Here is a 57671-nt window from a genome sequence, read left to right as displayed (position 1 = left end):
GGCTAATATTCAGGAAAAAAAATACTTCTACTGTGGACAAAAATGGGAAGATGTGAAAGCCAAACTGCGATCGCTCGGTATTGGACAAGATGATCCAATGAAGCATTAATATTTTCTACCCACTTTATCGGCTGATGCTTGCAAAGATACAAATTGCAATCAACAGTAGAGATGGAAACGAAGTATCATAGGGATTTGATCTATTGATTATTTAGTATAAAAAAATACAAATTATCGTAACACAGGTAATTTCACATCCAGATTGAGGGCTGTGATATTATGGGAGACTGCTAGATACATTTAGAAAAACTAGAAACTGAATCGATCATGGCCCTCACGCAACTGCGGAAACAAGAAATAATTTCGACCTACCAAGTTCACGAAACCGACACTGGCTCGGCCGATGTCCAAGTTGCCATGCTAACTGAGCGCATTAACCGCCTCAGCGAACATCTCCAGGCAAATAAAAAAGACCATTCTTCCCGCCGAGGATTGTTGAAGCTAATTGGTCAGCGCAAGCGTCTTCTAGCTTATATATCGCAGGAAAGCCGGGAAAAGTATCAAGCTTTGATTGCTCGCCTCGGTATTCGTGGATAGGACTACCGCTTATGTCTGCTGAAGAATCTGAACGCAGTCGCTTGCCCTTTGAACCAAACAAAAAGCGCCAAAAACCCGCAAAAACTCAAAGTAAACCAGCAGCACAGCCAAAGGAATCTGCCAAACAGGCTGGTAGAAAAGCGCCTTACACCAAACAAGAGATGGCAATTCCCCAAGTAGTCAGCCAGCGCATGATTCGACGGGTTGCTGGGTTCTGTGGTGTACCAACAGCTTTGGGCATTAGCGCTCTGGTAGTCAGCTATTTGCTTGCTATCTACTCCGACATCAAACTACCTCCCATCGCCGTGTTATTGGTGAATATGGGATTATTTGGTTTGGGGGTCTTAGGGATAACTTATGGCGTTCTCTCTGCCTCTTGGGATGAAGAAAAAGTTGGAAGTTTGCTGGGTTTTGGTGAATTCAACACCAATTGGGGACGAATGGTGGCAGCTTGGCGCGAAACTCGGCAAAAAAACTTATAACGACCGACGCTCAGGTATTATAGCGGTTCTCGGCCCTTGTGAGGTACAAGAACCCCACCCCCAACCCCTCCCCGCAAGCGAGGAGGGGACTATGATGTAACTTATATGATTAGGAAACGCTATAGATAAGGGAACTCCAAGAAATAAATTATCCAATATTGTGGGGTGGGCGTCTCGCCCGCCCTATGCACTGGGCGGGCGAGACGCCCACCCCACAAGAGTTAATTGGATATTTTTTTATTTGTCAGTCCCTAACTGCGGTATTGGGTCGAATGGCACTAAGAAAAGCTATAAGCTTTGCCCTAACTGGTTAAGAGTCTGGAGGCTGGGAACCCATTCTCGGAGGGCTGCCGCCTCCAGTGGCTTGACCAGAGGCAGCAGCCCCTTGGAATACATTCCCAGTCTGAAGACTGGGAACGAGGTGACACAAGCCTTTCGCCTTTTCTTAGTGCCATTCGGTATTGGGTCAATGAAGAAGTGAATGTTGAAGTTGAAATTTGATAACTTCAATATTACTAATTAAAATAACGCAATTTTTTATACCCTGTATCCAGTTATTTATTCGTAAAACTGCTGACTGAGCGCCATATTTTGTCTATTTATTTTGTAAACAAATTTGATTTTGAACTACTCGTAATTAAGTCGATAGGCAACAATAAAGTTAGCCCATTTACAGAAAATTTTACTCAATTAATAATTAGGAACTTTCAGATGATTATAGTAATGAAAAGTGGTTCCCCAGAGGCGGAAATCAACCGCATTAACGAGGAACTAACTAGCTGGGGGCTAACTCCAGAAAAAATTGTTGGTCAACACAAAGTAGTTATTGGTCTAGTAGGCGAAACCGCCAACTTAGATCCATTACAAGTTCAAGAAGTTAGCCCCTGGATTGAGCAGGTGTTGCGGGTTGAGCAACCTTACAAACGAGCCAGCCGCCAGTACCGCCACGGTGAAGCTTCGGAAGTAGTGGTTAATACTCCCAACGGAGCGGTAGTATTTGGCGAACATCAGCCTTTGGTAGTTGTGGCTGGCCCCTGCTCAGTAGAAAATGAAGAAATGATCGTGGAGACAGCGCGGCGCGTCAAGGCTGCTGGAGCCGCATTTTTACGTGGAGGGGCATACAAACCCCGGACTTCACCTTACGCCTTCCAAGGACACGGCGAGAGTGCTTTGGATTTGTTGGCAAAGGCGCGGGAAGTCAGCGGACTAGGTATTATTACAGAAGTGATGGATGCTGCTGACCTGGATAAAATAGCAGAAGTTGCTGACGTGATTCAGGTGGGGGCAAGGAATATGCAGAATTTCTCCTTGCTCAAAAAAGTGGGAGCGCAGCCGAAACCAGTTCTGTTGAAACGGGGAATGGCGGCTACTATTGAAGATTGGTTGATGGCGGCTGAGTATGTTTTGGCATCTGGTAATCCCAATGTAATTTTGTGTGAACGGGGAATACGCACCTTTGACCGCCAGTATACGCGAAATACGCTAGATTTATCAGTAGTGCCAGTGTTGCGAAAGCTGACTCACCTGCCAATCATGATTGACCCCAGCCACGGCGTAGGTTGGTCTGAGTTTGTGCCTTCAATGGCAATGGCTGCGATCGCAGCTGGTACAGATTCCCTGATGATAGAGGTTCACCCCAATCCTGCCAAAGCTTTATCTGACGGCCCCCAATCTCTTACACCAGACCGTTTCGATAACTTGATGCAAGAATTAGCAGTCATTGGCAAGGCGGTGGGACGTTGGCAGCAACCAGCAGTAGCTCTAGCTTAAAATTTAGTTGCAACCTCTTGATTTAGCAATTTTGAATCATCTGTAAGAAAAAAGATCCCCGACTTCTTCAAGAAGTCGGGGATATGTCGGGTTGTAATTCTTACAAATCAAATAGGATTGCTATAGGCATAAATAAACGAAAGTTTGTAACGGACATCTCCAGAAATTAAATATGCGTTACCCAGAACCCTTGTAGAGACGTAGCACTGCTACGTCTCTACATTCTTTTTCGGAGATGTCTAATCAAGATTTCAGCCCTGATAAATCACAGTGATTATTGGACTTGTGTGGGGAAAGCGCCAGGTTGCACAGCTATGTTAATATTCTGCCCATTGCGACTTAATTCCAGACGTAAATCGCCCCCAACTTGGCTATTTTCTACTGCCTTTTGGACACTGCTGGCATCTGTAACTGCTTGACCGCCAAGCTTTTGGATCACATCACCAGCACGTATCCCGGCTTTCGCTGCTGGGGAATTTGGCATAACTTTCACAACTAATACACCTTTATCTTCACTCACACTCAAACCGCTATTGGGATCTGAGTTGATATTTTGTTTGAGTTGAGGCGTTAACCCCACCATCTGAATTCCCAGATAAGGATGTTGTACTTTACCTGTAGCTATTAGTTGACTAGAAATGTGTTGTACTGTATTTATGGGAATTGCAAAGCCTAATCCTTGCGCCCCTTGAATAATGGCTGTATTCATGGCAATTACCTCGCCACGGGCATTTAGTAGGGGCCCACCAGAGTTACCAGGATTAATCGCTGCGTCGGTTTGAATATACTCGACTCGCTTATCGGGAGCGCCAATTAGATTGCTACTGCGTCCGGTAGCGCTGATAATTCCGGTAGTTACTGTATTATCTAGTCCAAGAGGGTTGCCGATCGCGATCGCCCATTCTCCGGGTTGTAGCTGATCTGAGTTACCCAAAGCTACTAACGGTAGATTATCTGCCTGAATCTTGACAACAGCAACATCAGTCAAGTCGTCTTTTCCTAACACCTTTCCTTTAAAGCTACGCCCATCCTTGAGTGTAACTGTCACCGTATCAGCACCATCGACTACGTGGGCATTGGTGAGAATACGACCATCAGCACTAATAATAAAACCTGAACCAGTACCCCGTTCTACCCGATTTTGTTGTTCTGGTAGTTGAGAACCAAAGAAGCGTTGGAAAATTGGATCGTTAAATTCCTCTGGTAACTGGGTTTTTACCGTTCGTGAAGAGTCAATTCGCACCACGGCTGACCCAACCTTTTGTACCACCTGTGTAACAAAGTTAGGATCTGTACCTGCTGCTAATGGAGGAGCAGCGCTGACTCGACTCACCGCCAAATTAGATGCAGTCTCAGACACCTGCTGAGAATGTCCAGCCATATAGCCACCTGCTAATGTCATACCTGATCCCAGTAGCACCAGCGATAGAGAGGCGGCAGCCTTTTTCCAGGGCGCTCGATTATGGTATTTGGTGTCAGCAGTGTTGGATAAAATGCTATTTGATGGGTTTTCTCCATCGTGAGATTGGTTTTGCATTGCTGTCTGGAAGGATATTTAGATGTATTACTAATGTAGATATTATTTATGACAGTTTTGTTGCGAGGGTATTGCGTTATTGTGAAAGGTTTGGTATTTTACTTACCGAGATTGCTCCTGGTGGCTCTGCCGCCAGTAAAGAGAGGCGGCAGCCCCAAAGACAAGCATTCCCAGTCGGAGACTGGGAACGAGGGAACGAGGGAATCTAAAAGCTAGTTCTAGACTTGCTTTCACGTTAAGTTGACACCAATGCACAGATGTACGCCCCGATCGCGTGTTATATCTATGTCTGAAGGAATAAAATGGCACAGGGTAAAATCTTACTTCAACCTGGTACTTTATGGAAAAGTGTCAAAAAACAGACAGAACATGCTTTGCAATGCGGGGCGTTGCTATCAATACCGACGGAATTTGAATTTGTCGAACAGGATAACGTGCGCTTTTTAGTGCGGATTTTGTCTAACCTGAATCGCAAAAAAGCAGCCGACGAAAAACAGAAAAAACAATCTGTTACGTCTGGTCAAGATTTTAATCCTTTTTTGCCCTACGAAGAAGATTTATTTGTAGCGGATATTTCTGATACTCATTTATGTATTTTAAATAAATTCAATGTTGTTGATTATCACCAGCTAATCATCACCCGTGTCTTTGAGGAACAGGAAAGCTTACTCACCCTGGAAGATTTTGCGGCGATGTGGGCGTGTTTGGCTGATTTCGATGGTCTAGTATTTTACAACAGTGGCAAAACCGCAGGTGCTAGTCAGCGACACAAGCACTTACAATTAGTTCCTCTACCACTTGCATCTTCAGGGCCACAGATGCCTATTGAACCTCTGGTGAAGTCTGCACAATTTCAGAACTCGAATGCAACTTCACTAAAACTTCCTTTTGTACACGCTTTCGCACCACTAAATTCCAATTGGGTACAGTCGCCCTTTACAGGGGCACAAAAAACACTGGAAGTTTATCGCACTTTGCGTCAGGCTGTGGGTTTAGATGCCAAGCAATCTGCTGCTTACAACTTGTTAGCGACACGAGAATGGATGTTGATTGTACCGCGATCGCAGGAGCATTTTCACTCTATCTCTGTAAATTCATTAGGATTCGCTGGTGCTTTGCTAGTGCGAAATGCAGCAGAAATGGAAATTCTCAAAGCTGAAGGGCCGATGACCATCCTCAAAAACGTTGCTGTATTTTAATTACGATTGATGGCTATGGTTTTGACCCTGATTTAGAAGCATTACTAAATAACCAAGATAGCAGATTGGCAACCGTAGCAGCCCCAAAAGAGAACAGCGCAATAATTGCATCACGAGGTAAAACGCCATCTAACCAGCTACCCTGTATTTGAGAAACGGGAAAATTCTGATCTAGACCAATTTGAATTTCTTTAGTTTTCCCAGAGAAGCGGGCTTCTATTCCCTTTTTAGGGACAATTTGAAGATGGCGTATCAGTTCAATATTTAGAGGAGTATCAGGGTTTTCTCCCATGAGAAACTGATTTTGCTTAATGTCCTGTTCTTGTCCTACCATGCGGATTTTACCTTCCACAATAGTAGAAATTTTTAAATCGTCTCTGGCATCTTTACCATTTCTGTCTAAATCTAGAAATTTCACATCTTTGGTTTCTATCTTTTCTCTAAACCATTGTTCTGTTTCATATTTGGGAGCTTTGGCTAAGGTAATATAAATATTGGTATTTTGCGCTATTTCTAAATTAAATTTTTTATTATTGGGATTGACAGTAAATTCTAACGGTGTTTGTTTATCTGGTTGATTTGGTAATTTTGAATCTAGTTCATAGCCTTCTACTATAACTTTGATTGGTTGTTCACCTAAATATAGTTCCAATGTATTTTGGTTGTTTTTTAAGTCTAACTTAGAGTTAGATTGCAGAGAAAACCCAAGCTGATTGCGATAAAAATCATAACTTAATCCAGCTACTTTTGTATTTGGTTGCAGCCGGAGTTCATCTAGGTTGATATCACTTGTTGCTTGCAGATTAGCTGGGGCAATAATCCATCGACTCTCGTTGTCTTTAAGCTGAATTTTTAAGGAATCTAACTGATTAAGTTGTGGCCAAGTTTGGCTTTGAAAACTGCCTGTAAAAGTTACGGTTTGTTTGCCTTCATTTTCTAGTTACTTGATGCCGCGAATATCTTGAAGAAAGAGTTTTGATTGTTCTCCGTTATAAATAAAACTCATTTCTTGAGCAATGATATTCCCTTCAAATGTATGTGTGCCAGGTACAATAGCGGCAAAAGTGATAATAGTCAATACAGCGCTTCCGGCTATTATGCAATACAGTTTTCTGCTTGCCCCTCTCCTATCATTGCTTTCAGCTTTTAGGATGTACCTCATAGCTGCCGGAAGTGCTGTAATAAAAGTAACAGCAACACCAACAATAAATTTTTATAATTTGAAATGGTTCGTAGTAAGCGTTTTAGCACTGATGTGCTTACTACAAACAAAGTAACTAGATATGTCTTCAGAGAATTCACCCATTGGCGAATTTTGATGAAGTTGGGAAACTTTTGTTTGGCTTTTTGCCGAGATGCCATGATTTATTTCAACCAATTTGGGTTATGTTCAAATACAATTCGCCTTTCGATGCGATCGCTAGGTTCATCTCTTCGGTCAATAAAAGCAACATAGTGCAGTTCATAGCGCCCAGATGGGGCATTTCCATCCCAGGTAAAAATAGTTTCACCCTTTTTCGGGTTAGGGCGAGAAGTGCTATAGATTGCTGGTTGACCTTTGGAGAGGATTTCAAAGGTGGTAAATCTTACTCGGTCTTGGGAATAAAAGACAAATTCATACTTACCCGAAGTTTGCCCCAAAATAACTGGAACATACACAGGCTGGGAACCAAGGTTGTAGGATGCCACAGCGCGAAGACTGTTAGCTGGTATTTTTGCTTGCCTGAGAACGTAAGTATCCCAGCTAAAGCTGAAACGCGAACCCTTGTTAGACAATAACAAGTCATCCATTTGATAGTGATAATTATCTCCCAAAGACTCCACTATTACTTGAGGATTTTCACCACCACTGATCTGGGGAATTTGCACCGTGAGGGTTTTGCCAAAATTGGTTAGATTGCGGGTAGCAATGGAAATCAGGCTCAAGCTATTGCCGCTTAATTGTTCTTCTTTGATGCCTTCGCAGCGATTGGGTGGTTTGCGGTGGATATAATCGGTAGATTGGGGGTTTCCTTCTGGGCAAGAAGCAGTAGCAGGAAGATGGCTGATGCTAAGAATTAATAGGCTGGCAAGAATAATTTTATAATTCATAGTTTGTTTAACGAATGTTCCAGGTAAGCAGTTGTTTTTGAATCTCAGACATGGGATAAGCTAAATCTCGGTCTTCAACTGTTTTTCGGGCAAAGACGATGCCTAAAAGTTGATTTTGCGAATCAATTACAGGACTGCCAGAATAACCAGGTTTGAGTGCTGCTTGAGATATTTCTAATTGCTCGTTTTGATAGCTGATTTGTCCTGATTCCATTGACCAAGATTTATCTTCACGTCTTTGGGCAGAATGACCAATAATCCGAATGGGCATTTTCGGGGTAATGGCAGTTGAAGAGATAGATAAAGGCTGGATATCTTCTGGCAGCTTACCAATAACTTCTAAAACGGCTAAATCGAGTTGTTCGTCTGTGGAAGTCATTTTGAACAGCTTGGCATCTCGCCGCATTCGCACTCGGTTTGATGGTGGTGAACTGAAAAATTCAACTTGAATATTTTTACCCTGGTCATAGCCATCAAAAATGACATGACGATTGGTGAGGATCAATGTCCGATCGCCTTCTCGTTTAATTACTATACCAGTGCCGATCTCTGTTGCCTGGCGTTCAATACTCAGAGGAAAATTTGCAGCGATAAGTACCACAGAACGCTTCACTGCTACAGTGGGATCATTTTTAGGCAACCATTGGCGATCGTCTTCTACCCCCTTAGCTTGGGTATCGTCTTTTGTTTTCCATAACTGCCTTGCTTCTATATTATTGTTACTGGCATAGATAAAATTGGGGTCAATCTCTTCTGCTTTGTCAAACTGTTCAATGGCTTCTTTTAGTTTTCCTTGCTGTTGGAACCATAAACCCAAGCCATTGTGAGCAAGAGTATGAGCGCTGGTTGGAGTTCCAGAATTGTCTTCAGGCAATATTATGGCTTTTTGGAAGGCGGCAACTGCTGTATCTAATTTCTTCTGGTCACTCAGGGCATTGCCCAGATTGTAGTAAGCACCAGCATCCTTGGGGTTGAGTTGAATTGCTTTTTGGAAGGCGGCAACTGCTGCATCTAATTTCTTCTGCTCCCTCAGGGCATTGCCGAGATTGTTGTAAGCATCAGCATCCTTGGGGTTGAGTTGAATTGCTTTTTGGAAGGCGGCAACTGCTGCATTTAATTTATTCTGTTCATACAGGTTATAGCCGAGATAGATGTAAGCATCAGCATCCTTGGGGTTGAGTTGAATTGCTTTTTGAAAGGCGGCAACTGCCGCATCTAATTTCTTCTGCTGACTCAGGGCAATGCCGAGATTGTAGTAAGTATGAGCATCATTAGGGTTGAGTTGAATTGCTTTTTGAAAGGCGGCAACTGCTGTATCTAATTTCTTCTGCTCCCTCAGGGCATTGCCGAAATTGTTGTAAGCATAAGCCCAGTTGGGGTTGAGTTGAATTGCTTTTTGAAAGGCAGCAACTCCTGCATCTAATTTCTTCTGCTGACTCAGGGCAATGCCGAGATTGTGGTAAGTATCAGCATCGTTGGGGTTGAGTTGAATCGCTTTTTGAAAGGCGGCAACTGCTGCATCTAATTTATTCTGGTCACTCAGCACATGACCGAGATTACTGTAAGCTTTAGCAAAGTTGGGGTTGAGTTGAATTGCTTTTTGGAAGGCGGCAACTGCTGCATCTAATTTATTCTGGTCACTCAGGTCACTGCCGAGATTGTAATAAGCATAAGCAAAGTTGGGGTTAAGTTGAATTGCTTTTTGGAAGGCGGCAACTGCTGCATCTAATTTATTCTGCTTATTCAACGCAATGCCCAGGCCGTTGTAAGCAATAGCCAAGTTGGGGTTGAGTTGCAAGGCTTTATTGTGAGATGCGATCGCCTCTTCTTGTTTACCTTGAGCATTTAGCACGTTTCCTATACCCACGTAAGCTTCAGCATCATTAGGGTTTAGTTGTAACGCTTTCTGGTGCGCCGCTAATGCTTCCTCTAGTTTCCCCTGTCGCCTTAAGCCTCGTGAACGAGTCTTTGAACTCGGTGAATGAGGCTTTCAACTCCGTGAATGAGGCTTTGAACTCCGTGAACGGGGTTTGTAGTTGAATTTAATATAGACCAATACAGTTCAGTTAAGCTTCTCTTCCTTTGCGTCCTTTGCGTCCTTTGCGGTTCGTTAAAAAAAGGATTTTAGCCTTAACTGAACCGTATTGTAATATAGACCTAACCTCCAAGACTCAAAGCCTCTCTCCTTTTAATAAATACGTTTGGAGAGAGGTCAAAATTTATTAAATACAAAAGCGATCGCTTTAAATTATTCTTCCCATGCGATCGCCATTGCTCCTGACTTCCTGTACAAGAGCCTCTAATTGATAGCTGTTAATTTTCTCTCTAGGTCAAATAAAAAGCCGTGGATATATTCTTCAGTCCATTCAGCACCGTAGAAGCGTTTAAACATCCCTCGTGCTGGGTCTTTTTCAGCCCGATATCTTAAATATCGCAGTTGGGCTTGCTCAATGGCTTCTAAATTTTGGGAATCTGTTATGGGTTCTGCTTGCTCCACGAAATCTAGATAAGCTTTCAAATAGTCTTTGAAAGCGGCAAACACCTGAGTTTCGACTACAGCCGTTTCTTGGGGACGAGTCCATAAAAAAGCGGGAGAGAAGAAGGGCTGTGCTTCTTCAGGAAAATCCCCTCCCCAAGATAGATGCTGTTGATGAGCATGGAAAATGGGCAGAATCGGTTCAGTATATTTTGTCTGATATGCTAAATCATCACGAAATAAGGGCTGCATATCCAAAGCAATGAGATGCCCGCCTGGTAATGTTACCAGATCCGCCCCAAAAAAGGGTAAATCGTAGTTGAGGTGGGGGAAAATTACAAAATTCAATACTTGCAGCGAATTACCACCTTGTACATGAGCTGCACGAATCTGCCGTAATTTTGTGGTTTGAAAAGCATAACTGGTGGTGACAACCTCTTCTTCGTTCTTTCCCTTGCCCACAACAGCACTCTTGGATTCAAACCCAGCCGGGATCGGATAAGGTTGTAAATCCAAGCGCGATCGCATATAGGCGATCGCATAATCGAGAAATGGCTGATACAGTGTCACGGTCGCTTCGCTCCAATTCAAAATTCAAAATTCAAAATTCAAAATTAAAGAACTTCTGCCTCCTGTCTCCTCTTTCCCAATGCCCAATCCCCAACAATAGTCATCTTTTGCCGGCAGCAACCGCTAAAGGAACAGAATCTTCAAATAAGAATTCATGGAGAAAGCGCTCTGCCCATTCATGGCCAAAGTAGCTGCTAAACAAACCAGATGCAGGATCGCGGTCTGCACTATATTGGTCATAGTCTTTTTGGGCTTTGACAATTCGCTGGATATCTTCTGGATCTTCAAGCGGTTGGGTATCTGCTAGCATTTGCCAATACAAGTTTAAATAATCTTGAAAAGCTTCAAAGACTCGCGTTGCAACTGTTTCCGGGTCTGTTTTGGCAAACAATAGGTACTTAGAAAAATACTGGTTGGCATCGTAAAACTTCATTTCTAAGTTTTGCGCCAAATCCGGGTATTTATGGTGGAGAGATTTTAGCGGAACGATATATTTGTTTTGATAATCTTCATCCTGAAACAAAGGCTGAAAATCAAGCACAATCAGGTTTTTGACTTTCCCAAAGGATAAAAAATCAATCCCTAACAGAGGTAAATCGTAGTTATGACTGGGATAAACTACGCTGTTAAAAATTTGGGCACTCTCCCCGGCATCAATATAGGTATAGCGAATTTTCCGCAACTCTTGAGATTGGTAACACCAACTGCGGATAGTTGCTGGGTTTCTGCCGCGATCGCTAACTTTGAATTCCAAACCAGGGGGAATAACCCTACTTTGTAAATCAAACCGCTGAAATAGCTCTTTTTCTAAAAATTCCAGGAAAGGCTTATACATGGAGCATGATTTGTTAACCCTTGCATGAAAATAAATTATGGCAATCATGCACGTCTCATTTATGAGAAACAAAGCAACATTCCTTAATGGGGATTGGGGATTGGGGACTGGGGACTGGGGATTGGGGATTGGGGATTGGGAATTGGGCATTGGGCATTGGGCATTGGGAATTGGGATTAGTTATTCTTCCTCATCTCCTCCTGCTTCCTTGTCCGCTCATTTTCCCAGTCCCCCAGTCCCCAGTCCCCCAGTCCCCAGTCCCCAGTCCCCAATCCCTAATCCCCCTTAACGCCTAGCATAATTCTGACTGATCATTTGCTCCAAGGCTTCTTGGGAAATACAACGACGTTCAGAACAATAAGTCATCAAGTTGACTCCGTTCATCATTCGTACTGTACTGACCCTGACACGAAAATCATCTGTAACAAACCAACAACGTTCCTGACCTTGATTATTGTCATAGTCAGTATCAATGGTCAGCACTCCATCATCGGCAAACCGATACCGACTCACAACCGGGATGCTCTCAACATAGCCCTGGTTGCGGATCAGTTTTCCAAAACGTCTCGTTTCGTCGGGAACATCAACCAAAATGGCAGCATTATCAGTATTTTGGAGCCTAGTATCCAGATTAGCCTGCCATGAAAAGCTAGCACCGCCTGTTGCTTTCGTAGGGTCTATCCCTTGGGCTATGCAAACTTCTTGGACTTTTGGATCATCCTTTTCTAGGACTTTAATGATCAAATTCGACTCTCCCGACTCATCTGCCGCCGAGTCAAAATGATGAACGGAACGTTCCGTAAACCATGTACCCTCACTTTTACGGAAGAATTCGATCATTGCCAAGGGCGGTATTATATGCATCTGTTTTGAAACCTCGTTTTATCAAATTTTGGCGTTGTTAAATACTGAGTGATGAGATGAAGTCCCGATTTAGCTAAAGTGTAGAATAACTCCAAAAGTTATATTTTAATCAGCTGATGACAAATAGTGAAATTCAACTTATTACTAGCGTTCGCCCCAGTCCAACTCCAGAAATCTTAACAGCCCTCAAAGCCGGAATTGCTGTGGATTGGGTCGATTTGTACCAATTCAACCTAAGAGAAGTCGATTTACAAAAAGCTAACTTGAGAAAAGCCAAGCTATTAGGAGCCGATCTCAGTGGGTTGGTTTTGAGTCATGCCGATTTGAGTCGGGCTGATTTGCGAGGTGCGAATCTGCAAGGAGCCGATTTAAGTGGGGCTGATTTGCAGGGAGCCTATTTAAACCGTGCCGATCTTCAACAAGCAAATCTCAGTGGCGCAAACTTGGAGGGAGCCAAACTCCAAGTAGCGCGTTATGATTCACAAACGAAATGGCCCCCAGAATATAACTACAAAGCTTCTGGAGCGGTAGGGCCGGGTGCTAATCTCAATGGTGCTTTTCTGAATACAGCTTCTTTAAGAAATGCAGATTTACAAGGTGCTAATCTGCGTGGAGCCTATCTGAGTGGTGCTGACTTGACAGGAGCTAATTTACAAGATGCCTCTCTGAGCGGGGCTGACCTGACGAAAGCTTATTTGACAGGGGCTTGCTTGCGAAATGCTCGATTAACTGGAGCCGATTTGCGGGATACAGACCTGCGAGCAACTGACCTCAGTGATGCAGAGATGGAGCATCTTCAAAGTATCGCTGGGGCAGATTTCACTCTTGCCCAAGGACTGACAGAAGCAACTAGAGCCATGCTGTCCAGCCGTCCATATTCAGAACTCGACGTTTGGAACGCCTACACCCGCAAAACAACTCGTGAGAGTTTGAGTACTTGAGCAAACTGAGTATCTAGAGAGTGCTGGGTTCCGAGTCCTGAGGGGAGCATCCCAAATGTGTGAAAACATATTTTGTCATTGCGAGCATAATGAAATGGAGCGTTCGCGTAGCGTCTCGAAGAGAAGCAATCGCAACACCTAGACCTTGCGATTGCTTCATTCCGCTTTGCTTCATTCGCAATGACAATCTGTTATCTTAGTCAATTTGCAAAATTGGGATGCTCCCGTCCTGAGTCGAATTCAGGAGTGCTGTTAACGGACACATACAGCAACTTTTAGGCACTCAGCACTTTTTATAAAACTTTCCTCGTTCCTCGTTCGTTCCTCGTTCCCAGTCTCTGACTGGGAATGCATTCATTAGACATCTCCAGAAATTAAAGATGCGTTACCCAGAACCCTTGTAGAGACGTAGCAGTGCTACGTCTCTACATTCTTTTTCGGAGATGTCTATTGAGTCTCTGACTCAATATCTGACTGGAGGCAGAGCCTCTAATCAGGCATTCCCAGTCGGAGACTGGGAACGAGATCAAACGAGATAAACGAAAGAACAATGGGAAATCAAGCTTTTTTGACTTGTGTATATACTGTAGTCTGCTACCAGAGAGAATCCTGCCCCCTGCCTCCTTCAATTTGGCAATAAGTTTTCTAAAGCAGCGCCGACAACTCGGTGATCCTCATCCTGTCGGAGTTGGCTCAGGGCTGCTTTTGCTTCCGGCTCGTGAAATCGTTTGAGGGCATAGCTAACTCGCACGCGCATCCGCCAAGATTCAGCATTCACTAAACTTAGTATTTGGGATAATGCCGCAGTATGTTGGCTAGAATTAGCTAGTAAGCCGAGTGCATCCACAGAAGATTCTTGAGCGGTAAAATCTTCATCTTTTAAACCCTGAATGCAGATATCAAATAGTTCTTCAGGGCAATCCATTTCAGCGATCGCAGCCAAAATGCTCCGCCGCACTAGCCAGTGGTCATCCTGATAAAATGCTAGAACTAGATGAGAAACTGCGACTCTGCCAAATAGTGATAAAGAATTTGCCGCCTCTGCTCGCACGTTGGGAGTATCGTCAAATTTCATAATTTGCATCAAAGCCGCAAAAGATTCCGCTGATTGTTGATTACCCAAACCCCTGGCCACAAAAGAACGCACCAAAAATTCTGAGTCATGAAGTTTACTCGTGAGCAGAGGAACTGCAACTTCTGATTCATAATTATCGAGGGCAGCGATCGCCTTCAGACGATATTGAAAATCTGGGTTCTTCAGTTCAGCTTGGATTTGATGGATTTCCATAGGTGCATTTACTACAGCTATTCTTTACTTTATTTTACAGATGCCACTAAATGGCGATCGCATTCTAAGAAGATTGAATTAAGGGCATTGGGCATTGGGCATTAGACATCTCCGAAAATGAATGTAGAGACGTAGCACTGCTACGTCTCTACAAGGATTCTGGATAACGCATATTTAATTTCTGGAGATGTCTATTGGGCATTGGGAGGAGACAAAGGAGAGACTTTCTCAATAATTCTTTCTTGTCTTCCTTGTCTCCCTTGTCTCCCTTGTCTCCCCAATCCCCAATCAAATACTAAAAAAAAGCTGAAATTTTTCTAAAGTATTATTTTTAAACTTAACAAATTTTAATAGATATAGCTTCATCATCGTATCAGAATATATTAAAGTCAAACAATGCAAAAACTAAAAATCATCAAGACTAATAAGGGTTTAAAGTCCTTATGGCTTCCCCTTTGTCAGAATGATATAAAGTTTTTTTACATTTTATGAATATCCTTCTCATAAAATTTAGTTGTTAACTGGGAGATCGTTTAAATGGCTTTCAGACCAGCATCACGGTTAGAAATCACTCTGTTTGAAGATAGCGATTCTATTGATCTGTGGTCGAATCGCTCTAGGAAAATGGGGATTGGTAAGACTATTTGAGGTTTGATGAATTCCGCCGTCAGTTGTCATATACGAAGAGATTTAACGCATTTTTACAAACTAAAGTTTTACAAAAGCTAGTCAGTAGCAAAAATAACTGACAACTGAAGGGAAATTCCACCTCTCTAAGGGGTAGGATGCTCAAAAAATAAATTTAATTAGCGTTTTTCAGGAGATAATTCAATGTCACTTTGGGCAATTGATTCACCTAATGTTGAACTGCGTCCGAACACCAGCGAAAGTGAATTACAAACACTGATTCGGGCAGTTTATAAACAGGTTTTGGGCAATGTTCACTTGTTGGAAAGTGAGCGACTAGCCACAGCTGAATCGCAATTGCGCGATCGCAAAATCAGCGTCCGGGAATTCGTTAACACCGTTGCCAAATCAGAGCTTTATCAATCCCTATTTTTCAGTTCTTCTTCTCAGAATCGGTTCATTGAACTGAACTTCAAACATCTGTTAGGCCGTCCTCCTGCCGATCAGACAGAAATTTCCGAACACGTCCGCATCTACAACGAACAGGGCTATGATGCTGAGATCGAATCCTATATCGATAGCGAAGAGTATCAGAAGAATTTTGGTGAGAATATTGTTCCTTATGTTCGTAGCACTAGCTCCCAAATCGGAATTAAGAATGTTACCTTTAACCGCACCTTTACTTTACTGAGAGGAGTAGCTAGCAGCGATAGCGATCGCAAAGCTAAACTGATCAGCGATGTTGGTTCAAATCTCCCCACAGCCATCAAGGCTCCCGCTGCTGGTTCTAGTGTAAACAGCACCAGCAAACGTTTCTTGATTAAGGCAGTCAAAGGTTCAGCGAATCTCCCTACCCGTCTGGGCAAGCAGGAATATGTAGTTAACTACAATCAGCTATCTGGGCAAGTGCAAAACATTCATCGAACAGGCGGCAAAATCATCAGTATCACTGAAGTTGCTTAATTCAGAAGGCAGAAGTACGAAGGCAGGAGGCTCAGTTGGAACCCACGTTTAAAAACGTGGGATTGATCTTGGACGCTTTGTATCTCGTGGCACTTTCCGCGACGCTCGTAGACTCGCTAACGCTGCGCTATCGATACAATTCTTTTTTTTAACTGGGCAATAACCCAGAACTAAAGTTTTTATTAAGGTACTTCTTTCCTTCTGCCTTCTGCCTTCTGCCCTCTGCCTTTCTTGTAAGGGACTGGGGATTGGGGACTGGGGGGAGAATAATAACTTAGCACTCAGCACTCAGAACTCAGCACTCAGTACTCAGCACTCCTAAATGCAGTTGTGATCTAGGAAGCTAGTATTATATAGACTAGGAGAAAAACTTTTTAGTCAAGATATCTCTTGGATTTTAAGCTACTTTTTAAGATAAATTTTCTAATGGAAATTACTGAATTCTTTGAACTTTCAATTGGACGATGGCGATCGCAGCGTAGCGGTCATCATTTAGCATTCGCCCATTTTGAAGAAGTGCTGTCTAACATTGACATTGAGTCTCTATCCACCGATGATCCGGCAGTAATAGCAATCTGTCAATTGTATGGCACTGACCCCGCCAGTATCACCCACCCCTTTCGGATGACTTGGGAAGGTGAGTCAGACTGGGACGATAAACCAATCTCTGGTACTACTGTGCTAGTGCCAATTCCCGATATCGAAAATCCTTCTAGAGGCAAACTTTTACGAGACAAGGGATACGCCGAAACGATTCCCGCAGTGGCTAAGTATCATCTGAGTGACGATGGTGTTTTTACCCTGCTAACAGAATATGAACTTGCTGCTGCTGAGGAGCGAATTTGGTTTGCTAACCCAAATCTCCGATTTCGGGTAGCGATGATTAAAACCAGTGATGGTAAAGGTGTGACAACAGCTTCCTTTTCTTCAGAGATTCGCTCTTTGTCAAGTTCAACCAGTTAGCAAATCTCAGGTTAAAACATAAAAGGATACAAGCTCCTAAATTTATTTATGGAGATTGTAATACGTGAATTTTGAATTTGGAGCGAAGCGACGTGACGATAGCGCCCAGAGAATCTAGCACCAACGCCAGCGATTTGCTCACCTTAGCCTGTTGGATGGCAGGAGATTTTAGCAACTACAAGCAATCTTTTGCAAATCCGCAACTTTACGCCCACATTCACATTTATTTTCGTCCTTTACCGGTTGAATTTTTTTCTGCCATCGGTTTTTATTCGGAACAAGCTTATGATCACGATTTATGGACACCCTATCGCCAGGGAGTACATAAACTAGTTGATTGGGGCGATCGCATTTATATCGAAAATTACAGCTTAAAAGACCCTATACTCTATGCGGGTGCTGCTCGTGAATTAGATATCCTCAAAACCATCACCCCAGAAAGCATCGAACGGCGTTATCACTGTTCAATGGTTTTCCAACGAGAAGGTGAAATGTTTCGAGGTAGTGTAGAACCAGGCAATCAATGTCTGATTAAGCGTAATGGATGCCAGACATATCTAATCAGCGAAGTAGAAGTAACCGAGAATACTTGGCTAAGTCTAGATAAAGGTATGGATATTGAAACCCATCAGCAAATATGGGGATCAACTGCTGGCCCATTGCAATTTGAAAAACGAGAAAGTTTTGCTGATGAATTACTTGCGGTAAGCGCATTATGTTAATTCAGCTGGAATCTATAAAAACCAAAATGTTACCTCCACAGGCTGAAAAAAAGATGCGCTGCTGGATTCGCAGCCGCCACTTGATTTGTTCGGGTCATTTTTTTATATTCGAGACATTAGAATATACAACGATTGAGAGATTCTCTGAATGTGTTGCTTCTTTAGGAGGAACAACAATATCCGTTGACCCCATTAATAAAATTTGGATGGGCGATCATCGTCAAGTTATCTTATATCAGGCAAAAGCTAGTTTACATACGCCTCATCATACCTTGAAACAATACTGGATAAAATACGGTGCTTTCTACACTAGATTTGATGAGCGTCCTTGAGAGTGCCTATCCTGTGGAAATTTTTCTGACAACTTCAAAATTTAATTTTGAATTTTAAATACTCCCCAAGGGGGTTGACGGCTAATTGTTAATGTCTAATTGCTAATTTCTGCTCGTGATTAGCTGTTAGTTATTAACAGTTAGCCGTCTAAGTTTGTTAGAAAATGTAACTAAAAAGCTCCACAAAACTTGATAAATTAATCGTGACTGTAAAGCTGACTTTTCACGTTATGTGGAAAAGTCCACCAAAAAGCTAACCCCCTAACCCCCAACTCGTCGCGGGAAGGGGGAAAATTCAAAGTCTCTCTCCTTTTAGGAGAGAGATTTAGAGAGAGGTTTTCCAGATGCCGTGAAAAGTCAGACTGTAAAGGGAATTAGCAAAGCTTAGTAGTTAAGCTTTAGTAGTTATTGCTAAAACTAAGTGCTGAAAACTAAAAACTAACAACCATTTAGCATTGTTGGGCAAAAGTAAGCAGCCAGATGATAACAGGTTGAAAGCTTAGGCAAAGAAGTTTTTAGACTTTTGATTTTTGAGAGCCAATTGCTATTTTGCAGGTTCTCCAAAGTCTCTTAACCTAACGCATCGGCACTTTTGACTTCTGCATGTCTCGTAAGAGAAACGGTGCTAGTTCCCATTACCTTTAAAAGTCATTAGTTACTCCTACCCACACTAACCCAAATATGCAGACCTTCATCGACGACAAAACCGGCCAACGCCAATATCAAGCATTTTCCCAAACAGAACCCATCGAACTATGGACTATTGCTTCAGCTGATGACATCGAAATTGTAATTCGGGCAGTTTATCGGCAAGTATTGGGTAATGCCTACATTATGGAAAGTGAGCGGCTTATCGTTCCAGAATCCCAACTCAAGCAAGGCATAATCGATGTCCGTGAGTTTGTGCGTCAAATAGCCAAATCAGAGTTGTATCGCTCCAGATTTTTTAATAACGTTTACCGCTACCGTGCAATTGAACTGAACTTTAAACACCTACTAGGCCGCGCTCCCGATGACTACTCCGAGACAATTTATCACAGCAATATTTTAGATGAGTCAGGTTTTGAGGCGGATATTGATTCTTATCTTGATAGCGACGAGTATCTAGATGCCTTTGGGGATAACATAGTGCCATATTACCGGGGTTACAAAACCCAAACGGGCAAAAAGATATTGGAATTTACCAATATGCTGCAACTGGTGCGGAGCAATTCTAGCAGTGATAAGAACCTAGTAACGAATAATGAACCCCAATTGGTGCGATCGCTAATTACTAATACTCCTTACGGTAAACTTAAACCCACAGATGTGAGTGCAATACTTGCTGAAATATTCAAGCCAAGGCCAGAAGCTAATGCTCCAGCCTTTATTGCAACTCCCACAGCAGACGAACAAAGCTTGCGGCAAAAGATTCAAGACCAAGAAAGCGAGATTACAGTTTTGCAACAACAACTAGCAGACTTAAGACCCTTTGCTAGCATCGGGACAACAAAATTTAGTAGTAGTTGGCAGTCTTCCAGTTCTGTTACAAACACAGGCGAATATACATCTTTGCAACAGCAAGCTGACGCCCAAGCGAAACAGATTGCAGCTTTGCAAGAGCAAATTGCTGATTCTCGACGGTCTGCCACAATTGGAGAAGCCCGGTTGAATAAGTGGCGCAGTCGTGTTTTTAATAGCTAATTTCTCTATTATTTCCTGATATTTTCTGAGTCAGCTTGAAACAATAAATAATCAGAAAGTGTCTGAATTAGGGAACTCCAAGAAATAAATTATCCAATATTGTGGGGTGGGCAACATGAGCGCCCAGTTTATATGGCTCTCGTGTCGCCCACCCCACAAGAGTTAATTGAATATTTGTCTATTTGGAAGCCCCTTATTGTTTTAATAGACTTGCGACTTATGAAAAAAGCTACCGGTTATCGATATCGTACTTATGGACTAATTGGGTTAATATCCTTAACCACTATATTAAGTACAGCTACATCTGCCCTAACACAGTTAGCAGGCGATTCCCCAGTTGGGCAAACTCCTATCCCTGCTTCTAACTTAATCTGGCCGACTCAAGGGTTTATTTCTCAAGGCTTCCGCAAATATCAACATGAAGGAATTGATATCGCCGGGTCATCTGGAACTCCTATTGTTGCTGCTGCATCCGGTATAGTTGTCAAAGCCGGTTGGGATAATTGGGGATTGGGAAATGCCATAACCATCAAACATCTCGACGGTAGCACTACTGTTTATGGTCACAATCGCCGTTTGTTGGTGAGCAAGGGTCAACAGGTCATTCAAGGTCAAATTATTGCCGAGATGGGATCTACAGGCAATAGCACAGCACCTCATTTGCACTTTGAAGTTCATCCAAATGGCCAAATAGCAGTTGACCCCCTTCGTCTGTTGACATCTGTAACTGCAAGTGTTGGCTCTGGTTCTAGAGTTCAGCAAGTGGATAACCCAAACCGTCCAGTCTCGAAACCCCCAGTAGCAAAGCAAATTTCACCTTCACAGCTAATTCCAAGAGATTTTGTACCTGTAAGTACTGATACAAAATGCAACGGAACTACCATCATTGATGGTGAGACTGCAAGCACTCGTGTAAAAGTCTGTGAAGAAAATGGTCAGTTATTTTATATTGGGCAGTTAAAGCAAGATTCAAGTCAGCCCATAAAGATACAAGCTTTGCATATTGGTAAAAGCAAATATCAAGCAAATAATGGTAGTTTTTCTTATTTAATCACTCCTCAAAAAGTGGAAGTTTGGCGAAATGGCAGTCAGATTCGTTCTGACAGTTTTTATACTTTAACAAAGTCGCCTTGAAGAAGAATTCAGAAGTCACTAAGAGGCAGGGGGAGGGGAGCAGGGGGAGAACCCCATACATAAATGTAGGGGCTTGTAACAAGGACGTATTATTTCTCGTGCTATGCATCTCGAAATAAATGTTTAAATCAAAGGGCATAAATGAATGGCACTAAGTTAAGATACAGCCCTTGCGCTGACTGGTTCCTAGCCTCCAGGCTGGGAACCCATTCTGGGAGGCTCCGCCTCCTCTTTCTTGACCAGAGGCGGAGCCTCTCGGAATACATTCACAAGCCTCCAGGCTGGGAACGAGGCTACACAGGCTTTTGGGCTTTTCTTAGTGCCATTCGGGCATAAATAAATTTAGGGGCTTGAAACCCTAATGGTAGGGGAATTCCAGAATCTTTCTCCCCTGCCCCTGCTCCCTGCTCCCCTGCCTCTTGGTCAGAATCAAGACGCTCGATAGCGTAGCGGCAGCTGCCGCCACGAAGCATAAAACTTGCAGTTAAAATACATCTGTTAAAAGTTAGGTGCTGATTGAAGCAACTGGCACAGAACCATTTGAAACAGAGCCGTTATTTAAGATAGGTTGGCGGGTATTCAGGTCAAATTTGAAGCCATGTGGCAAAATATGAAGCTTTGCTCCACAAATTGCCAAAGATTCATCCTTCAAAATTTCGCCCATATTGTTATATGTAGCCTCTGATTCATCAACAATCGTCACCGCGCCTTCACCAATCACTTCAACTTGATTATCTGTAACTACCATCGCGGTATTTTCGTCAATACCAAATCCCAAGACAGCAGGTTCTAGTATTAAAGCTGAAATTAAGCGTCCCAAACGTCCACGCTGAGAAAAATGCTGGTCAATTACTACCCCTGGTAAAAATCCCATACCTGGGCCCATTTCAACAGTTTCAATCCGAGGATGTGTCTGGGAGTCACCTTCTACAATCATTTTATCTGGCATTACAGCAGCGCCCGCGCTTGTACCTGCGACAACTACACCTTCAGAGAAGCGCTTGTGAATTGCCGCATCGATTTCGGTATCCTTAAGAATACTGGTAATCCGAGCTTGGTCTCCCCCTGTAAAAAATATACCAGTTGCTTTCCTAATAGCTTCCAATGCGGTAGATGAAGAGGCATCTTCACGGGTTTCTGTATCAATGATGCGAGTAGTTTCGGCTCCCAGTCGCTCAAACACTCTGATATAATTTTCTCCCACTTCTCTTGGTAGTTCTGTCGCTGCTGTCAGAATTACAATGTACGCTTTTGTACCGCCAGCGCGTCGTACAAAGTCCCGCAAAATTACGGAATCTCCCTCTTTATCTTCGGCTCCCCCAATAATTACCAACTGCCGTTTGATATTACTTTCCACCATGATTCCCTCTGAATTTGAGTTAATAAATTTCACTAAACCATGACAATTAAAACTATCAAATCATCCCTTTGATAGATTACTTGATACAAATAGGATTAACATTTTGCGATCGCAATTAGACCAAAAGATTTATCCTAAAAAGTACCTAAATTTTCATCTACTCAGTAAAATCCACAACGTCAACTGCCTCTAGAAAATACTTCTAGAGGCATTGTTGGCTATGTGACTAAGAGTAATTGGTATATAACTCTAGCTGAGTGCAACTAGATGATATTTAATGGCAGATGCTAATGAATCCGGCTTCTGTAAAGCAAGTTAGTTAAGAAAAAACGTGCTTGTTCTAGTGGGAGATGCCTGGGTTTACCTTGGTAAACAATTTGATACTCATCCATGTCTGCCCCATCTCCATGCCCAGAAATCAGCTTTTGGTGAAAAGCTTCTTCAGCAAGTTCTCGAATTTCATCTCTTAGAGCAGCTTGTGTGCTATTCATACTTTGCTGTCTTTTTGATACCCCACATTTATTTATACACTTTCTTAAGTGAGTGTTACACCTTTCAAAAGTTATATCTCTGATGATTCATGAGGATGAATTGACTATTCTTGATTACTGGCTAAGGGATGGGGATTTAATTATGCCTTGAGATAGTTGAAAATGCTTACTAATAGAGTTAGCTTAGGTTCTGATTAGTTGAATGGCCAAGCCATTACTCTCCAAAATAAATGTCAACTAATTGACAATCAACAACTCTGAGTAACCATAACTCAGCATTTAAATTTAAGGGTGTTTAGCCAAAGGTTCGTAATCAATGGTTCTACAAAAAAGCAGTGAATTAGTCCGCGTTAATGCTAGAAGAACAGATGTATTCGATATTTTCAACTTCAAGCATTACATTGGGCCCAACCCCTATTTAGATATCGGGGCGCTAGTATTTGATTTTGCTCTAATTGACTCTAGAGAGCCTTTGCCCATTGAAGATTATATTGCGAGCATTGGCGATCGCTATCCAAATCTTCGCGATCAAACCTACGAATCATATCCCCATCTCTTTGCTCAAGTCGTCTCCGAAGTCGGCAAGTTAGATATGGATTTACACCTTAACCACTGGAGTGTTAAGCCATATCCACATCTCACCCGAATTAGTGTCCAATCATTACATGAACGCACAACTAGAGAAGTAGTTTACTTTGTTTGGGATTGGTTTGAAGCCATTACCCAAGACGAAGACTTCACCTTTGATGAGCAGTTGGTGAGGTTGCAAGATAGATTCCGCGCATCTGTCTACGGTGGCCCCACGGTTTACGCCCTATTGCGAACCGCCTACGAGAAAGGTATTCCCGCCTTTTATTTGTGGGAAGAAGGATTGATGCAATACGGTTTGGGAAAAAAACACGTCCGGGGGGTAGCAACAACATTTAACTGTGATAGCCATCTGGATTCGGAATTTACCACCCGTAAAGATGACTGTAAGGCATTTCTAAAAACCTTGGGTTTTCCCGTTCCTGAAGGTAATATTGTCTTTTTCGAGAAAGAAGCCTTAGCAACAGCAAGAGAAATTGGCTACCCAGTGGCAGTTAAGCCAGTGGTAGGTCACAAAGGAATTGGCGTTACGGCTGATGTGCAAGACTCAAAAGAACTGGTATCTGCTTATAATCGCGCACTGGCAGCCATTCCCGAAAATCAGCAAACCCGAATAATTGTTGAAAAAAGCATCACAGGATCAGATTTTCGTTTGTTGTGTGTCAATGGTCGATTCGTCGCCGCCACAGAACGCCGTCCGGCATCGGTTGTTGGTGATGGATATTTAACGCTTGCAGAGTTAATTCGCCAAGAGAATCGCAAACCTGCACGTTTAGACACACCAACTTCGCCGATGAGTAAAATTCAGATTGATGAAGCGATGGAACTCTATCTAGAGGAACAACGCTTATCATTAGAAAGCGTGATTGAGAAAGGACGTACTGTTTACCTGCGTAAAGTCGCCAATCTTTCAGCCGGAGGTATAAGCATTGATGCAACCTCGACAGTTCATGCTGACAATATTATCTTGGCCCAAGATATTGCCCAACATTTCCAGTTGACTTGTCTAGGGATTGATGTCATTACCAAAAGTCTCGCAGAATCTTGGAAGTCTAGTAACTTTGCCATCCTGGAAATCAATGCTGCACCAGGGGTTTTAATGCATCTTAAACCTTCTGTTGGGGAAAGTGTTGATGTCCCTTCTCATATTTTAGAAACCTTTTTTGAGTCGGGTGCAGATGCCAGGATACCAATTATTACCTTTAACAAAATCTCAGTTGAAGAACTGCAAGCGACGATTGACCATATCCTGTTGCAACATCCCAACTGGACAATAGGCGCTGTTTGTCGTGATGCCGTTTTTGTGAATCGCTCGAAAAAAGTATTAAGCAAAGATTACAACAGTAACGTCCAAACTTTGCTGCGTCATCCCAAACTTGATTTGCTGATTGCCGAGTATCCTGAAGACATCCTCGAAGAACAGGGTATATTTTACCAGAGTAGTAATCTTGTAGTTTTGGATAATCCCACCGAAACTGAGACGATTTTGGTGCGGGATGTTTTTGATAGTTCGACTGTGGTAATTAGAAAAGGCAACGGTATTTCTATTCGTCGCAAAGGGTTGATTGAAGATTATAGCTTGGGTGAAGATGAACCATTTACGCGGGTTTATTTGAAAGAAACCGGGACGATTTTGGGAGTTAACTAAGGAACAAGAGTTAAATAACATACAATTTATGTCCCTGGTTTACCTCACCCTCAATCCCTCTCCTTATAAAGGAGAGGGAAGCTAGAGACAGCCGTTTGCTTGCAGCAGTTTTTGCTAAACACAAGTTCCTAAGTGAGTCTCGGCTAATCTCCAACTATAAGACAGACTGTTTTCAACCTAACTCCCCTAATTGGCTGGTTTTCTTGTTTCTTATTGGTATAAGTTTGAGTAAGTCGGTTTGAGAAACTGGTGCATCTGCTTTTGCAAAAAGCGACGATAGACACACAGTTAATACTCAAAATAGTTGCTGCATCAAAACCTAATTTGTTTCATTTATGGCTTTAGTCATTGCTGGGGAACGTAGTGGGGTGGGTAAGACAACAGTCACGCTCACCCTTTTAGCATCTTTACGCCGTCGCGATCGCTTGGTACAATCTTTCAAGGTAGGACCAGACTACATCGATCCGATGTTTCATCAACACGTAACCGGTCGGGCTTGTCGTAATTTAGACCCCGTGTTGACTTCCGAAGCCTACATTCAGCAATGTTTTGCCCGTCATAGTCAACTGAGTGAATATGCCCTCGTGGAAGGGGTGATGGGATTATTTGATGGAGTTTCGTTATTGGTCACTAGTCATACCCTACGGGAAGGCGAAGCGTCTATGTCATTTGTAAAAAACAAAGGACAAATGACAAATGACAAAGGACAAATTACAGACTTTGCGAGTACGGCACACATTGCGCGACTTTTAGATTTGCCTGTGGTGTTAGTGATTGATTGTAGTCGTTTATCTGGTTCTGTGGCTGCGATCGCTCACGGCTATCGATCTTTTGATCCCCGAATTAAAATAGCTGGGGTAGTGTTAAATCGCGTCGGGAGCGATCGCCATCTTTCTCTCCTCAAATATTCCCTAGAACCCTTACAATTACCCATTCTCGGCGTACTGTGGCGTCAAGATAACATCACAATTCCCGATCGCCACTTGGGTTTAGTACCCACCGCCGAACTCCCCCAACTCAATGCTTTAATCGATCGCCTCGCCGATTTAGGAGATACTTGCTTCGACTGGCAACACTTATTACCTTTATTAAAATCAAAACCTCTCCCCTCATCTCCCTCATCTCCCTCATCTCCCTCATCCCCAGTTAAAATTGCAGTAGCCCGCGATCGCGCTTTTAATTTTTACTACCAAGACAATCTCGATTTGCTGCAACAGCTTGGTGCAGAACTGGTTTCCTGGAGTCCCTTAGAAGATGCTGACATCCCAAAAGATATCCAGGGAATGTATTTTGGGGGTGGTTTCCCGGAAGTTTTTGCCCAGCAATTAGCAGAAAATACCAGCGTTCGTAATGCAGTGAAAACGGCAATACTTAAAGGAATGCCCACAATTGCCGAATGTGGCGGATTGATGTATTTGTGTGAGCAAATTACCGATTTTGAGGGTAAATCTTGGCCAATGGCGGGAGTTTTACCGACATCTGCTGTGATGGGTGGGCGTTTAACTTTGGGGTATCGTCGGGCAGTAGCTTTGCAAGATAATCTGTTAGTGAAGGCAAATACAACTATTTATGGACATGAGTTTCATCGTTCCCATTTAACCGTAACTCCTACTCAGCCCCTATTTGCAACCTCTCGCTACGACTGTGACGAAAATATGGGATACGAGGGATGGGGTTTGCCTACAAATGTTCTTGCCTCTTATGTGCATCTGCATTGGGGAGAAAGTGTAGAGATTCCCCAGCAGTTTCTTAAAGAATGTCTGAAAGTAGCATCTTTGAAAGCTGAAATTATTGAAACAGAATTCAGGAGTCAGGAGCCCGAATTCAAAATGAATTCTGTGCAACTGGTGGATAGCGGCAGCAGTAGCGAGTATTTTCGAGTCGCGTCAGAATTCTGACTCCTGAATTCTGACTCCTAAATTCTGACTCCTGAATTCTGACTCCTGAATTCTTCTTCAAGGGTTCGCAAATGAGTGCCGGTCTTACTCTCTGCTAAAAACCCCCGGATTTGTTCGCGGGGGATTTGTTACACTCATGTCGTCATTCAATCTGCGAATCAGACGGGATAACTCACGAATGATATTCACCGCGATTTCGGGAGTTTCTTCGATCGCATCATAAAGTTGCTCTTGTGTCAGTTCTAAAAATTCACAAGGTTCTAAAGTCGTGGCAGTGGCAGATCGAGGTTGAGTATCAAATACTGCCATCTCACCAAAGTATTTTCCCTGTTCCACTTCTGCAAGTTGTTTGTTTCCAATGTGAACTTTAACTCGACCTGACACCACAATATAGAGCGATCGCCCTTCTTCTCCCTGTCGAAAGATGGTGTAATTAGCTGGAAATGACAATTCGTTCATCACTGAAGTGAGCCGCACAATAAAATCATCCCGCAATTCCTTAAAAATGGGGACTCGCCGGACAAATAATAAACGGTCAACACTAGTTAGCATAATTACAAGTTAAAATCCAACATTACTGAACATCTCAAAACTGAAGTTGAGGGCAATTAGTCATCTTAACCGATGTTAAATGCTAGTCGCCAACAATATCTCAGCCTTTAGCATTTGATCGGATTTCTCTTCTATAGGCGCGATGCCTACGGCGGTAAACTACGCACCTAAACTTCTCAGATATTAACTCAGTATTCGGTATGACGAACTGCTACTTTTCCCTATGCGGTTTAGCAGGAAATATTCTTGTCAATTACAGTACGTTTGTCAATCACTTTTATTTATCCTTTTAAAAAACAAGAGTATTTGACCTTATTTCCTTGAAAGTCATAATATTGACTCCATGAACTCCCAAGGTACCTTGCTGAGAAAAAAATCACCAATTTGATTGGAGGCAATCGCCACCAAGAATTCTAAAAATTGGCAATGGCTGATTAATAACGAATATCGATCAGTTGTCGTTAGGAAAACAGTCACAAAATCTCCTAACCTGCCCTCATATGGAGAAGCAGAGAAGGACTAAGACAAACAGCATTGAATTACTGTGAGTAAGAATTATGAGTTGGCTCATTAGTACGTTAATTATTGGAATCTCTGCTGCTTTTGCAACCACCTTTGACGACAATTTATACTTGACTGCTTTCTTCGGGAAAATCAATCGCAGCTTTCGTCCTAAGCATATAATTATCGGTGAATTTCTGGGATTTACAGCCTTAGTGTTTGCTAGTCTTCCTGGTTTCTTCGGCGGTCTGATTATTCCCACTACCTGGATTGGTTTGCTAGGTTTGCTTCCCGTAGCTATTGGTATCAGTAATCTCATCAATCGAGAAGAAGAGGGAGAGACAGTACAAGCGGTATCAGTTGATTTAACCTCTCCTGCAAAATCTGGACGCCAGAAGAAATCACTATTAGCAACCATCCGCGATCCGCAAACCTACCGAGTTTCCAGTGTCACCATAGCCAATGGAGGAAACAACATTGGAATTTATGTACCGTTGTTTGCCAGTAGCAATCTTCCAAGTTTGGGCGTAATTCTGTGTGTTTGCTATTTCACTGTTGGGGTATGGTGTTTTCTCTCTTACAACCTGACTCGTAATCCTCTCATGGCTCCAGTTTTAACTCGCTATGGTCGAAAAATCTTCCCCTTTGTCTTAATTTACTTGGGACTCTCCATCTTGATTAAAAGTGAAACATATCGACTTTTACCTAGTCTGGCAATGCTTGGAAACTAAGTATGAAGCGATCGCAATTCCTGATGTAAACAAAAAATCCGCGATCGTTTGTCCCATCCACAAAGATTTATTAATCACTTTAATTTATCAATATGAATATAAATAATATTTGCTCTTATCAATCAAGTTATCTAAAGTGAGAATAAAGCACATTATCAATGGCTCTTATAAAAGCAAGCCTACCAATCAATAGGAATCAGATGATGAAGGAACTAATGAATCAATCAAACTCTAAAAAATTACCTCAGTGGCTCGTAAAAGCAGTATTTCTGGTAGTTGTAGCCGGATTTACTCTACTTATCCAGCCCAGCGCTAGAGCGCAAACACTAACACCATCAATATCTGCGGAATCTGAACTAGCTCCAGTTGAATCGCCAATGGAGTCTGTAACCGCCCCAGTAATATCTCCGGTTGTACCCCCAATAGAGCCTGTAACAACACCAGCAATATCTCCCGTTCTACCTCCAATAGTCTCTGTAGCAGCAAACGTTAGACATTTATTGCAAACCAATGAATGTGTAGGCTGTAACCTGACTGGCGCAATGTTAAAGGATACAAACCTGCAAGCAGCAAACTTAGAGGGTGCTAACTTGCAAAATGCAGATTTAGAAAGGGCTAACCTACAGCAAACAAACTTACAAGGGGCTAACTTTCAAGGAGCAGATTTAGGCAAAGTAAACCTTTTAGGAGCAAACCTGGTGGGAGCAAACCTATTTGATGCAGACCTAGAGAAAGCCAACCTCCTGGGAGCAAATCTGCAAACCGCTAACTTACAAAACGCAGACTTGGAAAATACAAATCTCACAAATGCAAACATCCAGGGAGCTAACCTGATGGGCGTTGATTTGGACGATGCAATCAGACCAGAAGGATTCGCTATTCAGTAATTACAGACCACACGGTAGGGGCACAGCATTGCTCATTGGTGTCAACTTAACGTGAAAGCAAGTCTAGAACTAGTTTTTAGATTGCCTCGTTCCCAGTCTCCGACTGGGAATGCTCGTCGTTGAGGCTCCGCCTCTCGAACTCGCGGCAGAGCCGCTTTTGAGCTGCATTTCCCGACTCTGGCTGGAAACGAGGTTTTAAAGGAGTTTTAGCTTAAGTTGACACCAATGGGTACTGCCCATTGGTGTCAACTTAAGCTGGAAATAGCTTATCTGTTGGCTTCCATGCCCGCCCGGAAATGAAACCAATTCGCAATTCGCAATTCGCAATTGAATCAAGCCACCCACAAGGGGTGGGGTTTCTACCTAGTTTGGGATGAATATTGGTTAAAACCGGACTTCGTCCCGCTTTGCTAACGCCCCTGGTGGGCGAAAAAAATTAAAATATTCTCGCCTTAAAACTCTATCCCTTTATGGGTAGAGTATTCTGAATTCTGAATTCTGACTCCTGTTTTATGGATTTTAACCTCATCTAGAGTGTTAATCTTTCGCGTAGAGATTGGCGACAACTATTTCAAGATGAAACAATACAAGAGTCTCCATAATCTGCGCTCACAATGAGCAATGAAAATTTCTTTTCCCCATTCACCAGGAAGCGCTAGCACTGATAAGATGCGAACAATTGCAGAAATTAACGAGAAAATCAGCCGCCAACGTGCAGTAGTGTTGACAACTGAAGAGTTAAAAGCACGAGTTGTAGAAATCGGTGTTACTAAAGCTGCTAAAGAAGTTGATGTAATTACCACTGGCACTTTTGAGCCGATGGAATCAAGTGGTGCAATTATTAATCTGGGACACACTGATCCCCCAATCAAAATTCGTCGCTGCTGGTTGGATGGCGTGCCAGCATACTCTGGTTTTGGGGCAGTAGATTTATATTTGGGTGCGAGTTGTGCTATGGAAGCAATGGACGGTGAAGAAGTCCGGGAACGTGGCGGCGGTCATGTAATCGAAGATTTGATCGCTGGTAAACCCATACACGTAAAAGCCCAAGGACAAGTAACAGATTGTTACCCCAGAGCAAATTTTGAAACTACAATTACCAGTGAAACGATTAATCAGTTTTATTTATTCAATCCGCGCAATCTCTATCAAAATTTTATTGTTGGTGTAAATGGTGGCGATCGCCCCCTCTTCACCTATCTCGGCCCATTACAACCACGTCTAGGGAATGCTGTTTACTCTAACCCTGGTGCTATTTCTCCTTTACTCAACGACCCCGACTTGCAGCTCGTTGGTATCGGGACTCGAATTTTTTTAGGCGGTGGTATTGGCTATGTCGCCTGGGAAGGCACTCAGCATTTCCCCTTACAAAAGCGTTTGCCTAATCGTACACCGATTGGGCCTTCTGCGACTTTAGCTTTAATTGGTGATGCCAAGCAAATGGATGCTCATTGGGTGCGGGGGTGTTACTTCAAAAGTTACGGCCCCTCATTGATGTTAGGTGTTGGTGTACCACTGCCTGTATTAAATGAACAAGTAGTTGAACACTGTGCTGTGCAAGATCAAGATTTAGTCGCGCCAATAGTGGATTTTTCCATTCCCCGGCGCGTCCGTCCCACCTTTGGTTTGGTGAGTTACGCCCAACTCAAATCTGGGCGGATCACCATAGAGGGCAAAGCTATACGCTCTGCCCCCTTAGCGAGTTTGTTTTTTTCTAGGCAAGTCGCCCTAGAGTTGAAAAAGTGGATCGAAGCAGGTACGTTTACCCTTACAGAACCAGTTTCTCCAATTCCAATGGAGCGATCTTTTCTACCCCAAGACCGGCGGACGGATTTTTGAGGCTGGGGAGTAAGAATTTTAGATTTTAGATTTTGGATTTTAGATTGAAATTTAATCCAAAATTATCAATCCAAAATCTAAAATTGAATTGCCCCATTCCCTACTCTTGAGTCGGTTTCGGTCGCTTAATCGGTTTAGGAGTGGGTGTTTTTGGTATAGGCTTTGACACCACAGAGGGGTCGCTGCTTACGCCTGTTTTCTTGATGGGACGAGGGGTTTCGCCACTGCGTCTGGGGGGGAATGGTTTTCTTCCACCAGCACCACCACCGCCAGCACGAGGCGCACCTTTGAATGGTGGTTTGCGTTTTTTGGGCAAATCAGCGATCGCCTCAGCTTTTTCTACGATCAAAACGTCAGCTTCTCGCTTGGCTTGGAAGTCCCAGAATTTTCCTACTGCTTTAGTAGTCAGCACACCCCTCAATTTCAACTTAAAATATTTCGGTTTATCAGTTGATTTGCGTGGAGCCTGCCTAATTTTGACTACCAAACTTTTAGCATCAAAAGACTGGTAGACTACTTCACCACGAACAGAAAAACCACCATCTGCAACTTCTGATGAGGGTATTACGGCTGTGTTTACTTCAGAATTTTCGGATAAGCCATCATCGGGTGTCGGTAATTCTTGCAATTCCAAATCTAACTCGTCCTCATCTGTTGAGTTTTTGGCCAGATTTTCTGGCTCCCAAACTCCGACGATTTGGATGTGCAAGGTATCATTTTCTTGTCTTGTACGTGGATATACTACCCACAAGTGTTCTTTTTCTAAGTCTAGGTGATTCTTGACTAAGCTCATAATCCGGCCTAGGAGGACGGCATTGAGTTCTACACCATCTGTGGTCAGCAGAGTACCTTGAGTAAATTGTTCGCTGCTAGCATGATAGCGACCCCGGACTAGTCCGATCGCTCGATACTGCATCGGTTCACTGGGAGGCGGAATCGGTTGCTGTCGATTGATCAAGTTCCCATTTGAGTCAGTCTCGCTGGGTTTGACAGGCGAATTTTCAGGTTTAGAGGAGTGGGCTGCTATGTGAACATTAGCGGCTGCCTCTATTTTAGTTGGGCCCTGGTTAGAGGCAGAAGAATTGGAAGATTCAGGCAACGGCATCAGGTCGGAATTCATAAAAACTCCTTGCGGCACAGACACATCCCATTGTGGGATTTTACAAAGGCAGATGGAAAGAGCATTTGTGCAACTGATTGAAAGTATATTGGCTTTTCACAAAGTCACACCAGGGTACTCTAGACAATCCTAAAGGCGCTAAATTTAGTGTATAAACACTAAATGTGTAATCTAACGCCTTTACACTAGTTTGGGAAGCATATCATAGCTACAATTTTGACGGCTCCTCCTAAAGTCATCACTTACTTTAGCAGTGTAGATAGTTAATTGTTATAAAATTCACAGGCAATTGGCAGTATTCCGCAAAGTTTTGGAAATTTTTAACTTTACGATTTGTGTAAATGCTCATGTCATTAAAATTTAGGAGAAAGACAAAACTGTGTCTCAAACACGCAATCGCTGGATAGTTCAAGTCATCTTGGCGCTAGCAATTCTTGCTTTTGTGGGTGTTTCGGTGATTCCCATAATTGGAGCATTTAATAATACGCCACCCTCAAGTCAAAATACTGCTAGCACCAAAGGCAGTTTGTCCTCCGTTGACCAAAAATCAAAACTGGAAGACGAAGCACGGGGTTATGAACAGGTTTTGCAAAGGGAACCAGAAAATCAGACTGCGCTTAAAGGCCTATTACAGGCGCGGCTGCAACTATTAAGTCAAAAAGAAAAAAGTGAGGTAAAACCTGCTGACATCCAAGTAGTCATTGAACCCTTAGAAAAGCTGGCCAAGCTAAATCCCGAACAGTCTGAGTATTCAGTGCTACTAGCTCAAGCCAAACAGCAAATTGGCGATCGCGAAGGAGCCGCTCAAGCTTATCGCTCGGTTTTGTCTGTGAAACCAGGCGATTTGAAGGCTTTGCAAGGAATGGTGGCTCTGTTGATGAGTCAACAACGCCCCGAAGCAGCTATTGGTTTGTTGCAAGAAACCCTTTCTAATGCAGCCCAAGCAAATACAATTCAGCCTGGAAGTGTAGATACGGTAGCCGTGCAGGTGCTATTAGGTTCTGTTCATGCTTCCCAAAAACGCTATGCTCAAGCTAGCTCTGCTTATGACCAGGCAATCAAGAAAGATCCCAAGGATTTTCGCCCCGTTGTGGCAAAAGCTATGCTTTTGAAACAACAGGGCAAAGACGCAGAGGCAAAACCTTTGTTTGATAGTGCCGCAGCTTTAGCACCCGCTCAGTACAGAGACGAAATTAAAAAGGCAGCAACGCTTCCTCCTATTCCTAAATCTGCTCCATCTTCCGCGCCTTCATTGGAAAGTAAGCCTAAATGATGGGGACTGGGGACTGGGGACTGTGCATTGGGGATTGGGAAAGAGGAGGCAGAAGTTCTTTAATTTTGAATTTTGTTAGCGCAGCGTTAGCGAGTCTGCGTTCGCTTTTAGCGTCTCGTAGAGAGCGTCATTTTGAATTTTGAATTGATTTCTCCCCCTTATTACCCTTACGCTCCCTCAATGGCAGCAACGACACCAAAGACTAAAAACAAGCATCCGCCAATAAAGGTAATTTGACGCTCAGAAATGCGTCCGGCAATCATTTTGCCACCGATAACTGCGATCGCAGCACAAATTGCATGTCCTAAAATTGCACCTATTGTCACTCCAACAGGATTATTACCTGCGGCTAGGGCAATGGTGGCAATTTGGGTGCGATCGCCCAACTCTCCCATAAATGTCAACACAAAGGCTTCTATGATAATTGCCAAGGAAGTCTTTTGCTTTGGTAACTGCGAATCTGCTTGTTTCACGGCAGCTTCGGCTTCTTCTACAACTTCTGTATCAGAGGCAGTAGTGGACATCTTACTAGCGTCATACAGCAACTTGATACCAAAGGCAATAAATAAAGCTATTTCCGCGTAATGAATATAAACTTTTGGTAATAAAGATACCGCTTGTCCAAATAGCACCGAAAGGATTGTCATCGCCGCCAAAGCAGCTGTCACACCGATATATACCAGCCGCCGTGGGTGGTGCATTGCCAAAATTACAGCAATAAAAAATGTTTTATCGCCTAATTCTGAAACTGTAATTAGTAATAAAGCTGCGGTAAAAGCTGTTAACACTCTCTCAAGCTCCTGAAGAATCGTTTACCGATGTGAAGCTTGATGAGAGCCAAAAGACCTCACCAAGTTTACACTTTTCGGTGTGAACTTAGTGAAGGTCTCGCTATCAAATATTTATTATCTGCCACCTGAACCAGGCTCATCGCCAGTATGTTGATTCAGATGTACTGGCTCTTTTTAGCCAGCAGCTACTCCCCTTCTATGCGACTCACATTGTACATATTTTCCATGTATAAGTCAAGTTTAGGGACGAATAGCACTTACTTAACCTAGATTTAGATCCCCGACTTCTCGAAGAAGTCGGGGATCTGGGCAGCAACTTTTGCTATACAGACTGATTCAGGGCTTACTGAGGTAAAAACTCATCATCTATGACTTCTACTAGCTGGTATGGACAGTTTAGAGGAAAGGATTCTATTGACAAGCCAGTTTCAGCTTTTGCTTGCTTAACCGCTTGTGCATAACACTCAGCAAAAACTATCTCAAGATAGGATTTGAGACTTGGTGAATCATCTAGAGCTTCTTTGATACATCTACGATGTTCAATTATGCTTCCTTCCCAACTTCCGCTTCTTTTGTCCGGCTGAAACTGCCATTTGAGCAAATGCACCAGAATTACAATCAGATTACTCTTGAGACTCCGGCGCTCACTCCTTCCCATATCGGCAATTTCTTCGATGAGGTTCTTCCAGTCCACGTTTGCGTAATCCTGATTTTGCAATTTTTCCACGGTCGTTTCTATCCATTGCAAATAATCAGTTTCATATAGCATTTGGGAATGGTTTTTTAGGGAAGACATGGTATACTAAAAACGGATGATTGCTAGACTTTTGCCCAGGCAAAAATCTTTGTATATCAATACTCTTGGCGATTTTAAAACTAAAGCTGCAACCCGTCTTTAGTATAGTTTGTATAAAGAATGCTTAGAGAATCTCTCGCATATCTTTACAATTGACATCAGTGATTTAATAGAGTTTAACACACCCTACTGACTCTGGAATAATGAATATTACCTAGTTTCTAGGAAAACCAACATATTTGAGATTTTCTGCTGACCAATTTTGATAATAACGAGTTTTAAGCAATAGTTCTGAAGCTATTTTAATACTTTTCTCAGTTTGGATAGTCAGGTGTATGTAAGGCGCTTGTCTTGTATAAACTCCCTGAATGTTAAAGCTATCATTGGCATTTCCAGCAAAAGCAATCAAACCTGTAGGAGAAATAATTTGATTTAAACGTTCTGCAAATTGCTTACTTTCATCCAGTGTCATTGATTGTTTATCTGGGTGAATGATCAACATAACTTCGTAGCTTAATGAGGCTCGGAAATCATCGATTAGCTTGAGGAGATCCGAATTTGAATGAAGGTTATAATGAGTTGAAAATCGATAAACTTGGTAAATGATATTATTTTGGAGACGTGCTTTTTCGACAAAGGGGCAAACGGGCATATTGCCAAAAACATGATGCGGCTTTTCTAGAAAGTTCTGCATGTATTCTTCCATGCTATTGATGATTTCTAAATCAGAATTTGCCATGCATTTTTTCCGCTTTTGCTTACCGATAAATTAAGTTTTTGCTGTATGGAATTATGAAAAAGTAGAAGTTGGTTTTTTATCACAAGTAAAGCTATCAATAAATTCAGAGGTGACTTAATAATCACCTCAATATCAAATCTTCTTGCTTCAAGCAAGTCCAACTAACTTGGCGCTGAGTTCCCATACGCGATCGCCTTTGTCGTCATCACGGGCTTGAGGAGAGACTTTTTGCACAAAAGACTTGCCATCTTTCTTCTGGCGATTTCCCCAACTCCAATAGACACCGGATTGACTATACTCAGGATCGGCAACCACGGCTGCAACCCTTTCCCCCGCCAACTCCTGAGATACATATCCCCCAGTGATATACTTCTGGAATAATGGGAAGATTTTCTGAAACAGGGGATAGTGGTTTCTAAATAGTGGTGTTTCGGCAACACATCCCGGATAGAGAGAATTGAAGACGATACCAGTTGACTCGTGATAGCGATCGTGCAGTTCGCGCATAGTCAGTACGTTACAAACCTTGCTATCTTTGTAAGCTTTGACTGGCTCAAATTTCTTGCCATCAATCATTGCGATCGGCTCTTTAAACCCTTCTGCAAAGCCCTGCAAATCGCCCAAGTCAGGACGTGGCGGAATTTTCCCACCCAGTTCGTCTGGATTATGGGTGACGGTTCCTAAAATTACGAGCCTTGGCTCTAAAGATGACTTCTTCAAATCCTCTAGCATCAGGTTGCACAATAGGAAATGACCCAGATGATTGGTGGTGACAGTTAACTCGTAACCTTCTGGACTGCGTAACGGCTCCTTGATTAAGGGCATATAAATTGCGGCGTTGCACACCAAAGCGTCTAGAGACTTTCCAGTTGCTCGGAAGTTCTTCACAAACTGTCGAACACTTTCCAAGGAGCCAAGGTCAATATGTATGCTGGTATAACTGTTGTAGGGGATATCCACAGCTTGGGCTGCTTTTTGTGCCTTCGCTAAATCCCGACATGCGAGTACCACATACCATCCCTTGTCAGCAAGAGCTTTTGCAGCATATAAACCTACCCCCGAAGAGGCACCCGTAATTACAACCGTTGGCTTCTGATGTTGTTCCATTTTATTCGCACTCCATTGACTCTTTCTAGGATCTCATACCAGTGAACCATCGTTATCACCAGCTTTTCAAAGTTGTATTCGGCTGAACTAACCTCTTACTCCAAGTAGCAAAGACTAATCTTTAAGATAAAAATATATAATTATACAAAGAATATTCAAAAATATATAAATATAATAATCATAATAATCATTTTGATGTACTGATAGAGTTGAAAACTGTATCAATGCAATCTGGGATTTTTACGTGTTTAAGTATTTTTTCAGATGTATTTAGATGTATATTATTAAATAGTCTAAGAGGTTGTTTGAAAAGTTTAATTTATTATTCATCGGGCGACTGGAAGTCGCGGCTACACAAACCAAACCCACCTCCGTGGCTTAAAAACTCTTGATTTTCTCTTAGTCCACAAAGGTGGACTAAGTTTTGTGTAGTAGCGAATTCTATTGCCTAATACTTTTCAAACATCCTCTAAAAAGTATAAGTAAATTTCCTAGCTGTTTAACAATTTATACGCTGTGGATAAGCTTCTACAATCTGTAAACAAAATTCTGCAAGACAAGCCTCTCGGTTCAATTCAGTGGTTTGTGCTATATCAATCATGGTTGGGCAAAACTTACGGTGAAATGGCAGAGGCATCAGGCTACGGCAACAATTACATCAAGGAAGTTGGCTCTGAGTTATGGCAAGACCTTTCCATCGCACTTGGAAAAAGAGTAACGAAAAAAAATCTGCATTTAGCCTTGAATAATCACCTGCAAGACGATATCGGTAATCAAGAAAATCAGATCCAACCAAAGTTCGGAGAAGAATCTAGCTTAGAAATGGTTTCTCCAGACTTTTTTTCAGCAAGCAAGATAGAATTTCCTAGCGGCCCTGTTGCCCTGGGTTCTCCTCTTTACATTAATCGCCCTTCCCTGGAAGAACTTGTCTGTAATGAGATTTTACATCCTGGTTGCTTAATCCGCATCAAAGCACCTAGAAAGATGGGAAAAAGTTCTCTACTGAATCGGATGATTGCTTACGCTAGAGAGCGAGATTATCAAATTGTCTATTTAGACTTTCAAGAAGCTGACCAAGACGTTTTTGCTTCCCTAGATAAATTTTTGCGTTGGTTTTGTGTAAATGTCAGCAGGCAATTAAATCTTCTTCCCTCTCTTGATGATTTTTGGGATATAGAAATGGGTAGCAAGGTAAGCTGCAAAATCTATTTTGAAGCATATCTGTTGCAATACATTCACGATAATCCTGTAGTTTTGGCTTTAAATGAAGTCCATCGGGTTTTTGAACATCCCAATATTGCCCAAGACTTTCTGCCAATGCTGCGATTTTGGCATGAACAAGCAAAGCAAGATGATACTTGGCAAAAACTGCGGATGGTAGTGGTTCACACTACAGAAATTTATATTCCGCTGAAGCTCAACCAGTCGCCTTTCAATGTAGGGCTAACAATTACACTGCCACCATTTACCCTCAAGCAGGTACAGAATTTAGCATTACGTTACGGACTAGATTATGCAGGAGACTCGGAAGGGGCAAAAAGTCTTGCATCCCTACAAGCAATGGTAGGAGGACATCCCTATCTGGTGAGTCTTGCATTTTATCATCTCTGTCAGGGAGAAATGACGCTGGAGGTGTTATTAGAAAATGCATCTACACAAGTAGGAATTTACGGTCAGCATTTACGAGAACTGTTGACACTACTGCAAAAAGAACCAGAATTAATGTCAGCGATGCAACAAGTAATTGCAACAGATGAAAAAGTGGAGTTAGACGCGATCGCAGCTTATAAACTAGAAAGTATGGGTTTGGTTCAATTAAACGGCAATCAAGCTAGCGCCATGTGTGAGTTATACCGTCTTTATTTTACCCAACAGTTGAGAAAGCAAAATGCTGCTAATGCTTATAGTGGTCTATCCCATTAATTTTGAGGGTTAAGAGAACGAACCGCAAAGGACGCAAAGAGCGCAAAGGAAGAAAAGTTAAGAATGAGTTCACCCATTATATTTAATGGGACAGACCACTAGGAAGTTTTTAAGCTAGTTTTGAGGCTTTTAATAAGGACTTGATTACTATCAATAATTATATAAATTTTCTCAGATGTCCCAATACAAATTCCTTGATTTAGATATAAAACGAATTTAAAATCAATTAAATGAATAATTATCGGTATCAAGTTGGTGGTACGCTTACCAGTGATGCTCCTAGCTATGTCGAGCGGAGAGCAGATATAGAGCTTTATGAAGCATTGAAACAGGGTGAATTTTGCTACATTCTCAGCTGTAGGCAAATGGGTAAATCTTCACTCATGGTAAAAACAAAGCACCGCTTGCAACAAGAGGGCTTTAGATGTGCCATCGTTGACATGACTAATATTGGTTGTGAAAATATAACTCCAGAACAGTGGTATAAGGGAGTTGTTGGTGATATTTGGTTAAGTTTTAAACTATTAGGAAAAGTCAATTTAAAAACCTGGTGGCAAGAACAAAATGATATTTCTTTGGTTCAGAAACTTAGTCGGTTTATTGCAGAAAATCTCTTAGCTCAGTTTCCTAATGAAAGATTATTTATTTTTATTGATGAAATTGATAGTATTCTCAACCTTGATTTTTCTGTCGATGACTTTTTTAACTTGATTCGGTTCTGTTATAATCAAAGAGCAATTGATCCAGAGTATCATCGGATTACATTTGCCATTTTCGGGGTTGCGACACCTTCAGACTTAATTCTAAATAGAAATCATACTACTCCATTTAATCTTGGTAAAACTATCCAAGTAAATGGTTTCACCTTTGAAGAAGCTCAACCACTATCTTTGGGGCTGGATATTAAAGACAATCATCCCCAGAAAGTTTTGAAAGAAGTATTAGCGTGGACAGAAGGGCAACCGTTTCTTACCCAAAAGCTATGTCGGCTACTGGTAAATTTATCTCAAGATGATATAGGTAGAAAGCTGAAAATCCCCCCTGGCACAGAAGAATTTTGGATCGAAAATGTGGTGCGATCGTACATGATCGAGAAATGGGAATCACAAGATGAACCGGAGCATTTGCGGACAATTCGCGATCGCATCCTTAGAAACGAACAAATTGCCGCCAGATTGCTAGGAATTTATCAGCAAATTCTCCAAGGAGCAAAAGTAGCAGCCGACGATAGTCGAGAACAGGTAGAATTATTGCTCTCTGGTTTGGTGGTTAAAAAGCAAGGTTTTCTCCAAATCAAAAACCGCATTTATCAAGAAGTTTTCAATTTAGAATGGGTTGGAAAAAAATTAGCTTATTTGCGTCCCTACTATGAAGCCTTCAATGCCTGGGTAGCCTCAAAGGAAAAGGATAAATCTCGCCTATTGCGCGGACAAGCCTTGATTGATGGCCAAACTTGGGCAAATGGTAAAAGCTTGAGCAATTTAGATTATCGATTTCTAGCTGCTAGCGAAGAATTAGATCGGCGAGAAGTGCAGCAGGCATTAGAAGCAGAACGTGCCCAAGAAGTCGAAGCACGACTTGCAGAACAACAAAAAAGACTGGCTCAACAAAAGAGAGCTGCTACAATCGTGACACTTTTGCTGGCGGGTATGACAATTAAGTTGGTGATTTCTATATTGTGGGGAGTGTCACTTTTACGAAAGATTGATGCTTTAGAATCACAGTTAAAATGCACGCAGATGGAGCATGAGGGCAAAGTAATAACTGCAAATTCTCGGTTAGATGGATGCTGATTACTGCGGATCGATTGCAGTTGCGATGGGAGTAGTGTATCCACCAGCTTGAAAAATCTGTTCGGCGGTTAAATTTAACTCTGGGAAAGTAGACGAGACAATGCAATCGCCACCTCGAAACTGCCTAATTTGGTATTCTCCTTCAACTAAGGAGTAAACCCAGATAGTTGGCTGTTGTACATTCGCTAATTAAATGTCGCAATTCGCAGATATGTCGCAACTGCATCTAAATAACTGAAACCTTTATCCTGTAAGGATTATAAACTATTTCAGTGCAATAGTTGAGTGGTTAAAAGAAGAATATGGACAAGATATAGAGTATGCAACGGTTTATGCCTGGGTTCGATATCGATGCTTGGGCAAAACTAAAAGTGCCTCGCCCTCAAAGCCATAACCAAGACGAGAAATTGGTATCTGAATTTAAAAAAAACTCGGAATCATTCTTAATTGTCTAGAAAAACATCTAGCACCCGGCAAGTGTGTTCGCTACCTGTGCCAGGATGAAACTAGGGTTGGACTGAAAACTCTTACAGGAAAAGTGATTACAGCTTCAGGAGTCAAGCCCACGGTTGAGGTGAAATGGCCACGGGAAAACTTTTGGATTTATGGTGCAATTGAACCATTGACTGGAGACCATAACATTACGAGTATCCGAAATTGAATGGCGAGTGTTTTCAACAGTTTTTGGACTGGCTATCTCAACAATTAGGTGGAGATTACGCTATTTTACAGGTTGACCAAGCACCTGCTCATACAAGTTCAGCGATTCGTTGGCAAGAATTTATTATTCCTCTGTTTCAACCACCTTCAGCCCCTGGACTCAATCCCATTGAAAGGCTTTGGCAGCTCCTCAAGAAACCACTCAAAAATCAACTTTTCTCTTCTTTACAGACTTTACGCGTAGGCGTAGCCCGCCGTAGGCATCGCATCCAAGAAATATTTGACCAACTTACACTTGAGCAGGTAATATCTGTCTCTTCTTATAACTTTATTTTAGAAGCTCTTTTCTATGCAGCTTCATATTAAATTGGTATTAAATACTTGATCCTAATTTTTCTAACCAATTCTGCTGAACCAGAAATCGCTTTCATTTCTAATTGCACTGGAACTAATATGTGAGTTGAAGCGGCTAAAGCATTAACATTCAGCATTCCCAATGTGGCCGGACAATCCAAGATTACTAAGTTATGAGGTAATGGGTAGTTTTTTAAGCGATCGCTAAGTGTGTACTCTCCTCGTTTCCTAATTACTAATTCGTTTGCCATTTCAGCCATTAATGGATGTCCTTGGCAGACTTGAATTTTTGATTCTTCCCAAACCGAAATTAATTTCCAATCCCCCTTAAAATCTTTGGATAATGCTTTGACTAGAGTATTAAACCTCGTCCATGTTGAAACCTGGAGTTTTGAATTATTTTGTTGTGTCATTGCAACGTAGGAAGCAATCGCAAAATTTTGGTAAAAAACTACAGTTCTCAAGTTAGACGAGGTTTAGCTTTAGTTAACTTAGAAATCAACTTATCTAAACGGAAGCATAGCTTTTGAATTTGCGCTGCAAATATTTGCTCAACAGCTATCTGAAGTGTCAATTACTACTAGTACAGCAAGGCGGAATTCAAACGTTCATCGCCCAATCCCCAATCCCTATTCCCAATTCCCAATGCCAAATGCTGCCCCAAGACTCGTATGATCAACATATCAGGAAAACATAACAGCCAGATTTTTACCGCAAAACATGGGCAGTATTTGGGAAATCGATTTTTACTCTCGTCCGATTTTGGACGCTAACCAAAAAAAAGTTTGGGAAGTCTTAGTCTGCGAAAGCCCCTTGGATATCGGCGCAAAAGCAGATTCTTTGTTTCGTTATGCTCAATATTGTCCCAGTACCCAGGTAAATTCGGGCTGGTTGCGGACAGCGTTGCAGGAGGCTATTAATCAAGCTGGAAAAGCACCAATTAAAATCCGCTTTTTCCGGCGCCAAATGAACAATATGATTACTAAAGCCTGCCAAGATTTGGGCATTCCCGCCCAGCCTAGCCGCCGGACTTTAGTTCTCAACCAATGGTTAGAACACCGGCTGAAGGAAGTCTATCCCCAAGAACCAGGATATCAAGGGGGGACTAATCCCTCAGTCCGCTTAGAAAAACCTTTACCGCAACGTTTACCAGATGCTTTGGAAGGGCAGCAGTGGGTATTTGTCACCTTAGATGCTGCGGATTTGGCAGAAATGCCAGAGTGGGAAATTGGCTTTGGTGAAGCTTTTCCTTTAGATTTGGTGCAAGTGTCACCCGAAGCCCGTATTCCTGGTATTTTAATTTTCTCACCAAGAGCCTTGCCCTTGGCAGGTTGGATGTCTGGTTTGGAATTGGCTTTCTTAAGATTTGATAACAGCGAAGAGGCGAGATTACTTTTAGAAACCGGTGTCACTGAAAGCTGGATTGTAGCAAATATCAAAAAGCCTCAAATCTTAGCAGAAGCCAAAGGTTTTGAAGAAGCCAAGCAAAAAGCTAACGGTGTGCATTTTATCGGTGTACAGTCTGATCCCAAAGCCCAATCTTTTGCTGGTTTTTGGCTGTTGCAAGAGGTTAATCTTTGAATATGGGGATTGGGGGCTGGGGAGACAAAGAGAATAACCATGCCCAATGAATTAATGACCAATGACCAATGCCCCATGCCCCATGCCCAACCCCCAATGCCCAATGACTAATGACTAGAAACGTTGAGACATGACAATGATTTGGGATAATTAACTGCGTCCATCAGTGTTGATCTGTGGTTTCAACGCAACTGCTGAAACATGCTGATGATTTTTGGATGGTTATCTGCGTTTATCAGTGGAAAGTCTAATCGTCGGCTTTTGGCGATTCGGACTTTCTTGGACAGCGTTGATATGCGGTTCAAAATCCACAATTCACTAAGGGTCATGGGTTCTGAAAATTTGTCACAAGATACACTAGCAGAACAGCTGCTGGAACTAGCTATAAAATCTGGAGCAGAAGCAGCTGAGGTGTATCAGTCGCGATCGCTTTCTCGTCCAGTGTTTTTTGAGGCAAACCGACTCAAACAGCTAGAAACCAACCAATCTGAAGGTACAGCACTACGGCTTTGGCGAAACGGGCGTCCGGGACTCACGGTAGCTTACGGTTTTGTCACGGCCGAAGTTATGGTGGAAAAAGCTCTAGCACTAAGTCAACTTAATCAACCGGAACCAGTAGAATTAGGCTCTAACTTTCAGCCCTCCTACCCAGATTTGGGGGAAAGTGTGCCCATAGAGGTTTTGGTAGATTGGGGCAAAGAAGCGATCGCACTCATCCGTGATTCCTATCCCGATATTGTCTGCAATGGTGACTGGGAATGTGATATTGAAACCACGAGATTAGTCAATACCAAAGGTTTAGATTGTCACTATACTGACACTACCCTCAGTTGCTATGTATCCGCCGAATGGGTACGTGGCGATGATTTTTTGAATGTTGCCGATGGACAAACTCAACGGGGTGGACTCGACCCGGAGAGATTAGCTAACCAAATTTTACAGAGGTTAATTTGGGCTAGAGAAAATATCTCACCTCCGACTGGTCGCATCCCGGTTTTGTTCACTTCTAAAGCTGCTGATATGCTTTGGGGTACTGTGCAAGCAGCGTTAAATGGCAAGCGAGTCTTAGAAGTAGCTTCCCCTTGGGCAGAACACCGGGGTAAGGCAGTAGTTGCACCTAGCCTCACCCTCTACCAAGACCCGGAAGCTGGCCCTTACAGTTGTCCTTTCGATGATGAAGGTACTCCGACTCAATCTTTAGTATTTATCCAAAACGGAATTTTACAGCATTTCTATGGCGATCGCACCACCGGACGCCAACTCGGTACTGACACCACCGGCAATGGTTTTCGCCCCGGTTTAGGCAGCTATCCTACCCCTGGTTTATTTAATTTTTTGATTCAGCCAGGTTCGGCATCACTACCAGATTTGATTAAACAATTAGATGATGGCTTAATTGTGGATCAAATGCTGGGTGGTGGTGGCAGTATTTCTGGAGATTTTTCGATCAACGTTGATTTAGGCTACCGCGTCCAAAATGGTCACGTAATTGGGCGCGTGAAAGATACGATGGTTGCAGGTAATGTCTACACAGCCCTGAAGCAATTGGTGACATTGGGCAACGATGGTGATTGGAATGGTTCTTGTTATACTCCATCTCTGATTGTAGAAGGGCTATCCACCACGGGGAGAAGCAATTGAAGAAGAATACAGAATTCAGAATTCAGAATTCAGAATCAAGACACTCTTAGTTATTGGTGGGAGTACGCGGACTTTTTTGTTGACCGAAAACGAAAAGGATACAAGCCCCTAAATTTATTTATGGGGATCATTAATTTTGAATTTTGTTAGCGCAGCGTTAGCGAGTCTGCGTTCGCGCAGCGTCTCGTAGAGAGCGTCATTTTGAATTTTGAATTCGGAGCGTTCGTGTAGCGTCTCGTAGAGAAGCGACGTGACCTTTGAGAGATTAGTGGTGTTCAGATCCCCGACTTCGCAGAAGTTGTCGGGGATCTAGCAGCCCAAAAAAATGAATTTGACGGTTAGAGAGACGCGATAAATCGCCGTCTCTACAACTCAGCACTCAGCACTGGAAACTCAGCACTCTAAGGTCGCTTGATGGCTAAAGTAAGTCCATCGGCGATGGGGACAAGGGAGAGTGTTATCCGTTCGTCATGATGTAACTTTTTGTTGAGCGCCCGGAGTGCTTGGGTGCTTTCATCTTGAATTTGTTCGTCAGCAACTTTTCCTGACCATAAAACATTGTCAATGGCAATCAATCCACCTGGACGGACTAATTGCAGCGATCGCTCATAATATCCATCATAATTTTCTTTATCGGCATCAATAAAAGCAAAATCAAATGTCTCGGCTTGCCCAGTTGCCAATAACTGATCTAAAGTTTCCAAACCTGGTGCTAATCGCAAATCGATTTTATCGGCAACCCCAGCTTCTTGCCAATATCGGCGGGCGATCGCAGTAAATTCTTCACTCACATCCGCAGCAATGATTTTCCCATCAGCTGGTAGTGTCAAAGCGACAGAAAGTGAGCTATAACCTGTAAACACTCCCACTTCTAGGGTTTTTTTGGCTCCAATTAACTGTACCAGAAGTCTCATAAACTGCCCTTGTTCTGGTGAAATCTGCATTCCACTCCGGGGATGACTGGCAGTTTCTTGGCGCAACTTCCTAAGAATCTCTGGTTCCCGCAGCGAAACGGATAAAAGATAATTGTAGAGTTGGTTATCAAGACCTATAGACTGTTTTGGCATGGTAGATGAGAAAATTAAGAGAATCTACAGTTATACTATCGCTGATAAGTGGAATCTCAGGAATAACATGGTGCGGTTAGTTTTGACAGCAATATTGCTAGTGTTAGTAACAGCTTGTGGCAGTATTGGACTGCTACCGACTAGCGAGTTAGTGCAAAAAGCGATCGCACTTGGGCTAGAACAAACTCAACAAAAACTTAGCCAACAGTTGGATTTAGATTTTCAAGGATTTGAAATCAAGCGGCTATCAATTACCCAGGAACAACCCTTAACCATTGAAAATTTACCAGCTTTCCACGTTCGGGGAACCTACGACTTGATTGTTAAGTTACCAAAACGGCGCTTGACGCAACCACAAAAACCCTTTGATGTTTACCTGCAAATTCAGCAAGAAGGTAAAACCTGGCGATTGCTGCTTCCAGAAAAAGGTAGTAAAAATACTCAATCAACTTGGCGTAGCTATCTCATTCAATAGTGACAGGGAAAGGTTTGAATTGCCTCACTCTTTTGCCAAACTACAGGTTAAATTTCGTGTATGCGGTACCATCATCTTTTGCAAGAATTATAAAATCGAAAGATTCAACTAATGCTTGTATTGCCCCAGTTCCGCCATAAGGATAGCTAAAGGGTTCAAACTCCAGTCTAGCTCTGTCGGCAGAAACCATTCTACAAGCAATTAATTGATATTCACCATTTTTAAAAGCATCAAACATAGAATAAAAGTCCCAAGGAGTTTTGAGGCTATGATCTGTCCGCCTCTGTTTCACAGGTGTTGCAAGCCAGCGACGGAAATATTCAGTCCTTTCCTTTTCACTAGGCCACCAAAAATGTGATAGCGCTTTGCGATCAAAAAAAATTAGCCAATCTTCTTCATTACGCCAAGAATTGTTGTCTTTATCTTTTTTAATTTCGTTGAAAACTTGACAAAGAGCATTGAATCTTTTGGAATCATCTACTTGAAACTCTAAAAAGAAGTATTCCATTATTTCTCCCTTCTTTTATTATGTGCAACTAGAAAAACCATCACAAATATATCTGTATAACTGAGAACCCCTAGCCATAATTAAGGTGATAGTTTCACTGAGGACGGGGCAAAATGTATATTAACTTTTTCATCAGTTCTATAGCTGGAATTGTGGTTGTGGTACTGGCGGCTTTTGGACTACTGCAATGGTTACACATCCCTGCGGGTAACTTTCTTGACTGGGTGATTGGTGGTGCAAGTTTTTGGTGGCTGTTGGTAATTGTTACCGTACCGTGGAATGTGCATTTTCAAGCCAAAGAAGTCTTAGCAGAAGCAGCACAATCAACTGAAAAAGGAATTGCAGTCGATGAGAAACAGGTGAAGTATGTCACACTTTTGGCCAAGCGATCGCTCTGGGTTGCCATTGCTTTACACTTATTCTCAGCCGTTGGTCTTTATACTCTGGCTGCTACAGGTATTAGTACGGTGGGATATATAAGTTCTGGTGCAGCTTTGTTATTAACAATTCTGCGTCCCGCGATTCGCGCTTATGAATATTTATATGCGCGGTTAGCGATGATTCGCCAAGAATGGAAGTATCCCCGCGAAGATATTTTTGAACTGCGCGATCGCTTCTCTACATTGGAACAAAAAATTCAGTCGTTGGAAGATCAACTCAACCCAGAACAACCCTATTCCTTCTCTGCAACTCAACAACGCTTTGCTGAAGAGACTCGCAGAGACTTAGCCCGAATTGCGGCTAACTTGGAGGAATTGCGGGCGACAAATCAAACCGAACATGAACGTTTGGCAAGAGAAGCCAGAAATGCGATCGCGCAACTTTCCACTGATGGGCAATTTCTCGATCATGTCCGCGAAATCATTCGATTTTTTAAGACTGCTTAATTATTACAATGAAATTATTGTCTATCCCCGACTTCTTCAATCAGTCGGGGATATTGTTCGTCACAAATTACTTAGGATTGCTGTATCATAAATTACCTGTATAGACGGCGATTTATCGCGTCTCTCTAACCGTCAAAATGAATTTGACAATGGAGAAAATTAAATATGTTATAACTTTGTACGGTTGATGTTTGGTGAAGCTCACATAACTTCAGGAGTACTTACGGTGAATCAGATACAACTGACTTTAACTATTAGTTATTTGTTAATGTCATGTTATTTTTTAAGCAATTGGTTAATATTTTCCCTACGTCATCCTACTTCCACTTCCGAAGATAAATTTTTATCCTTTGTGATGTTTCTGGTAACAACTATCTTCTGGCCTCTGATGATTCCTATATCTTGTTTAGAAATGGCTCAAAAAAAGCGAATAGAATTTAGTAAAATAATTCCTATTATCTTAGCAATATTTGTATTTAGTATTTCATATTATTTAACCGAATAATTCATAATTACTCGTCACCAACTGCATCGACCCAAGAAGATATTTTAAACATTTATTTTCATATATTTTGACGATTAGAAATCACAGCTACACAGGTAAAACCCATCTAAGGGACTTCCAAATAAAAAAATATTCAATTAACTAATATTGGATAATTTATTTCTTGGAGTTCCCTAAGCAGGTTAAAAAATCCTTGATTTTGCATTAGTCCACGGAGGTGGACTTTGCTTGTGTAGCCGCGACTTCTAGTCGCTTGGAATTTCTAACGGCGTCTGCTGCCAAAACCAGTTGAACGACGGGGTGCTGTACTACGCCCACTACCAAAACCACTACCAGAATTACGTCTAGTAGTGCTGGAGTTACCAGAGGGTCTTAAGTTACTACCGCCAAAACCAGAACCAGAAGGACGGTTATTACCTGTAGTGCTACGTGGTGTATTGCGTACATTTGAATTTCCAGGATATGACCTTCTGATTGTCCCTGTATTGCGGAATGCAGTACGGTTTGTCACGGCTGCGGGTGGCGTGTTGTAGCGAGTTTGATAACTTTGAACTGCTTGGCCATAGCTTCCGCCATATCCACCGAAGCCACTTAATCCTTGTCCTGGTTGATAGGCAGGAGGTACATAATACTGAGGTCTAAACAACAGACTACCAAGTGCCTGACCCGCCAAGCTACCAGCTACAGACCCAGCAAAGGGTGCCCAGAAGCTATTTTCTCGACGGACTACAACCGCCTCTTGTTGTCCTGTTTGGGGATTGGTTTTATTTTCGGTAACGTTGTGGACGTACTCAATTTTAAAGTCTTCTGTTAGATATAAAATTGGCTGTCCTTTTTCCACCTTGAGATAGGTTTTCTTACCCTGCTTGATTTCATCGTCAGTTAACCGTGCCATTTGCAAATTTTCGGTTGAAAATGTCGGTGGCTTATTGTTAAGTAAAAACAAGCTGTACTCACCGCTTGCGTCATCATAAGTAGCTTGTTGTATTTGATACTGTCCGTCACTCAGCTTAGTGGTATTAGAGGTTTGGTTAACGTTCTTAGCTGAAGAGTTGCTTTGATTTTCGCCACCACAGGCGACAGTTGTGATACACAAACTCAGAGCTAAAAAAATGGCTGTAAATTTACGTACTATGGTCATGATCATTGGATTATTGTCCTACCTCTGAGCTTAACAATTTCTCGATGTGAGTAGTAAGTACGGACTACCCAACAGAATTACAAAGGAATCAATTCGGGGTAATATTGCAACAGTTGATCGCTAGTAAGTTCATCGCCTAACTGTGCTGGCGAGAAATGTACCTGGATTGCCTGGAGCTTATGTTTATAGTGTAGGTTGATTAAGGCTTTCAAAGCTTCCTTGAGTGCCTGAATGTTAGAAAGGTCTGTTTCTAACTCTGGTACTTCCCCTTCATAAGCTACTGTAAGCATCACAATGACATTACGGGTTACAGGTATTGATAAAGGTTCATTCAATCCAGAGTCAGAATTGTAATCTGGTTCACTGAGATATCTTTGGGCAGAGTCAGTAAATAATTCATTCACGTAATCTCCCGCCTCGCCTTCACTCCAAAATACATCACCTTCGTTAGCAGCAGAAAGCCAATATTCATCATATTGCAGCAGGGTTTGGCTAATTTCTGCTAATCCTTCTCCCAAAACTTCTAAGTCACCATCGGCATCGATCGCATCTCGCCCAGCACTATTTAATACTCCCAAAATTGGCGCTACTTCGCCTCCCCCTAAGTGCAGAAATAGGCGAAAAACTACATAGCGGGTTCGACCGATCATTTTATTAAAAATATTGCTCATTTTCTTCCTCCATGTTTTTTTTCATTAGTCATTAGGGAACTCCAAGAAATAAATTATTCAATATTGTGGGGTGGGCATCTTGCCCGCCCAGTCTATAGGGCGGGCAAGATGCCCACCCCACAAGAGTTAATTGAATATTTTTTTATTTGGAAGTCTATTAGTCATTGGTCATTAGCCCAATACCCGATAACTAATGACTAATATAGTGAAATCCTTTGATAAAATCTATAACCATATCTAAAGAAGGCAATATATATTTTGTTGGTTCACTAGATATATCATCATAAGCTGAAGCCTTGAGAGCAGAACGATTAATAAATCTTTTCCCAAAGTTGGGATGGTCATGGACAATTAAAATGTGGGCGCTGGAATTTGTTAAAATTATTTGGGTTGGGGCTTTACAAAAATTTAACTTTGCGGCTACTTCAATATTTTTTTTCACCTGTTTAATTGTTTTAGCCTGACTTTTAGCTTGTTCTAAAAGAATATTTAATTGTTTCACCATATCGGGTGATTTTAAATCTTGGTTCTCAACAACTTGACTATTAATCATTTCTACCATGCTGGAAATATTTTTTTGAGTAGATGCGGCATCTAAAAAGGGAAGAATCACAATGTAAGCAGTGGAAAATAATGCTTCGTCGCTATCTACATGAAAGGTAAAAATAGTTCGACGACGACCACTTTCGATGCTTGGGGGTTGTTTTAGCCCTCGATATTCTTGAGCAATTTGGTAGTAAGCGCCTGCGATCGCAAAATTGGCTTCGTGTTCTAAGGCTGCATCAACTATAATCCTTATTGTTGGCGGTGTTTCGTTAAAAAAATCTCGTGACTCTTCAGAATGAAAGTTTTGGATAATGGAGCGATCGCCATTTGGACTCAGATCAACCCATTCACAAATCATCCCTTCAGTTTTTAAACCAAATCTGGAGGTGGCATAAAGCTTGGCTCCAGTTAAAGTTGCTCCTGTTAAATCAGCACCGACCCATTCCGCCCTAATTAATTTTGCCTGGGTTAAGTTGGCGTGGACTAAACTCGTATTCGTTAAGTTGGCATTGCTTAAATCTGCGCCAATTAAATCAGCCCCGCTCAATTTTGCCCCGCTCAAATCTGCCCACCGGAGATTTGCACCGCTCAAGTCTGCCCACCGGAGATTTGCGCCGCTCAAGTCTGCCCCGCTCAAGTTAGTATGGCTAAGATTGGCTTGTCTGAGTTCGGCTTCTCGCAAATTTGCACCGCTTAGATCGGAACGACTCAAGTCACTGGCATTTAAATTAGCCATCTCTAAGTTAGCTCCCGTCAAGGAAGCACCTTTCAAGACAGTCTCATTCAAGTTAGCGTGACGGAAATTCGCTTGGCGGAGTGTCGCCTCTCGCAAATCGGCACTGGTGAGATCGGCTTCCAACAGGTCAGCGCGACTGAGATCAGCGCGAATTAACTCGGCACGGATTAATGAGGCTCTTCTTAGTTGAGCGCGACTGAGATCCGCTCGAATCAAATTAGCGACGTTGAGACTGGCATTGTTCAAAATAGCGCTGCATAGATTCGCGCCACTTAGTCTAGCTACATTTAGCTTGGCATTGCTCAAGTTAGCTTCACTCAGATTCGCGCCACTCAGGTTAACTATACTCAAATTAGCATCACTAAGATTCACACCACTGAGTTTGACCCCACTCAAATTAGCTTCTGGGAGGTCAACACCACTAAAGTTTAAGACTCCTGCTGCGTATTTTTCTAGTAATTCCTCTACAGTCATTGATGCTACCCCTTGGATGCCAACTTTAATAGTTGGTAAAGTCTTAACAATTCAAAATTCAAAATGACGCTCTCTACGAGACGCTGCGCGAACGCAGACTCGCTTGCCGCCGGCGCTAACAAAATTCAAAATTAAAGAAATTTCAGATGGGGATTTAAACCCCGACTGAAATGGGTGCTACATGTAGATGTAGGGGTCTTAAACCCTTTAATTTACAATAAAAACGGAATGTCAGAATCAAAAATGAATATTGGAATTTTAGGATTGGGACTGATTGGTGGATCTTTGGGTTTTGATTTGCGATCGCAAGGACATCATATCTTAGGAGTCAGTCGCCGTGAAGCCACCTGTCAAAAGGCAGTTAGTCTCGGCAGTGTTGATGAAGCATCTGTTGATTTGAGTCTGTTAGCAGCCACAGAAGTTGTATTTATTTGTACACCTCTAGCCCTTATTGTGCCCCAATTTGAACAGTTAATCGCTCATTTGTCTGTTGCTACAGTCATAACTGATGTCGGTTCGGCGAAAGCACAGATAGTTAAAGAAATTTCTCCCCTTTGGGATAATTTTATCGGCGGTCATCCAATGGCGGGAAGAACAGACAATGGCATCGAAGCTGCACAACGGCATTTATTTGTCGATAAACCTTATGTCTTAACACCAACAACCACAACACCAATTAGTGCAATTACGGTTGTGGAAGAAATTGTGCGATCGCTAGGAGCAAATATCTACTATTGTCAACCTGAGCAACACGATCGCGCTGTGAGTTGGATTTCCCATTTACCTGTAATGGTCAGTTCTTCGTTGATTGCTGCTTGTTTGAGTGAAAGTGACCCCGATGTTTTGCAATTAGCCCAAAAGTTAGCTAGTTCCGGTTTTCGAGACACCAGTCGTGTAGGAGGCGGAAATCCAGAGTTGGGCGTGATGATGGCGCGGTATAATCGTCAAGCATTGCTGCGATCGCTCCAACAATATCGTCATCATCTCGATGAGTTGACTAACTTAATCGAGCAAGAAAATTGGGCAGTTTTAGAAGAAAAGTTTAAATCAAGGCAACAGGCACGACCTGATTTTGTTAAATAGTTGTTGGGTGCGTTAACGATAGCTGAACGCACTCATTTTTATATTTGGTGAGATAAATTATCCAATGTTGTGGGGTGGGCAACATGAGCGCCCAGTCTATATGGCTCTCGTGTCGCCCACACAAGAAAGAGTTAATTGAGTATTTTTTTATTTGTCAGTCCCTTAGCAAGTATTTTCGAGTCGCGTCTTGATTCTGAATTCTGACTCCTGAATTCTGACTCCTGAATTCTGAATTCTGAATTCTGACTCCTGAATTCTGACTCCTGAATTCTTTTCTCATAAAATCTTTAAAAAATGCTACTCAACAGTTTGATAGCTACCAAACCGATGTACCATACAGATAAATTTACAAAAATCAACAATGGTAGAACGCCCAATCAAAAAATCGGAACGTCAGTCTCAAGAAAGCACTGACAAAAATTCCGAGAACACGGATTCTGTAACTCCGATTGAATCCAACCCCAAAAACTCAAAACCGAGCCGTAATCGCTCGGCTGATAAAGGAAAAAAATCATTAGGGGATGAAAACAGGCAGCAGGGAAATCCTGCCCTAGCGCGTGGTCCAAAACCCGTTAAACCTCCAGCCCCGAAAGTCCAAACAGAAGAACTCGAAACCGAATCAGAATCCGTCTCTGAGGAGTCTCAAGAGTAGTATTACTATTGTTGCGTGTGATGTGGGAGGCTTTGACACTCCAACTTATACCAATTTACGAAAATCCTGATATATATAGATTTATCGTAGGGGCATGGCAATGCTCATTGGTGTCAACTTAAGCTGAAACTCCTTTAAAACCTCGTTTCCAGCCAGAGTTGGGAAATGCAACTCAAAAGCAGCTCTGCCGCCAGTAAGGGAGGCAGCAGCTAGGCTGTTGACTTTGTGGGTTTTTGAGTGATATTTTTCATACAATAATGATGTCACCCCTTCAGAGAGGGGGTAAAAGTTAATGGAATTCAAAAGCCCAACTAGTAGATTAGCCCGTTTATTTCGTGCAGGTCGAGATAATTGGAAACAAAGAGCTTTAGAAAAACAGAAAAAACTTAGAGCTTTAGAAATAAAAGTAAGAGATTTATCAGCATCACGAGAGTATTGGAAAAACCGTGCTATCGCTGCTGAACAAGGAGTACCTCAAGAGAATGGGGAGGTGTTCACAGAGGGAAAAAAGATGAATTAGACGCAAGTTCGTCTAAATTAGAAACAACTAGAGAGATAGAAGATTTGAATGCTAAAAATCATCACTATACAGTTGATATAGTAGTGATAAGTATACAACTTTTAATTAAATGTGGCATAAGCTTTAGAGGGATAGAAAAAACCTTAGAGTTATTTAATAACTTAGAAAAGAAAACTCCCAGCTTTACTTGTATAAGGAAATCGCTAGGGCGGATTGGATTATACGAGCTGAATCGTGAAAAAGAATATCGAAGCGATTGGATATTTATCGTCGATTTTACATTGGAATTAGAAAAACAAAAAGCTCTTGTAGTTTTAGGTGTTTCACAACAACATCTGATTGAACAAATTATTCCTGATGGACGAGGAGTTTCTCACGCAGATGTAGAGCTTTTAGGGCTAGAAATTATTGACAAGAGGCAGAGCCTCTTTTAAATACATTCCCAGCCTCCAGGCTGGGAACGAGGCTACACAAACACAAGCATTTGGGTTTTTCTTAGTGCCATTCGTTCCTGGTTATCTTGCCAGATAACTGGAGGGCTACTGAAAGCCCACGCTGTACGCGATAGCGTCAGCGTCGGGTAGTTTACACTCGCTCGAATAAATCAAGTCGATATTCTTCATCCCGTTGACCTTTTAAATGCCGCAGTTTATTTGGGGTCAACTCAAAAAATGAGTCATGAACTTCATCCCCACTCAATGGATAATCACGGGCATAGAGTGTCCAATGAACTAAAAGTAGATGTCCTCCAGGTTCCAGGTGTTCCAGAATGCACTGTTGGGATTTTTTCAGGTCTTCCCAACTCCAGTAATAGCCAACTTCTGAGACTAGGGTTAAATCAAACATTTCATCAGGATATTGCTCTGGGACACGCATAATCTGGAACTTGATATTGGAGAGATGCTGACAGCGCTCTTTTGCTCTATCCTGCGCCAGTTTTGAGACATCAACTGAGAGCAGTGAGTCACAACGTTCTTGCAGTTTTTCAGTTAAAACGCCAATGGAACCACCGATTTCAAAGGCAGACCGATAGCGCTCTTTGGGTAAAGCTGCAATTGTGGCAGCGTATTTATTAGCTTCGTAAACACTTGTCTCAAATTTCCACGGGTCAGGATTTTCGCTGTAGAGTCTATCAAAGTAGCTGGGTGGTAGGGAATTAGATTGTAACGGGTTCATCGGTTTTCCTCTATATAAACTTCCCAAGGATGAGTAAAGTTTGCTAACATTTCGGGAGTTAGGCGAAAGCCTTCTGGATCGTCATCAATTAAGTCTGTAGTTTGGGAACGATAAGCAGCGATCGCTTGCTGTTTTAACTCCACCACTGCGCTAATATTCAACCGCCAGGTTGTCACTTCCAGAGATACAGGCAGACTCCCGCGTTGGTCTGAGTCCCAATCCCAAATCGGATACTCAATCAATCTGGGGGATAAGGGCAAGTCATCCAGCACTGTGTGAATTAACTTCCACGTCGCTCGGTGATCTGCGTGAGGGTCATATCGCCACGGTAAAAAGATCATTTGTGGGGCGATTTCTGTAATGTAAGCACGACAACTAGCTATTGCAGTTTCATACTGTGTTGAAATTGATCCATCCTGCATTCTACAGAAGGTGACATCATTAACCTCTACACCCAGTAATTTTAATGCTGATAGCGTTTCCGCCTCCCGCAGAGCTAGGAGTCTATCTGCGGGATATTTCTGGGAATGAGGGTGTGAAAAAGTACCATCACTGATGACTAACACTTGCACATGACAATTTAAAGACCGTAACAGAGCGATCGCACCCCCACAACCTAATGTCTCGTCATCAGGATGGGGGGCGACAATCAGTGCCGGACTACAAGCGATCTCGTTAACTGAACGCCAGGGCAAAACATTAGGATTGTCTAGTGGTAATGCAATCAAGCCGAATTCATTCATCATTCCAAAGCATTGAAGCCGGATTACTTTCATGCAAGACATATTGCCCGACATTTGCCAAGGCCGCATCAAAAGCCGGTTGACGCAGATATAGAGTCAAATCTCGGATAATTCGTTCTATCGGATTTGGTGGTAGTAAGCCGCGAGTTCCAACAGAACGTTGACACAAATGCATCACATCAATGCAAATTTGTTCAATTGCTGTCCTGACCATGTTTGCATAGGCGACGAGTTGGTTTGCTTGCGGGTGGAGAACAGTGGGATCGCCACCAAACACTGGCGCATAGGCTGCTACTCGATCCGCACCCCCCCGCAGCCATAGATTACCACTTTCAATGGCGATCGCCATTCTGCCAAGCCGTTCCTGTTGATATGCATCGTTTGTATATTCCAACTTTTGGAGATACTGAGCCGACTCCTTTCTGTAATATTTCTTTATATGTTGTTAATAATAATTAAATTAAATCGGTTAGCATCTCTATCTTTTGTCTGATTATATACTCCACAAAAGGGAGATTATTGTATGCATAAATTATTTTTTAGCGTAGGACAACTGTAGAAAGTAAAATTCTCTTTCAGAGGTTCGTGGTGTTCAGATCCCCGACTTCGCGGAAGTTGTCGGGGATCTCGCAGAGAAAGCAAAATTAATGGGACAGACCACTAGTAGGATGAGTACTTTATTCTTTGGAAGCCTTTTATGCTGGAACTTGATCTTTTTCTTGCCGCATCCAGAAACGATGTTGAGCGATCGCATCAAAACTCAAAGATAGCCTCAGAGCCTTGCTACCGGTTTCATGCAGCCTGACCTGGCTTGAGGACAATCTTGATGCAATTGTCTTTCTTGTGCTTGAAGATTTCGTAGCCGTGGGGAGCTTGCTCTAGCGGTAGACTGTGGGTAATTACAAATGAGGGATCAATATCGCCGTTTTGAACGCGATCGAGTAGCCTTTCTAAATATCGATGTACGTGCGTCTGTCCTGTTTTCATGGTTAAGCCTTTGTTCATAAAAGCACCCATTGGTATCTTGTCTACAAAGCCTGTGTATACACCGGGAACCGACACTGTGCCGCCTTTACGACAGGCAACGATCGCTTGACGCAATACATTGGGGCGATCGGTTTCCAGTCGCACCGCTTGCAT

The 57671-nt window shown here is 42.4% G+C and carries 58 protein-coding genes and 3 pseudogenes; 28 read left to right on the top strand and 33 right to left on the bottom strand.

The annotated features are described in order from the left end of the window. The first annotated feature begins 327 nt into the window (after positions 1–327). Positions 328–597 carry a 30S ribosomal protein S15 gene (rpsO, locus tag V7K76_RS16380; protein ID WP_094343580.1) on the top strand — a complete coding sequence of 90 codons (270 nt, stop codon included), beginning with the start codon at positions 328–330 and terminating at the stop codon, positions 595–597. 11 nt (positions 598–608) lie between these two features. Further along, positions 609–1079, top strand: coding sequence for a PAM68 family protein (locus tag V7K76_RS16375; protein ID WP_334778937.1), 471 nt, complete (start codon positions 609–611; stop codon positions 1077–1079). 288 nt (positions 1080–1367) lie between these two features. Here the strand turns inward: V7K76_RS16375 and V7K76_RS16370 are convergent, their stop codons facing one another. Next, entirely contained in the window at positions 1368–1589 is a 222-nt protein-coding gene (locus tag V7K76_RS16370) for a hypothetical protein (RefSeq protein ID WP_334952565.1), read from the bottom strand. A 201-nt stretch (positions 1590–1790) separates the two neighbouring features. Here V7K76_RS16370 and aroF point away from each other — a divergent pair, with 201 nt between their 5' ends. Continuing rightward, positions 1791–2849 carry a 3-deoxy-7-phosphoheptulonate synthase gene (gene aroF, locus V7K76_RS16365; RefSeq protein WP_334779283.1) on the top strand — a complete coding sequence of 353 codons (1059 nt, stop codon included), beginning with the start codon at positions 1791–1793 and terminating at the stop codon, positions 2847–2849. Between the two features lie 274 nt (positions 2850–3123). Here the strand turns inward: aroF and V7K76_RS16360 are convergent, their stop codons facing one another. Further along, positions 3124–4386 (bottom strand): HhoA/HhoB/HtrA family serine endopeptidase, encoded by a 1263-nt coding sequence (locus tag V7K76_RS16360; protein WP_334779284.1) that lies wholly within the window; start codon positions 4384–4386, stop codon positions 3124–3126. A 302-nt stretch (positions 4387–4688) separates the two neighbouring features. Here V7K76_RS16360 and V7K76_RS16355 point away from each other — a divergent pair, with 302 nt between their 5' ends. Further along, on the top strand, positions 4689–5585 hold the full coding sequence (locus tag V7K76_RS16355) for an ATP adenylyltransferase family protein (RefSeq protein WP_334779285.1): 897 nt from the start codon (positions 4689–4691) through the stop codon (positions 5583–5585). Between the two features lie 13 nt (positions 5586–5598). On the opposite strand, the gene V7K76_RS16350 is transcribed toward V7K76_RS16355, so the two are convergent. The 8 genes and pseudogenes from V7K76_RS16350 to V7K76_RS16310 form a co-directional block, all read right to left on the bottom strand. Next, positions 5599–6237 carry a hypothetical protein gene (locus V7K76_RS16350; protein WP_334779286.1) on the bottom strand — a complete coding sequence of 213 codons (639 nt, stop codon included), beginning with the start codon at positions 6235–6237 and terminating at the stop codon, positions 5599–5601. A gap of 288 nt (positions 6238–6525) precedes the next feature. After that, positions 6526–6747, bottom strand: coding sequence for a hypothetical protein (locus tag V7K76_RS16345; RefSeq protein ID WP_335029871.1), 222 nt, complete (start codon positions 6745–6747; stop codon positions 6526–6528). Then, the gene (locus V7K76_RS16340) at positions 6744–6947 is read right to left on the bottom strand and encodes a hypothetical protein (protein ID WP_334779289.1); all 204 of its coding nucleotides are present in this window, start codon (positions 6945–6947) and stop codon (positions 6744–6746) included. The genes V7K76_RS16345 and V7K76_RS16340 overlap by 4 nt, the downstream gene beginning before the upstream one ends. Positions 6948–6950: 3 nt before the next feature. Next, positions 6951–7676 carry a hypothetical protein gene (locus tag V7K76_RS16335; protein WP_334779290.1) on the bottom strand — a complete coding sequence of 242 codons (726 nt, stop codon included), beginning with the start codon at positions 7674–7676 and terminating at the stop codon, positions 6951–6953. A gap of 7 nt (positions 7677–7683) precedes the next feature. Further along, positions 7684–9621 (bottom strand): annotated as a pseudogene (locus V7K76_RS34615) (tetratricopeptide repeat protein); the annotation flags it as partial. Positions 9622–9975: 354 nt separating this feature from the next. Further along, positions 9976–10722 carry a phycoerythrobilin:ferredoxin oxidoreductase gene (locus V7K76_RS16320; protein ID WP_334952595.1) on the bottom strand — a complete coding sequence of 249 codons (747 nt, stop codon included), beginning with the start codon at positions 10720–10722 and terminating at the stop codon, positions 9976–9978. 100 nt (positions 10723–10822) lie between these two features. Next, entirely contained in the window at positions 10823–11557 is a 735-nt protein-coding gene (locus V7K76_RS16315) for a 15,16-dihydrobiliverdin:ferredoxin oxidoreductase (protein ID WP_334952561.1), read from the bottom strand. A gap of 285 nt (positions 11558–11842) precedes the next feature. Further along, complete coding sequence (locus tag V7K76_RS16310) at positions 11843–12421, bottom strand: phycobiliprotein lyase (RefSeq protein ID WP_334779292.1); 579 nt, start codon at positions 12419–12421, stop codon at positions 11843–11845. 116 nt (positions 12422–12537) lie between these two features. Here V7K76_RS16310 and V7K76_RS16305 point away from each other — a divergent pair, with 116 nt between their 5' ends. Beyond that, positions 12538–13362: a pentapeptide repeat-containing protein gene (locus V7K76_RS16305; RefSeq protein ID WP_334952557.1), complete on the top strand. Its 825-nt coding sequence runs from the start codon at positions 12538–12540 to the stop codon at positions 13360–13362. Between the two features lie 625 nt (positions 13363–13987). Here V7K76_RS16305 and V7K76_RS16300 read toward each other — a convergent pair. Then, positions 13988–14650 (bottom strand): HEAT repeat domain-containing protein, encoded by a 663-nt coding sequence (locus V7K76_RS16300; protein ID WP_334779295.1) that lies wholly within the window; start codon positions 14648–14650, stop codon positions 13988–13990. A gap of 831 nt (positions 14651–15481) precedes the next feature. On the opposite strand from V7K76_RS16300, the gene V7K76_RS16295 reads away from it, so the two are divergent. The 6 genes from V7K76_RS16295 (at position 15482) to V7K76_RS16270 (ending at position 21074) form a co-directional block, all read left to right on the top strand. Then, positions 15482–16240, top strand: a complete 759-nt coding sequence (locus tag V7K76_RS16295; RefSeq protein ID WP_334952555.1) for a phycobilisome rod-core linker polypeptide — start codon at positions 15482–15484, stop codon at positions 16238–16240. A gap of 426 nt (positions 16241–16666) precedes the next feature. Beyond that, positions 16667–17203, top strand: coding sequence for a phycobiliprotein lyase (locus V7K76_RS16290; RefSeq protein ID WP_334779317.1), 537 nt, complete (start codon positions 16667–16669; stop codon positions 17201–17203). A 92-nt stretch (positions 17204–17295) separates the two neighbouring features. Beyond that, positions 17296–17925: a chromophore lyase CpcT/CpeT gene (locus V7K76_RS16285; RefSeq protein WP_334779297.1), complete on the top strand. Its 630-nt coding sequence runs from the start codon at positions 17296–17298 to the stop codon at positions 17923–17925. Continuing rightward, positions 17919–18257, top strand: coding sequence for a CpeR family transcriptional regulator (locus tag V7K76_RS16280; protein WP_334779298.1), 339 nt, complete (start codon positions 17919–17921; stop codon positions 18255–18257). Before V7K76_RS16285 ends, V7K76_RS16280 begins: the two co-directional genes overlap by 7 nt. 681 nt (positions 18258–18938) lie before the next feature. Further along, complete coding sequence (locus V7K76_RS16275) at positions 18939–19940, top strand: phycobilisome rod-core linker polypeptide (protein WP_334779299.1); 1002 nt, start codon at positions 18939–18941, stop codon at positions 19938–19940. Between the two features lie 219 nt (positions 19941–20159). Continuing rightward, positions 20160–21074, top strand: a complete 915-nt coding sequence (locus tag V7K76_RS16270; protein WP_334779300.1) for a M23 family metallopeptidase — start codon at positions 20160–20162, stop codon at positions 21072–21074. A gap of 293 nt (positions 21075–21367) precedes the next feature. Here the strand turns inward: V7K76_RS16270 and V7K76_RS16265 are convergent, their stop codons facing one another. The 3 genes from V7K76_RS16265 to V7K76_RS16255 form a co-directional block, all read right to left on the bottom strand. After that, positions 21368–21547 carry a hypothetical protein gene (locus V7K76_RS16265; protein WP_334952552.1) on the bottom strand — a complete coding sequence of 60 codons (180 nt, stop codon included), beginning with the start codon at positions 21545–21547 and terminating at the stop codon, positions 21368–21370. A gap of 32 nt (positions 21548–21579) precedes the next feature. Continuing rightward, entirely contained in the window at positions 21580–22434 is an 855-nt protein-coding gene (locus V7K76_RS16260) for a cyanophycinase (protein WP_334952550.1), read from the bottom strand. A gap of 287 nt (positions 22435–22721) precedes the next feature. Next, positions 22722–22925: a hypothetical protein gene (locus tag V7K76_RS16255; protein ID WP_179067772.1), complete on the bottom strand. Its 204-nt coding sequence runs from the start codon at positions 22923–22925 to the stop codon at positions 22722–22724. Between the two features lie 316 nt (positions 22926–23241). Here V7K76_RS16255 and V7K76_RS16250 point away from each other — a divergent pair, with 316 nt between their 5' ends. Together V7K76_RS16250 and V7K76_RS16245 are read left to right on the top strand one after the other, a co-directional pair. Continuing rightward, positions 23242–25161, top strand: coding sequence for an ATP-binding protein (locus tag V7K76_RS16250; protein WP_334779302.1), 1920 nt, complete (start codon positions 23242–23244; stop codon positions 25159–25161). 335 nt (positions 25162–25496) lie between these two features. Then, complete coding sequence (locus V7K76_RS16245) at positions 25497–27059, top strand: cobyrinate a,c-diamide synthase (protein WP_335029870.1); 1563 nt, start codon at positions 25497–25499, stop codon at positions 27057–27059. A gap of 84 nt (positions 27060–27143) precedes the next feature. Here the strand turns inward: V7K76_RS16245 and V7K76_RS16240 are convergent, their stop codons facing one another. Continuing rightward, a complete protein-coding gene (locus V7K76_RS16240) occupies positions 27144–27611 on the bottom strand; it encodes a Crp/Fnr family transcriptional regulator (protein ID WP_179067769.1) in 468 nt (155 codons plus the stop codon). A gap of 557 nt (positions 27612–28168) precedes the next feature. On the opposite strand from V7K76_RS16240, the gene V7K76_RS16235 reads away from it, so the two are divergent. From V7K76_RS16235 to V7K76_RS16225, 3 genes are all read left to right on the top strand, one after another. Further along, complete coding sequence (locus V7K76_RS16235; protein WP_334779304.1) at positions 28169–28843, top strand: cadmium resistance transporter; 675 nt, start codon at positions 28169–28171, stop codon at positions 28841–28843. Between the two features lie 215 nt (positions 28844–29058). Then, positions 29059–29730, top strand: coding sequence for a pentapeptide repeat-containing protein (locus tag V7K76_RS16230; protein ID WP_334779305.1), 672 nt, complete (start codon positions 29059–29061; stop codon positions 29728–29730). 669 nt (positions 29731–30399) lie between these two features. Next, positions 30400–31569 (top strand): homocysteine biosynthesis protein, encoded by a 1170-nt coding sequence (locus V7K76_RS16225; RefSeq protein ID WP_179069227.1) that lies wholly within the window; start codon positions 30400–30402, stop codon positions 31567–31569. A 100-nt stretch (positions 31570–31669) separates the two neighbouring features. On the opposite strand, the gene V7K76_RS16220 is transcribed toward V7K76_RS16225, so the two are convergent. Continuing rightward, the gene (locus V7K76_RS16220) at positions 31670–32689 is read right to left on the bottom strand and encodes a hypothetical protein (protein WP_334952546.1); all 1020 of its coding nucleotides are present in this window, start codon (positions 32687–32689) and stop codon (positions 31670–31672) included. Positions 32690–33068: 379 nt separating this feature from the next. Between V7K76_RS16220 and V7K76_RS16215 the strand changes: the two genes are divergently transcribed. Further along, positions 33069–33962, top strand: a complete 894-nt coding sequence (locus V7K76_RS16215) for a tetratricopeptide repeat protein (RefSeq protein WP_334779307.1) — start codon at positions 33069–33071, stop codon at positions 33960–33962. Between the two features lie 167 nt (positions 33963–34129). Here V7K76_RS16215 and V7K76_RS16210 read toward each other — a convergent pair whose 3' ends face one another. The 4 genes from V7K76_RS16210 to V7K76_RS16195 all read right to left on the bottom strand — a co-directional run bounded on the left by V7K76_RS16210 (position 34130) and on the right by V7K76_RS16195 (position 37395). After that, positions 34130–34750: a TMEM165/GDT1 family protein gene (locus V7K76_RS16210; protein ID WP_334779308.1), complete on the bottom strand. Its 621-nt coding sequence runs from the start codon at positions 34748–34750 to the stop codon at positions 34130–34132. 346 nt (positions 34751–35096) lie between these two features. Next, entirely contained in the window at positions 35097–35549 is a 453-nt protein-coding gene (locus V7K76_RS16205) for a DUF29 domain-containing protein (protein WP_334779309.1), read from the bottom strand. A 214-nt stretch (positions 35550–35763) separates the two neighbouring features. After that, a complete protein-coding gene (locus tag V7K76_RS16200; protein WP_334779310.1) occupies positions 35764–36288 on the bottom strand; it encodes a hypothetical protein in 525 nt (174 codons plus the stop codon). Positions 36289–36435: 147 nt separating this feature from the next. Continuing rightward, entirely contained in the window at positions 36436–37395 is a 960-nt protein-coding gene (locus V7K76_RS16195) for a protochlorophyllide reductase (RefSeq protein ID WP_334779311.1), read from the bottom strand. A gap of 516 nt (positions 37396–37911) precedes the next feature. Here V7K76_RS16195 and V7K76_RS16190 point away from each other — a divergent pair. Both V7K76_RS16190 and V7K76_RS16185 read left to right on the top strand, forming a co-directional pair. Next, complete coding sequence (locus V7K76_RS16190) at positions 37912–39318, top strand: AAA-like domain-containing protein (protein WP_334779312.1); 1407 nt, start codon at positions 37912–37914, stop codon at positions 39316–39318. Positions 39319–39548: 230 nt separating this feature from the next. Next, positions 39549–41111 (top strand): AAA-like domain-containing protein, encoded by a 1563-nt coding sequence (locus V7K76_RS16185; RefSeq protein ID WP_334779313.1) that lies wholly within the window; start codon positions 39549–39551, stop codon positions 41109–41111. Here V7K76_RS16185 and V7K76_RS16180 read toward each other — a convergent pair. Continuing rightward, a pseudogene (locus V7K76_RS16180) lies at positions 41112–41300 on the bottom strand (hypothetical protein); the annotation flags it as partial. A gap of 468 nt (positions 41301–41768) precedes the next feature. Here V7K76_RS16180 and V7K76_RS16175 point away from each other — a divergent pair. Next, positions 41769–42137, top strand: coding sequence for a transposase (locus V7K76_RS16175; RefSeq protein ID WP_334779314.1), 369 nt, complete (start codon positions 41769–41771; stop codon positions 42135–42137). Here V7K76_RS16175 and V7K76_RS16170 read toward each other — a convergent pair. Beyond that, positions 42134–42538, bottom strand: coding sequence for a ParA family protein (locus V7K76_RS16170; RefSeq protein WP_334952541.1), 405 nt, complete (start codon positions 42536–42538; stop codon positions 42134–42136). The genes V7K76_RS16175 and V7K76_RS16170 overlap by 4 nt on opposite strands. A gap of 307 nt (positions 42539–42845) precedes the next feature. On the opposite strand from V7K76_RS16170, the gene V7K76_RS16165 reads away from it, so the two are divergent. Continuing rightward, positions 42846–43706: a Tab2/Atab2 family RNA-binding protein gene (locus V7K76_RS16165; protein WP_334777983.1), complete on the top strand. Its 861-nt coding sequence runs from the start codon at positions 42846–42848 to the stop codon at positions 43704–43706. A 327-nt stretch (positions 43707–44033) separates the two neighbouring features. Beyond that, the gene (locus V7K76_RS16160) at positions 44034–45347 is read left to right on the top strand and encodes a TldD/PmbA family protein (protein WP_334777986.1); all 1314 of its coding nucleotides are present in this window, start codon (positions 44034–44036) and stop codon (positions 45345–45347) included. Between the two features lie 401 nt (positions 45348–45748). Here V7K76_RS16160 and V7K76_RS16155 read toward each other — a convergent pair whose 3' ends face one another. Beyond that, positions 45749–46414 carry a class I SAM-dependent methyltransferase gene (locus V7K76_RS16155; protein WP_334777982.1) on the bottom strand — a complete coding sequence of 222 codons (666 nt, stop codon included), beginning with the start codon at positions 46412–46414 and terminating at the stop codon, positions 45749–45751. Between the two features lie 67 nt (positions 46415–46481). On the opposite strand from V7K76_RS16155, the gene V7K76_RS16150 reads away from it, so the two are divergent. Continuing rightward, positions 46482–46889, top strand: coding sequence for a hypothetical protein (locus V7K76_RS16150; RefSeq protein WP_334777985.1), 408 nt, complete (start codon positions 46482–46484; stop codon positions 46887–46889). 40 nt (positions 46890–46929) lie between these two features. Here the strand turns inward: V7K76_RS16150 and V7K76_RS16145 are convergent, their stop codons facing one another. Further along, positions 46930–47397 carry a hypothetical protein gene (locus tag V7K76_RS16145; RefSeq protein ID WP_334777981.1) on the bottom strand — a complete coding sequence of 156 codons (468 nt, stop codon included), beginning with the start codon at positions 47395–47397 and terminating at the stop codon, positions 46930–46932. A 113-nt stretch (positions 47398–47510) separates the two neighbouring features. Between V7K76_RS16145 and V7K76_RS16140 the strand changes: the two genes are divergently transcribed. Next, positions 47511–48284 carry a hypothetical protein gene (locus tag V7K76_RS16140; protein ID WP_334777980.1) on the top strand — a complete coding sequence of 258 codons (774 nt, stop codon included), beginning with the start codon at positions 47511–47513 and terminating at the stop codon, positions 48282–48284. A 767-nt stretch (positions 48285–49051) separates the two neighbouring features. Here the strand turns inward: V7K76_RS16140 and V7K76_RS16135 are convergent. The 3 genes from V7K76_RS16135 to V7K76_RS16125 all read right to left on the bottom strand — a co-directional run bounded on the left by V7K76_RS16135 (position 49052) and on the right by V7K76_RS16125 (position 52357). Then, positions 49052–49936 carry a hypothetical protein gene (locus V7K76_RS16135; protein ID WP_334777979.1) on the bottom strand — a complete coding sequence of 295 codons (885 nt, stop codon included), beginning with the start codon at positions 49934–49936 and terminating at the stop codon, positions 49052–49054. 71 nt (positions 49937–50007) lie between these two features. Further along, positions 50008–50601: a DUF1517 domain-containing protein gene (locus V7K76_RS16130; RefSeq protein WP_334777978.1), complete on the bottom strand. Its 594-nt coding sequence runs from the start codon at positions 50599–50601 to the stop codon at positions 50008–50010. Positions 50602–50791: 190 nt separating this feature from the next. Continuing rightward, complete coding sequence (locus V7K76_RS16125) at positions 50792–52357, bottom strand: pentapeptide repeat-containing protein (RefSeq protein WP_334777977.1); 1566 nt, start codon at positions 52355–52357, stop codon at positions 50792–50794. A gap of 243 nt (positions 52358–52600) precedes the next feature. Here V7K76_RS16125 and V7K76_RS16120 point away from each other — a divergent pair, with 243 nt between their 5' ends. Further along, on the top strand, positions 52601–53440 hold the full coding sequence (locus tag V7K76_RS16120) for a prephenate/arogenate dehydrogenase (protein WP_334777984.1): 840 nt from the start codon (positions 52601–52603) through the stop codon (positions 53438–53440). 361 nt (positions 53441–53801) lie between these two features. After that, positions 53802–54092 (top strand): hypothetical protein, encoded by a 291-nt coding sequence (locus V7K76_RS16115; protein ID WP_334777976.1) that lies wholly within the window; start codon positions 53802–53804, stop codon positions 54090–54092. Positions 54093–54173: 81 nt separating this feature from the next. On the opposite strand, the gene V7K76_RS16110 is transcribed toward V7K76_RS16115, so the two are convergent. Then, positions 54174–54359, bottom strand: coding sequence for a hypothetical protein (locus V7K76_RS16110; RefSeq protein WP_334777975.1), 186 nt, complete (start codon positions 54357–54359; stop codon positions 54174–54176). A 25-nt stretch (positions 54360–54384) separates the two neighbouring features. On the opposite strand from V7K76_RS16110, the gene V7K76_RS16105 reads away from it, so the two are divergent. Both V7K76_RS16105 and V7K76_RS16100 read left to right on the top strand, forming a co-directional pair. Beyond that, a complete protein-coding gene (locus tag V7K76_RS16105) occupies positions 54385–54612 on the top strand; it encodes a hypothetical protein (protein ID WP_334951665.1) in 228 nt (75 codons plus the stop codon). Positions 54613–54656: 44 nt separating this feature from the next. Further along, positions 54657–55046: a hypothetical protein gene (locus V7K76_RS16100; protein ID WP_334777973.1), complete on the top strand. Its 390-nt coding sequence runs from the start codon at positions 54657–54659 to the stop codon at positions 55044–55046. A 151-nt stretch (positions 55047–55197) separates the two neighbouring features. Here V7K76_RS16100 and V7K76_RS16095 read toward each other — a convergent pair whose 3' ends face one another. From V7K76_RS16095 to V7K76_RS16075, 5 genes and pseudogenes are all read right to left on the bottom strand, one after another. Beyond that, on the bottom strand, positions 55198–55788 hold the full coding sequence (locus V7K76_RS16095; RefSeq protein ID WP_335029869.1) for a class I SAM-dependent DNA methyltransferase: 591 nt from the start codon (positions 55786–55788) through the stop codon (positions 55198–55200). Further along, positions 55785–56534, bottom strand: a complete 750-nt coding sequence (locus V7K76_RS16090; protein WP_335029868.1) for a PIG-L deacetylase family protein — start codon at positions 56532–56534, stop codon at positions 55785–55787. The genes V7K76_RS16095 and V7K76_RS16090 overlap by 4 nt, the downstream gene beginning before the upstream one ends. Continuing rightward, a complete protein-coding gene (locus V7K76_RS16085) occupies positions 56524–56925 on the bottom strand; it encodes a hypothetical protein (RefSeq protein WP_334777971.1) in 402 nt (133 codons plus the stop codon). The genes V7K76_RS16090 and V7K76_RS16085 overlap by 11 nt, the downstream gene beginning before the upstream one ends. A 301-nt stretch (positions 56926–57226) precedes the next feature. Next, positions 57227–57352, bottom strand: a complete 126-nt coding sequence (locus V7K76_RS16080; protein WP_335029867.1) for a hypothetical protein — start codon at positions 57350–57352, stop codon at positions 57227–57229. Next, positions 57324–57671: pseudogene (locus tag V7K76_RS16075) on the bottom strand (glutathione-dependent formaldehyde dehydrogenase); the annotation flags it as partial. The gene V7K76_RS16080 and the pseudogene V7K76_RS16075, both read right to left, overlap by 29 nt.

Source organism: Nostoc sp., assembly GCF_036917975.1.
In the GTDB taxonomy this organism is placed as follows: Bacteria; Cyanobacteriota; Cyanobacteriia; order Cyanobacteriales; family Nostocaceae; genus Nostoc.
The sequence above is the reverse complement of the archived record's forward strand: the minus strand, read 5'-3'. Positions and strand labels throughout refer to the sequence as shown.

Coding starts and splice junctions, on each gene's coding strand:
- V7K76_RS16200 (WP_334779310.1), bottom strand. CDS start 36,288: ATGGCAAATTCTGATTTAGAAATCATCAATAGCATGGAAGAATACATG.
- V7K76_RS16150 (WP_334777985.1), top strand. CDS start 46,482: ATGGTGCGGTTAGTTTTGACAGCAATATTGCTAGTGTTAGTAACAGCT.
- V7K76_RS16195 (WP_334779311.1), bottom strand. CDS start 37,395: ATGGAACAACATCAGAAGCCAACGGTTGTAATTACGGGTGCCTCTTCG.
- V7K76_RS16340 (WP_334779289.1), bottom strand. CDS start 6,947: ATGGCATCTCGGCAAAAAGCCAAACAAAAGTTTCCCAACTTCATCAAA.
- V7K76_RS16265 (WP_334952552.1), bottom strand. CDS start 21,547: ATGCTTCGTGGCGGCAGCTGCCGCTACGCTATCGAGCGTCTTGATTCT.
- V7K76_RS16375 (WP_334778937.1), top strand. CDS start 609: ATGTCTGCTGAAGAATCTGAACGCAGTCGCTTGCCCTTTGAACCAAAC.
- V7K76_RS16090 (WP_335029868.1), bottom strand. CDS start 56,534: ATGATGAATGAATTCGGCTTGATTGCATTACCACTAGACAATCCTAAT.
- V7K76_RS16360 (WP_334779284.1), bottom strand. CDS start 4,386: ATGCAAAACCAATCTCACGATGGAGAAAACCCATCAAATAGCATTTTA.
- V7K76_RS16315 (WP_334952561.1), bottom strand. CDS start 11,557: ATGTATAAGCCTTTCCTGGAATTTTTAGAAAAAGAGCTATTTCAGCGG.
- V7K76_RS16335 (WP_334779290.1), bottom strand. CDS start 7,676: ATGAATTATAAAATTATTCTTGCCAGCCTATTAATTCTTAGCATCAGC.
- aroF (WP_334779283.1), top strand. CDS start 1,791: ATGATTATAGTAATGAAAAGTGGTTCCCCAGAGGCGGAAATCAACCGC.
- V7K76_RS16155 (WP_334777982.1), bottom strand. CDS start 46,414: ATGCCAAAACAGTCTATAGGTCTTGATAACCAACTCTACAATTATCTT.
- V7K76_RS16280 (WP_334779298.1), top strand. CDS start 17,919: ATGTTAATTCAGCTGGAATCTATAAAAACCAAAATGTTACCTCCACAG.
- V7K76_RS16235 (WP_334779304.1), top strand. CDS start 28,169: ATGAGTTGGCTCATTAGTACGTTAATTATTGGAATCTCTGCTGCTTTT.
- V7K76_RS16220 (WP_334952546.1), bottom strand. CDS start 32,689: ATGAATTCCGACCTGATGCCGTTGCCTGAATCTTCCAATTCTTCTGCC.
- V7K76_RS16270 (WP_334779300.1), top strand. CDS start 20,160: ATGAAAAAAGCTACCGGTTATCGATATCGTACTTATGGACTAATTGGG.
- V7K76_RS16245 (WP_335029870.1), top strand. CDS start 25,497: ATGGCTTTAGTCATTGCTGGGGAACGTAGTGGGGTGGGTAAGACAACA.
- V7K76_RS16290 (WP_334779317.1), top strand. CDS start 16,667: ATGGAAATTACTGAATTCTTTGAACTTTCAATTGGACGATGGCGATCG.
- V7K76_RS16275 (WP_334779299.1), top strand. CDS start 18,939: ATGCAGACCTTCATCGACGACAAAACCGGCCAACGCCAATATCAAGCA.
- V7K76_RS16230 (WP_334779305.1), top strand. CDS start 29,059: ATGAATCAATCAAACTCTAAAAAATTACCTCAGTGGCTCGTAAAAGCA.
- V7K76_RS16240 (WP_179067769.1), bottom strand. CDS start 27,611: ATGCTAACTAGTGTTGACCGTTTATTATTTGTCCGGCGAGTCCCCATT.
- V7K76_RS16105 (WP_334951665.1), top strand. CDS start 54,385: ATGGAATTCAAAAGCCCAACTAGTAGATTAGCCCGTTTATTTCGTGCA.
- V7K76_RS16140 (WP_334777980.1), top strand. CDS start 47,511: ATGTATATTAACTTTTTCATCAGTTCTATAGCTGGAATTGTGGTTGTG.
- V7K76_RS16170 (WP_334952541.1), bottom strand. CDS start 42,538: ATGACACAACAAAATAATTCAAAACTCCAGGTTTCAACATGGACGAGG.
- V7K76_RS16310 (WP_334779292.1), bottom strand. CDS start 12,421: ATGCATATAATACCGCCCTTGGCAATGATCGAATTCTTCCGTAAAAGT.
- V7K76_RS16255 (WP_179067772.1), bottom strand. CDS start 22,925: ATGAATAGCACACAAGCTGCTCTAAGAGATGAAATTCGAGAACTTGCT.
- V7K76_RS16205 (WP_334779309.1), bottom strand. CDS start 35,549: ATGTCTTCCCTAAAAAACCATTCCCAAATGCTATATGAAACTGATTAT.
- rpsO (WP_094343580.1), top strand. CDS start 328: ATGGCCCTCACGCAACTGCGGAAACAAGAAATAATTTCGACCTACCAA.
- V7K76_RS16145 (WP_334777981.1), bottom strand. CDS start 47,397: ATGGAATACTTCTTTTTAGAGTTTCAAGTAGATGATTCCAAAAGATTC.
- V7K76_RS16120 (WP_334777984.1), top strand. CDS start 52,601: ATGAATATTGGAATTTTAGGATTGGGACTGATTGGTGGATCTTTGGGT.
- V7K76_RS16160 (WP_334777986.1), top strand. CDS start 44,034: ATGGGTTCTGAAAATTTGTCACAAGATACACTAGCAGAACAGCTGCTG.
- V7K76_RS16300 (WP_334779295.1), bottom strand. CDS start 14,650: ATGGAAATCCATCAAATCCAAGCTGAACTGAAGAACCCAGATTTTCAA.
- V7K76_RS16345 (WP_335029871.1), bottom strand. CDS start 6,747: ATGAGGTACATCCTAAAAGCTGAAAGCAATGATAGGAGAGGGGCAAGC.
- V7K76_RS16260 (WP_334952550.1), bottom strand. CDS start 22,434: ATGGTGGAAAGTAATATCAAACGGCAGTTGGTAATTATTGGGGGAGCC.
- V7K76_RS16115 (WP_334777976.1), top strand. CDS start 53,802: ATGGTAGAACGCCCAATCAAAAAATCGGAACGTCAGTCTCAAGAAAGC.
- V7K76_RS16135 (WP_334777979.1), bottom strand. CDS start 49,936: ATGATCATGACCATAGTACGTAAATTTACAGCCATTTTTTTAGCTCTG.
- V7K76_RS16295 (WP_334952555.1), top strand. CDS start 15,482: ATGTCACTTTGGGCAATTGATTCACCTAATGTTGAACTGCGTCCGAAC.
- V7K76_RS16225 (WP_179069227.1), top strand. CDS start 30,400: ATGCGAACAATTGCAGAAATTAACGAGAAAATCAGCCGCCAACGTGCA.
- V7K76_RS16095 (WP_335029869.1), bottom strand. CDS start 55,788: ATGAACCCGTTACAATCTAATTCCCTACCACCCAGCTACTTTGATAGA.
- V7K76_RS16355 (WP_334779285.1), top strand. CDS start 4,689: ATGGCACAGGGTAAAATCTTACTTCAACCTGGTACTTTATGGAAAAGT.
- V7K76_RS16185 (WP_334779313.1), top strand. CDS start 39,549: ATGAATAATTATCGGTATCAAGTTGGTGGTACGCTTACCAGTGATGCT.
- V7K76_RS16305 (WP_334952557.1), top strand. CDS start 12,538: ATGACAAATAGTGAAATTCAACTTATTACTAGCGTTCGCCCCAGTCCA.
- V7K76_RS16250 (WP_334779302.1), top strand. CDS start 23,242: ATGGTTCTACAAAAAAGCAGTGAATTAGTCCGCGTTAATGCTAGAAGA.
- V7K76_RS16130 (WP_334777978.1), bottom strand. CDS start 50,601: ATGAGCAATATTTTTAATAAAATGATCGGTCGAACCCGCTATGTAGTT.
- V7K76_RS16125 (WP_334777977.1), bottom strand. CDS start 52,357: ATGACTGTAGAGGAATTACTAGAAAAATACGCAGCAGGAGTCTTAAAC.
- V7K76_RS16165 (WP_334777983.1), top strand. CDS start 42,846: ATGGGCAGTATTTGGGAAATCGATTTTTACTCTCGTCCGATTTTGGAC.